Source organism: Sphaerothrix gracilis Ecp01 (assembly GCF_030405905.1).
Taxonomy (GTDB): Bacteria; Cyanobacteriota; Cyanobacteriia; order Phormidesmidales; family Phormidesmidaceae; genus Sphaerothrix; species Sphaerothrix gracilis.
This window is the reverse complement of record NZ_JASATW010000019.1, coordinates 56,275-108,379: the sequence shown is the minus strand read 5'-3', so window position 1 is coordinate 108,379 and position 52,105 is coordinate 56,275. Positions and strand designations below refer to the sequence as shown.

42 protein-coding genes, 2 tRNA genes and 1 pseudogene are annotated in these 52,105 nt (G+C 53.8%); 21 read left to right on the top strand and 24 right to left on the bottom strand.

Going from position 1 to position 52,105, the window contains the following annotated elements:
• Positions 1–369, bottom strand: a pseudogene (locus QJQ48_RS19770) (abortive infection family protein); the annotation flags it as partial.
• Positions 370–999: 630 nt separating this feature from the next.
• Between QJQ48_RS19770 and QJQ48_RS19765 the strand changes: the two are divergent.
• A complete protein-coding gene (locus tag QJQ48_RS19765) occupies positions 1,000–1,269 on the top strand; it encodes a hypothetical protein (RefSeq protein WP_346292973.1) in 270 nt (89 codons plus the stop codon).
• A gap of 137 nt (positions 1,270–1,406) precedes the next feature.
• Complete coding sequence (locus QJQ48_RS19760; RefSeq protein ID WP_346292972.1) at positions 1,407–3,329, top strand: FAD-dependent oxidoreductase; 1,923 nt, start codon at positions 1,407–1,409, stop codon at positions 3,327–3,329.
• Between the two features lie 119 nt (positions 3,330–3,448).
• On the opposite strand, the gene QJQ48_RS19755 is transcribed toward QJQ48_RS19760, so the two are convergent.
• Positions 3,449–3,862: a hypothetical protein gene (locus tag QJQ48_RS19755; protein ID WP_346292971.1), complete on the bottom strand. Its 414-nt coding sequence runs from the start codon at positions 3,860–3,862 to the stop codon at positions 3,449–3,451.
• 13 nt (positions 3,863–3,875) lie between these two features.
• On the bottom strand, positions 3,876–9,599 hold the full coding sequence (locus tag QJQ48_RS19750) for a hypothetical protein (protein WP_346292970.1): 5,724 nt from the start codon (positions 9,597–9,599) through the stop codon (positions 3,876–3,878).
• A gap of 487 nt (positions 9,600–10,086) precedes the next feature.
• On the opposite strand from QJQ48_RS19750, the gene hpsE reads away from it, so the two are divergent.
• Together hpsE and QJQ48_RS19740 are read left to right on the top strand one after the other, a co-directional pair.
• Positions 10,087–11,214, top strand: coding sequence for a hormogonium polysaccharide biosynthesis glycosyltransferase HpsE (hpsE, locus tag QJQ48_RS19745; protein ID WP_346292969.1), 1,128 nt, complete (start codon positions 10,087–10,089; stop codon positions 11,212–11,214).
• A 65-nt stretch (positions 11,215–11,279) separates the two neighbouring features.
• A complete protein-coding gene (locus tag QJQ48_RS19740; protein ID WP_346292968.1) occupies positions 11,280–12,518 on the top strand; it encodes a tetratricopeptide repeat protein in 1,239 nt (412 codons plus the stop codon).
• 1 nt (position 12,519) lies between these two features.
• Here QJQ48_RS19740 and QJQ48_RS19735 read toward each other — a convergent pair whose 3' ends face one another.
• Positions 12,520–13,173 (bottom strand): DUF4033 domain-containing protein, encoded by a 654-nt coding sequence (locus QJQ48_RS19735; RefSeq protein ID WP_346292967.1) that lies wholly within the window; start codon positions 13,171–13,173, stop codon positions 12,520–12,522.
• A 147-nt stretch (positions 13,174–13,320) separates the two neighbouring features.
• Here QJQ48_RS19735 and QJQ48_RS19730 point away from each other — a divergent pair, with 147 nt between their 5' ends.
• On the top strand, positions 13,321–14,103 hold the full coding sequence (locus tag QJQ48_RS19730) for a class II glutamine amidotransferase (RefSeq protein WP_346292966.1): 783 nt from the start codon (positions 13,321–13,323) through the stop codon (positions 14,101–14,103).
• Here the strand turns inward: QJQ48_RS19730 and QJQ48_RS19725 are convergent.
• The gene (locus tag QJQ48_RS19725; RefSeq protein ID WP_346292965.1) at positions 14,064–15,617 is read right to left on the bottom strand and encodes an adenylate/guanylate cyclase domain-containing protein; all 1,554 of its coding nucleotides are present in this window, start codon (positions 15,615–15,617) and stop codon (positions 14,064–14,066) included. The genes QJQ48_RS19730 and QJQ48_RS19725 overlap by 40 nt on opposite strands.
• Positions 15,618–15,829: 212 nt before the next feature.
• On the opposite strand from QJQ48_RS19725, the gene QJQ48_RS19720 reads away from it, so the two are divergent.
• Positions 15,830–16,906 carry a radical SAM/SPASM domain-containing protein gene (locus tag QJQ48_RS19720; RefSeq protein ID WP_346292964.1) on the top strand — a complete coding sequence of 359 codons (1,077 nt, stop codon included), beginning with the start codon at positions 15,830–15,832 and terminating at the stop codon, positions 16,904–16,906.
• 54 nt (positions 16,907–16,960) lie between these two features.
• Here QJQ48_RS19720 and QJQ48_RS19715 read toward each other — a convergent pair whose 3' ends face one another.
• Both QJQ48_RS19715 and QJQ48_RS19710 read right to left on the bottom strand, forming a co-directional pair.
• On the bottom strand, positions 16,961–17,860 hold the full coding sequence (locus QJQ48_RS19715) for a mechanosensitive ion channel family protein (protein WP_346292963.1): 900 nt from the start codon (positions 17,858–17,860) through the stop codon (positions 16,961–16,963).
• Positions 17,860–19,047 (bottom strand): hypothetical protein, encoded by a 1,188-nt coding sequence (locus tag QJQ48_RS19710; RefSeq protein WP_346292962.1) that lies wholly within the window; start codon positions 19,045–19,047, stop codon positions 17,860–17,862. Before QJQ48_RS19710 ends, QJQ48_RS19715 begins: the two co-directional genes overlap by 1 nt.
• Before the next feature lie 238 nt (positions 19,048–19,285).
• Here QJQ48_RS19710 and QJQ48_RS19705 point away from each other — a divergent pair, with 238 nt between their 5' ends.
• A complete protein-coding gene (locus QJQ48_RS19705) occupies positions 19,286–21,199 on the top strand; it encodes a transketolase C-terminal domain-containing protein (RefSeq protein ID WP_346292961.1) in 1,914 nt (637 codons plus the stop codon).
• Between the two features lie 213 nt (positions 21,200–21,412).
• Here QJQ48_RS19705 and QJQ48_RS19700 read toward each other — a convergent pair whose 3' ends face one another.
• The 3 genes from QJQ48_RS19700 to fabG are packed head-to-tail and all read right to left on the bottom strand — an operon-like array spanning position 21,413 to position 25,082.
• The gene (locus QJQ48_RS19700; RefSeq protein WP_346292960.1) at positions 21,413–23,473 is read right to left on the bottom strand and encodes a protein kinase domain-containing protein; all 2,061 of its coding nucleotides are present in this window, start codon (positions 23,471–23,473) and stop codon (positions 21,413–21,415) included.
• A gap of 60 nt (positions 23,474–23,533) precedes the next feature.
• Complete coding sequence (locus QJQ48_RS19695) at positions 23,534–24,400, bottom strand: CPBP family intramembrane glutamic endopeptidase (RefSeq protein ID WP_346292959.1); 867 nt, start codon at positions 24,398–24,400, stop codon at positions 23,534–23,536.
• A complete protein-coding gene (gene fabG / locus QJQ48_RS19690; protein ID WP_346292977.1) occupies positions 24,387–25,082 on the bottom strand; it encodes a 3-oxoacyl-ACP reductase FabG in 696 nt (231 codons plus the stop codon). The genes QJQ48_RS19695 and fabG overlap by 14 nt, the downstream gene beginning before the upstream one ends.
• A 435-nt stretch (positions 25,083–25,517) precedes the next feature.
• On the opposite strand from fabG, the gene QJQ48_RS19685 reads away from it, so the two are divergent.
• From QJQ48_RS19685 to QJQ48_RS19670, 4 genes are all read left to right on the top strand, one after another.
• Positions 25,518–26,726 (top strand): adenylate/guanylate cyclase domain-containing protein, encoded by a 1,209-nt coding sequence (locus QJQ48_RS19685; protein WP_346292958.1) that lies wholly within the window; start codon positions 25,518–25,520, stop codon positions 26,724–26,726.
• A gap of 52 nt (positions 26,727–26,778) precedes the next feature.
• Complete coding sequence (gene glyS, locus QJQ48_RS19680; RefSeq protein WP_346292957.1) at positions 26,779–28,935, top strand: glycine--tRNA ligase subunit beta; 2,157 nt, start codon at positions 26,779–26,781, stop codon at positions 28,933–28,935.
• Between the two features lie 47 nt (positions 28,936–28,982).
• On the top strand, positions 28,983–30,356 hold the full coding sequence (murD, locus tag QJQ48_RS19675) for a UDP-N-acetylmuramoyl-L-alanine--D-glutamate ligase (RefSeq protein ID WP_346292956.1): 1,374 nt from the start codon (positions 28,983–28,985) through the stop codon (positions 30,354–30,356).
• Between the two features lie 72 nt (positions 30,357–30,428).
• Complete coding sequence (locus QJQ48_RS19670) at positions 30,429–31,139, top strand: DUF4230 domain-containing protein (protein ID WP_346292955.1); 711 nt, start codon at positions 30,429–30,431, stop codon at positions 31,137–31,139.
• On the opposite strand, the gene thiL is transcribed toward QJQ48_RS19670, so the two are convergent.
• The 4 genes from thiL to hflX all read right to left on the bottom strand — a co-directional run bounded on the left by thiL (position 31,136) and on the right by hflX (position 35,000).
• Positions 31,136–32,134: a thiamine-phosphate kinase gene (gene thiL, locus QJQ48_RS19665; protein WP_346292954.1), complete on the bottom strand. Its 999-nt coding sequence runs from the start codon at positions 32,132–32,134 to the stop codon at positions 31,136–31,138. The genes QJQ48_RS19670 and thiL overlap by 4 nt on opposite strands.
• A 115-nt stretch (positions 32,135–32,249) precedes the next feature.
• On the bottom strand, positions 32,250–32,573 hold the full coding sequence (locus QJQ48_RS19660; protein ID WP_346292953.1) for a DUF433 domain-containing protein: 324 nt from the start codon (positions 32,571–32,573) through the stop codon (positions 32,250–32,252).
• 57 nt (positions 32,574–32,630) lie between these two features.
• Entirely contained in the window at positions 32,631–33,185 is a 555-nt protein-coding gene (locus QJQ48_RS19655) for a GNAT family N-acetyltransferase (RefSeq protein WP_346292952.1), read from the bottom strand.
• Positions 33,186–33,308: 123 nt separating this feature from the next.
• Positions 33,309–35,000: a GTPase HflX gene (hflX, locus tag QJQ48_RS19650; protein WP_346292951.1), complete on the bottom strand. Its 1,692-nt coding sequence runs from the start codon at positions 34,998–35,000 to the stop codon at positions 33,309–33,311.
• 632 nt (positions 35,001–35,632) lie between these two features.
• Between hflX and QJQ48_RS19645 the strand changes: the two genes are divergently transcribed.
• A complete protein-coding gene (locus QJQ48_RS19645) occupies positions 35,633–36,064 on the top strand; it encodes a CAAD domain-containing protein (protein ID WP_346292950.1) in 432 nt (143 codons plus the stop codon).
• Between the two features lie 63 nt (positions 36,065–36,127).
• Here QJQ48_RS19645 and QJQ48_RS19640 read toward each other — a convergent pair whose 3' ends face one another.
• Both QJQ48_RS19640 and QJQ48_RS19635 read right to left on the bottom strand, forming a co-directional pair.
• The gene (locus tag QJQ48_RS19640) at positions 36,128–38,701 is read right to left on the bottom strand and encodes a GH116 family glycosyl hydrolase (RefSeq protein ID WP_346292949.1); all 2,574 of its coding nucleotides are present in this window, start codon (positions 38,699–38,701) and stop codon (positions 36,128–36,130) included.
• 338 nt (positions 38,702–39,039) lie between these two features.
• Complete coding sequence (locus QJQ48_RS19635; RefSeq protein ID WP_346292948.1) at positions 39,040–39,675, bottom strand: hypothetical protein; 636 nt, start codon at positions 39,673–39,675, stop codon at positions 39,040–39,042.
• 276 nt (positions 39,676–39,951) lie between these two features.
• On the opposite strand from QJQ48_RS19635, the gene QJQ48_RS19630 reads away from it, so the two are divergent.
• The 3 genes from QJQ48_RS19630 (at position 39,952) to QJQ48_RS19620 (ending at position 42,667) form a co-directional block, all read left to right on the top strand.
• Positions 39,952–40,875, top strand: a complete 924-nt coding sequence (locus QJQ48_RS19630; protein ID WP_346292947.1) for a DUF2382 domain-containing protein — start codon at positions 39,952–39,954, stop codon at positions 40,873–40,875.
• A 39-nt stretch (positions 40,876–40,914) separates the two neighbouring features.
• Positions 40,915–41,853, top strand: a complete 939-nt coding sequence (locus QJQ48_RS19625; RefSeq protein WP_346292946.1) for an S-layer homology domain-containing protein — start codon at positions 40,915–40,917, stop codon at positions 41,851–41,853.
• Between the two features lie 178 nt (positions 41,854–42,031).
• Entirely contained in the window at positions 42,032–42,667 is a 636-nt protein-coding gene (locus QJQ48_RS19620; RefSeq protein ID WP_346292945.1) for a hypothetical protein, read from the top strand.
• A gap of 25 nt (positions 42,668–42,692) precedes the next feature.
• On the opposite strand, the gene QJQ48_RS19615 is transcribed toward QJQ48_RS19620, so the two are convergent.
• Positions 42,693–42,833 carry a hypothetical protein gene (locus QJQ48_RS19615; RefSeq protein ID WP_346292944.1) on the bottom strand — a complete coding sequence of 47 codons (141 nt, stop codon included), beginning with the start codon at positions 42,831–42,833 and terminating at the stop codon, positions 42,693–42,695.
• Here QJQ48_RS19615 and rdgB point away from each other — a divergent pair.
• On the top strand, positions 42,833–43,411 hold the full coding sequence (gene rdgB / locus QJQ48_RS19610) for an RdgB/HAM1 family non-canonical purine NTP pyrophosphatase (protein WP_346292943.1): 579 nt from the start codon (positions 42,833–42,835) through the stop codon (positions 43,409–43,411). The two genes, QJQ48_RS19615 and rdgB, sit on opposite strands and share 1 nt — an antisense overlap.
• Here rdgB and QJQ48_RS19605 read toward each other — a convergent pair.
• The 3 genes from QJQ48_RS19605 to QJQ48_RS19595 form a co-directional block, all read right to left on the bottom strand.
• Positions 43,408–43,794: a WCX domain-containing protein gene (locus QJQ48_RS19605; RefSeq protein WP_346292942.1), complete on the bottom strand. Its 387-nt coding sequence runs from the start codon at positions 43,792–43,794 to the stop codon at positions 43,408–43,410. The two genes, rdgB and QJQ48_RS19605, sit on opposite strands and share 4 nt — an antisense overlap.
• Before the next feature lie 38 nt (positions 43,795–43,832).
• Positions 43,833–44,713, bottom strand: a protein-coding gene (locus QJQ48_RS19600; protein ID WP_346292941.1) for an IS630 family transposase whose coding sequence is annotated in 2 segments (ribosomal slippage) — positions 43,833–44,381 and positions 44,384–44,713 — 879 coding nt in all. Because the reading frame shifts where the segments join, the coding sequence is not laid out codon by codon here.
• Positions 44,714–44,769: 56 nt separating this feature from the next.
• Positions 44,770–45,003 (bottom strand): hypothetical protein, encoded by a 234-nt coding sequence (locus QJQ48_RS19595; RefSeq protein WP_346292940.1) that lies wholly within the window; start codon positions 45,001–45,003, stop codon positions 44,770–44,772.
• A gap of 195 nt (positions 45,004–45,198) precedes the next feature.
• On the opposite strand from QJQ48_RS19595, the gene cas6 reads away from it, so the two are divergent.
• Both cas6 and cas2 read left to right on the top strand, forming a co-directional pair.
• The gene (cas6, locus tag QJQ48_RS19590) at positions 45,199–46,104 is read left to right on the top strand and encodes a CRISPR-associated endoribonuclease Cas6 (RefSeq protein ID WP_346292939.1); all 906 of its coding nucleotides are present in this window, start codon (positions 45,199–45,201) and stop codon (positions 46,102–46,104) included.
• Positions 46,105–46,195: 91 nt separating this feature from the next.
• Positions 46,196–46,447 carry a CRISPR-associated endonuclease Cas2 gene (gene cas2, locus QJQ48_RS19585; RefSeq protein WP_346292976.1) on the top strand — a complete coding sequence of 84 codons (252 nt, stop codon included), beginning with the start codon at positions 46,196–46,198 and terminating at the stop codon, positions 46,445–46,447.
• A 481-nt stretch (positions 46,448–46,928) separates the two neighbouring features.
• On the opposite strand, the gene QJQ48_RS19580 is transcribed toward cas2, so the two are convergent.
• Positions 46,929–47,001: transfer RNA gene (locus tag QJQ48_RS19580), tRNA-Glu, on the bottom strand.
• Positions 47,002–47,150: 149 nt separating this feature from the next.
• Positions 47,151–47,423, bottom strand: coding sequence for an Npun_R1517 family heterocyst differentiation transcriptional regulator (locus tag QJQ48_RS19575; protein ID WP_346292938.1), 273 nt, complete (start codon positions 47,421–47,423; stop codon positions 47,151–47,153).
• Positions 47,424–48,341: 918 nt separating this feature from the next.
• Here QJQ48_RS19575 and QJQ48_RS19570 point away from each other — a divergent pair.
• The 3 genes from QJQ48_RS19570 (at position 48,342) to QJQ48_RS19560 (ending at position 50,916) form a co-directional block, all read left to right on the top strand.
• Entirely contained in the window at positions 48,342–49,127 is a 786-nt protein-coding gene (locus tag QJQ48_RS19570) for a PspA/IM30 family protein (protein WP_346292937.1), read from the top strand.
• A 266-nt stretch (positions 49,128–49,393) separates the two neighbouring features.
• On the top strand, positions 49,394–49,732 hold the full coding sequence (gene trxA, locus QJQ48_RS19565; RefSeq protein ID WP_346292936.1) for a thioredoxin: 339 nt from the start codon (positions 49,394–49,396) through the stop codon (positions 49,730–49,732).
• Between the two features lie 20 nt (positions 49,733–49,752).
• Positions 49,753–50,916: an LL-diaminopimelate aminotransferase gene (locus QJQ48_RS19560; RefSeq protein ID WP_346292935.1), complete on the top strand. Its 1,164-nt coding sequence runs from the start codon at positions 49,753–49,755 to the stop codon at positions 50,914–50,916.
• 70 nt (positions 50,917–50,986) lie between these two features.
• On the opposite strand, the gene QJQ48_RS19555 is transcribed toward QJQ48_RS19560, so the two are convergent.
• A tRNA-Met gene (locus QJQ48_RS19555) sits at positions 50,987–51,063 on the bottom strand.
• Between the two features lie 63 nt (positions 51,064–51,126).
• Complete coding sequence (locus QJQ48_RS19550; protein ID WP_346292934.1) at positions 51,127–52,080, bottom strand: asparaginase; 954 nt, start codon at positions 52,078–52,080, stop codon at positions 51,127–51,129.
• Positions 52,081–52,105: the final 25 nt, after the last annotated feature.

Below are 52,105 nucleotides of genomic sequence, written 5' to 3'. Positions count from 1 at the left end.
AATTTTATCTTTTATAAGACGTTCTGCTATTTTGCAGCATTCGTCAAACAAATCTTTTTCTGCTAATGTAATTTCTATGCCGTTTATTATTTTTTTTGCTTTCCAATATTCCAACAAACTAACAATTAATTTTCCAACAGTGTAGTTATGCTCTTTATCCCAGAAAGCTCTTAATCGATTAGCTTTAGAACCACTATTGTATTCATATTTGGCATTATATATATCAATCCCTGAATTTTCAATTATGAATTCCTGAAAAGTTCTATTTGAAAAATCAAGAACATAGCCGCCTTCCATCTCTAATAGCTTTTCAAGTTTTAATTTATCAGTGCTTGACAAATCAGGCATTTGCTTTAGTTTTAAATGCATTTCTAACTAATTGTAGCCACTTTTAAAGAGTAGGTGGTCAATTTCTTCTTTTTCTTTATAAGGAATTACAAGCCAATAGACGTTTTGAGTAAAAAATTGCTGCTTGCATCGTAAATTAGACTAATTATATATTTAGCGTCAGATTTGAATGATTAGATTGTTGCATTAGAAATTACCAATATCTATTTTCTGAGATACAGCAGTAGCTCACGCTCCAAAAACAATCGCACTCCCCGCTTGACGCCGATCGCGCAATGTCCTACACTCACCCATTAAGCTGTTGCGCTTAATCCCGTTACAGCCGTTCACATACGCACAGACTCAAAAACTTAGCGCTCCCTAGAGGTGCTGGTAACACCGTCTAGGAAGCTAACCCCCAAACTGTACCGAGCAGTCTGGCGGCTTTTGGGATTGTATCCCTTAGCCACCTCGATTTGCGCTGCAATTTGTCGGGGTGGCTAGGTTTTTGGGAACTGAGGAGCGTGAAAAGGCAGAAGACGAAGGGCAGAAGGCAGAAGTTTTAACGGTGGAGGAAATGGTGCAAAACGCCCTTGACTTCATCATTCTGCCTTCATCCTTCGTCCTTTACCTCTCTCTCCTCAGACTCAAACCCACACAGGAGAAATCCCCATGTTTCAAGAGCACAGCAGCGATCGCCCCACCGCGATCGCCCTACCCGTCAGCGAACCTACTCGCGACAACGACTACCAGCCCATTCGCCATATCCTCATCGGCCAGCCGCCGCTGGTCGAGCGCACCAAAAAACATCTGCAAGCCCTTGGCTACGCCGAGGTCATCCGCTGGACAAACACCCTGCAAATTCCCGGCGATCGCATCATCCTCACCCCCGACCCCGGCCACGCCATGAGCCTGCTGGTTAAACTAGTTCGCCTGGAATAGAGCGCCTCAACCCCACCGCCTACGGCACCTCCCCTTGGCAAGGGGAGGCTAGGAGGGGTCTACGCCTCTCAACCCCACGACGCAGACCCAAGCGAAATGCTAAGGTACAGCTCTAAATTGCAAACGGGAGATAGCCAATGGCGCGATCGCAACCCATATGCTCACCGGCTTGGCGGCAGTGGCTCAGCTACCTGGGTCTAGGCGCTGCCCTGCTGCTCTCGGCCTGTCAGCCCCGCGCCTTTTCTGGCACCACGCCGATCGCGCTCAGCAGCGCTCTAGGTCAGCTCCCCCAGCCCCGCCAGTTCAACGGGCGGCCCCAGCTCGATCCGCTACCGTCACCCCAGGCGGTTTGGCAGTGTCAGGTGGTGGTGATCGGCGGTTCATTGGGCGGCGTGGCGGCGGCGGCGCAGGCGATGCAGTCTGGGGCGACTACCTGCCTGATCGAACTCACCCCTTGGCTGGGGGGGCAGGTCAGCAGTCAGGGAGTTTCGGCTTTGGATGAGTCGTTGCAAATGCGTGATCGCCAGAACTATTCCCCTAGCTGGGCCGACTTTCGCCAGCGGATCGCCCAGCAGCAGGTGATGCTGCCGGATTGGGTACCCGTCGAAAGTCCGGTGCCCGTGACTGAGATCAATGCCTGCTGGGTAGGGACGCTCTGTTTTCCGCCAGTAGCAGGGGCTACCGCCTCAGCCGAGCTGTTGCAAAGCGCCGCCCAGTCTGCTCCCACCAGCCTTTGGAGTACCTCCACCGCCTTCAAAGGGGCCGAATTTGACGCCGCTGGAGACACGATTACCGCCGTCTACGCCGTCCAGCGCCGTCCCCGGCGGGCAGACTATGTGCCTTCAGGTCGTCTGTCTCAGGAAATTAGTGACTGGTATAGCTGGTCGCCTAGCGACACCTTTGACAAAGTGGCGGTACGACTGGAGCCGCCGCCGGGAGAAACGCTGCTGGTGATTGACGCCACCGACACGGGGGAACTGGTGGGCTGGGCCGGGATTCCCCATCGGCTGGGATCAGAGGCGAAAACGACGACCGGGGAAATCAACGGCAGCGATCGCGATAATCCCCAGTGCACCCAGGCGATTACCTATCCTTTCGCGATCGCCCTCCATGAAGACGACGGCGAAAGCCTAGCCTGGCTGAGTCAGGTGGAGTCTACCTACCCGGCGAAAGAACATATTGCCAACTTTGAGCTAGAGGGCTTTCCCGTCTTTGCCGGACGCAGCCTTTTCCACTATCGCCGCATCGTCAGCACTACCCGCAACAACCCCTACACCACCTCGCCTGCCCCCGGCGACATCACCATGATCAACTGGAACCGGGGCAACGACTGGAACTGGATGAACCCGCCGCTGATTTTGACCGAGGCTGAGCTAGCCGCTTCCGGTCAGCGGCAAAACTGGCTGGGCGGACTCTCAACCCTCTCGCTCAAACATGCAGAAGACCGGGCTTTGCTGTTTGCTAAGTGGCTGCTGGAAACGCAGGCCACCGAAGACTTTCCCCTGGCATACATGGCTGGAGCTGCCGCGCCAATGGGTACTCAGTCTGGCCTCAGCATGACCCCCTATATCCGCGAAGGCCGCCGCATCCTGGGCCGGGAAGCGTACGGGCAGTCAGAGTTCATGCTGCGCGAAGCCGACTTGCGCAAAGACCAAGCCGGAGGCCGAGACTTCAGCGCTTCAGCCGTTGCCCTCGCCCATTATGACATTGATATTCACGGCTGCCGCTATCGCAACTGGGAGCCATCCGGGGAAGCGACGGCGGCTCCGGCTCGCGAGTTTGTGGTGCGTCCGGCGCTGATTCCCCTAGAGGCTTTGATTCCCCAGGGTATTGATAATGTGCTGCTGGGCGGCAAGGCGATCGCTGTGACCCACATTGTCAACGCGGTGACGCGGATTCACTACAGCGAGTGGAGCGTGGGCGCAGCCGCCGGAGCCACGGCAGGTTGGCTGGTAACCCAGACGGATGCAGCGCCAACGCCTGCTGAGATCACAGAAGCAGGATACCTGCCAGAACTACAGCAGCATCTACGGCAGCAGGGGCTGAGCTGGCGCTGGTAAGTTGTGAATGTAGAAGTTTGTGAATAGAGGATAGAGGAGGATAGCCGCTAAGGTAGCTTTGATACTTACAAATCCAATCTAGGTAGATCGGCGGCTATTAACGTTTGCAACTGCTAAAGCTAAATTTCAAGCTCATAAGTCGGTAAATGACCTAATTCACGGAGCGTTGCAAAAGCTGCTAAAACGCCGTTGACACCTCCTGCACTTTTCAAGTTAGCCGCTTTCTCTAAGGTGGCAAATTCTTGAGTATTAATTGGCCTAACAACGCCTTCTAATCTCACTTTCTTGTCCAGATCCAGTACAGCATATTCAGCAGCTAGGGCATGGGCTGCTATCCAACGAACCTCGCCAAAGCGATAGGGAAGCATAACCAGGCATGGCGTTTTGTCCTGCAAAAGAGACTCTAGAATTGGTAAAACTCTTTTGTCGCCCGTAGGATTTTGAGCTAATTCCTTTAGGGCAGACACTCGTAAGGCTAGATCTTCGCTTTGCAGATTCGCAGCCAGCTGGTTGAATTCATTGTCCTTTAGCATTTAGTTTCTCCTCTCAGAGCCGCGATCGCTTAAGGGCATCCACTAGGTCTGCCAAAGTCGGATTTGTGCTCAATCCTAATCTTTCCTTGGCGCCGCTGCCAACTTCGACAACTTCATTCGATCGCTGCTGCCACTGACTGAAGTTTGGATGATCTGCTAAGGGAACGCTATCAATGAGCATATACAAACGGGCTTCATCCCGTGTAGGATCTACGGCAGCAGCCACTGTTCTTGAGATGCGAACTCGATTGTTAGTGACATTTGCCACCTCTTGAGCAATGAAGTCGTATTCAGTTTCGAGCGCTTTAGCATGAGCTGCCATGTAGTAGCGATTGAAATCAGCCGTCCACTGTCTGCGCTGTTCTCGACTCAGCTTGCTTAAATCACTGCCCATAAAGTCGAAGCCGGTCTCTTGCTGAATTCGCTGAAGCTCCTTCACTTCAGCCAGTTCATGGACTAGATAACGAGCATCGTCTACGGTACCTCGACCTGTGGCTAATCGGCGCCAAGCATCATAGTTTTCCGGTACGAAGGCAATTCCGGAACTGTCAAAGTTGTAACGCTTCACAGCCGCAACGAGTTGAGTATCGGCAGGAATGCCAAATTCTTGCAGTGCCCGCGTAACCTTACCCACATCTTTCTGACCCATCAAACGTTGACGTAAGGCTTCTGCCTGCTGGTAAATCTCATCTTTAGACAGATGATTACCTAATCTTTGACTCCAGCCATACTCATCAATGCCAGCCCGTCCCCCCCCGGGTTTGGGAGAGGCAACACTTGAGGCTTGGCTGCCTCCAATACTGACCGGCCCCGGCACAGACGCTTTAGAAGAGGGTCGCATCACGTAGGCAGCTTGCTCAGCGGAGCGCATTTTGACAACCATTTGCTGTGCCAAATCTTGAGCTTCGCGCACCCAGGCATCTTGCAGTGCCTGAGCATCAAGACCTTCACGATTTGTTTGTTTGGCCCACTTTCTAAGAGCGGTTAAGGTATCCTCATCGGGAGCGCTGCCATGCTTAGCGGCCATTAAGAGATCTTTTAGCTTAATAAGATCACTGCCCGTATCTAGGCCGGCTTCATAGAAGGTCTGATCAACCCGGCCCAGGTACTTGGCAAGCGATCGCACGTCAGACAGGCTATTGCCACCCGATCGTTTGGCATGGCTAAACATCTTCGCCAAACTCGCCGAAGCTTCTTGAGTTAGGACGGCAAAGCGACCAGCTGTATCTTCAGGCAGATTTCGACCTAGCCTCATATAGTCCGCAGCCGTACCCCGAGCGAGGCGTTGCTGATAGCCTACGACGCCTTCTACAGCGGCTCGCGTACCGTAGGCATCAGGTTCTAACAGCTTGATTTCGGCCATGCGCTGGCGAATTTCCGGTGCCGGAGCACCTGCTTGTAGCGCTTTGAGCAATGCTTCTTGGCGATCAGCTAAAACGGCTTCACGATCGCCTGCCTTGAGTTTGCTCGCCAGTTTTTCAGCTTCTTCTAGCTGCTCTTGCAGTCGCTTTCGAGCTTGGGCTTCAACGCGCCCCTGAAGTCCCTGCGCGGGTTTACCCTCTCCTAAGGAAGTCAACTGCGCTTGTTTATAAGCCTTCCACTGCTCCTCCGCCATATTCATGCGCATCTCAGCTAGGCTAACCGTACTTTGGTTTTGAATAATCTGGTCAGCTTCTGCTGGACTCGCTTTAACAGCAGCCTCGTGCAGCTCAGTGTAAAAGTTGGCATCCAACGATTTATCTGGATCAAGCCCGCGGCGGCGCAGCTCTTTGTAAGCGTCTCGTACCCCCTCAACGCTCGCGGCAATGTCATCGCTGACGGCCTGCCCTCCTGTTACCCGAATAGTGATATCACAATCACTGCCGAAACCAGGGGTACCTAAATTCTGGAAATCAACTGTGATGCCTGGGTATTTGGCTTTAAGCTGTGGTTCGATCAGGCTACCAAGGACTTCTACCTCAATGAGCTTCATGCGAGCTGCCTGTAGGGCCTGTTGAGCCGCTACCGGATCGCCAAAATCACCGCGTCTCGCCATTGCTCGCAGTTGTTTAAAATCACCAATATTGACAATAGCGGCCCGGGCCTGAGCAGAGACGTCTCCTTGACCGATTAGAGCTTTCTTCAGCCCTTGCACAGCGGCTTCTTGCACCACGTCGCTATAGTAGCCATGCAGCAGAGTCCGTAGCTTAGTCAACTCATCAGCTTCTAGCACACCTTCTAGCGCTCTGAAAGCCGCTTCTGCCTCGTCAAGCTTGCCTCCTGCTAAAGCTGCATCTGCTTTCCCTAGCCCTCGGACAGCATCAATACTGAGACTGCTCAATCGCTCTTCATGAATGCCCGCTACATCGAGCTGCTTCACAAAGCTCTGTAACCGCTTCACACCCACATAGGTAGTCAGCGCTTCTAGACTCCCCCCGGTCACTACTCCGGTCACTGCCCCAATACCACCGCCTTTGAGAATAGCCTGACCAAAACTGAGCACCACATCCCAAATAGACTTTTTCCAAACGGCTTTGTCAGCAGCCGTCATAACTAGCTCACCCACTGCCCCTGATAAGAGGCCGTCAATTAGCCCTTCAAGCCCGGCTCTGGCAAAAGTTCGACCTGCCTGATTCACTGCTGCTTCACTAGAGGCCAAAATTCCAGCGGTCATTTCACCTGCTAACTCGGCTTTTCCTAGCCCAACCATGTTAGTAAAACGATGGGCGAGTCCAGCCGAGAGAACGGCCATCGCTCCTTCAGTAAATCCGACAGCGGCATCTTGCAAACCTTCTGTGGAGGCTGCATCGTAGTGAGATCCGCCCACAAGTTCTGATACTCCAACTTTGGCAGTAGCACTGGCAGTTCCGGCTAGGGCGGCTGCGGTTGCTACACTTTGGGCTGTGGTAGCTGCAACACCAAATTTGCTTAGTAAGGCAGCTACGGCTGGTGCGCCTGAACCACCGCTGAGAACCACTGCTACAATACCCACGGCGATCGCAGCCACCGTAGAGGCTACATTGACTACCTGATCTACCGTAGCCACATACTCGTCGTATTTTTGGGCAAAGTTAGCATCAAGGGCAGCTAACGCCGCAAATTCCTCTGCGGTGAGTCTACCATCCGCAATCGCTAGCTTGTAAGCGCTTTCAAACTGAACTTCTGCCTGATCGGCAACTTCTCCTGTATCTGAGAAGGAATCGATAATGGCCGAGGAAATCACATCCTCCTCCCGAATATCCCCTTTCTCTCCAACCCGGTTACGCATAATTTGAGCTGCCATCAGGCGGCCCTGTTCAGATTTCAGTTCTTGCAGTGTTGGCGTCCCCAGTAGTTGATCTAGAGCTTTTTGCAAGTCATCCGTTCCTAGCTCAGACTCCATGCGGCGATAGAGCTGTCGGAATTTCGTCAAGGCTACCTGCTCAGCTTTTTTATCAACTTTCTGCTGAGCAAACGACTCTCCTCCTTTAAACAGGTAATATCCCAGACGATACTGGTAGCGCTCTGTTTCGTCCATCGCCGCGAAGGTCTGCTCCAGCATCTCATCTTCGGTGCCGTCCCAGTTGCCTCCAAAGGCCCACTCTAAAGCCGTGTCAGTAGGAATCTTCCCGGTCTGCACCGCTGTCTCAAGCATTCTGCGCTCTTGAAGGGTAAGGTAGCTACTCACTGGACTCAATAAGCGCTGATAGATCAGGGGCCGCTCTCGCTGTAGGCGCTGTCGATCAGCGGCACTCATCTGGCAAACAAGTCTAAAAATCTCCTCTTCGTCAGTATCTAAACCGTAGTAGGCTGCTTTCAGCTTTTCTAGAGAAATCTCATAGCTGCTGGCTGAGGCGTAAACAGCCGCAATTGCTTTTTCATCACGGTTGAGATGGGCTAAGGCCGCCTTCACCTGCGGATCGAGCATCAGCTTTTGACGCAGTTCTCGACTCGCCTGCTGCTGTAGCTGAGCCTTTTGTTCAGCAGTGAGCTGAGCCACCTCAGTTCCTAACGGTATCTCAATCGTCCCTATTACCTGATCAAAAGCTTTGTAAATCGATGCTTCGTCATCATTGAAGAAACCAATAGCATCTAGAATCTGTTGCTTAGCACGCTCATACTGAGAAACGCCAATTTGGGCCGTGAACGACTGAAATTCAGCTTCATTCACATCGCCATGCAGCATCTCTAGAAAAGTTCCTGACTTGAGATCGCCTGCTCGATCTCGCTCAGCCGTGAGTAGATTTTGCTGAATTCCTCCTAAAGCATTCTGCTGGGCCTGTAGTTCAGCTAGCTGCTTTGGGGTGAGTGGTTCACCTTTAGCATTTTTACCCGTTTTGAGCATCTGGGTAATAGCTTGCTCTTGCTGGGCGGCATTTTTAGTTTTTTCCACCACTAGCTTTACGGCGTCATCATCCGTACCGAGACCCGTTGTTGCAATATCTAGACGCTCTTGCAGGGCGGTAGCCTCACTGCCCAAACACATTACCCTGACTGAGGCTCGTTCGCTGGCGCTCATAAAGCCGAATAAGGTAGACCCTGTTATTTGCGGATCGTGGCTGCGCCAGAGTCGACGTCTCTGCTCAGGGGTTAGATCTAAGAGGACGTTGTAAGTGGCGTCTTCATCGTCATTGATCCAGCCATTAGCATTTCTAATGCGCTCTACAACCAGGTCATACAAATCATTCGGTGTTAGTAATTTACGAGCTTCGTAGTACTCATCATCATTGAGAGCATCACGTAGTAGCTTTTTGAGGGATGGAGACTGGGCTGCTTGATTTAGCTCAGGGCGACTGGCCTGACGTAAAACCTCTAAAATGCCTGCCTCATTTTCAGTCGTAAATAGCCAGCCCTTGTCGATATTAGTGCGAATACGGTCTTCCAAGGAAAGAGCCGCATGAAGCCATGAGAGAGCTTCTTTATATTCACTACTGCTGCAGTATTCTTTAAAGTCTGCCTCTAGGGAATGACCACCCGTAACGGCTCTGTACTGGGCCCGAATTTCCTTAAGCATTAAAACCGATTGCCCTCGAATTTGGCGTAGGGCCTCTTCCTCATCTTCTGTCCAGCCGTCTAACAGAGCTGTCTTAATATTCAATGCACGGCGACGGGCTTCTTGCCAGGTATCATCTTCGTCAAGCTGAATTAGTGCTCCTTGCGCCCCCGAGACTGGCTCTATTGAGGATGAGTCACGAGTGATTGGGGTCTGACCTTGAGTGGGAGCGGCAAAGACATCGAGGGGTAGCACGTTTACATTGACAGGATTAAAGCCTGATTGCTTAGCGCGATCAAGACTGGTCTGAAGTATCTTTTTAGTCCGAGCCTGAGTCTGCTGCCCCCCTTCGGCTTCTGGCCTTTGGAGAGCATGATGCTCAACCACTGAGGCTGCCACCTGGTCTGCCTCTTGCTCATAGCGATCGCCCGCCTGCCCAATCGTTAGCTTGGCCTGAACTAACGACTGCTCTTTCTGCTCCGCTACACAGTCAGCGCGCTGGGGCTGTAGCTGAGAGGAGCTGGGCGGTTGGGGAGGGGCAGTCCCACCGGTAAACAGGCTAATTTTGCTGGCATCAAAGCCTGACTGTTTGGCCTGTTCTAGCTGAGCTTGGGTGTCAGGAGAAGGCTGCTGGCTGGCTGGATTCCCGGTCGGCGGGCTGGCAGCAAATGGGCGCGGCTGTAGCTGATTGGCAGCTTGACCGAAGAAAGCATCTGAAACAGGCGAAGTCGAGCTGAGGCGATCGCCGGTAGAGGCATTTTGAGAGAGCTGAGAGTGGCTACTCATAGACAGGCTCAAAGCTAGAAGAACTAGCTAATCGATGATTAGCTGTGAACTTAGAGAGCAACGCATTTTTAGTCGAGACAGCGCCCTGGCTTAATGAAAACTCTCAAAATTTATCTAGTAACCGAAAAATGCATTGAATCAGCAATTTCCTAGAGTATACAAAGCGCCTTTCGTGACGTGCCAATCCTTATAAATTCTTGTTAAAAGCGAATTTCAGCGGCTGAAACTTCCGGATTTGCCAAAGCAATGAGCCTGCTTAGTTGCCGCAAAGCTAAATCCGGTCAGAAGCGGTGAACTTACTTCTGCGAAAAGCTGACTTTATCAAAACTTAATCTAAAACAGAGAAACCTGCGCAGAATTAAAGCAACCCTGAGATCTCCTAGAGCGACTGTTGCGGCTATTTTCTAAGTCGGGAAAGCTAAGGGAAAGTTCGGAGTAGACCCAGCTAGATAGCTATCCTGCCCGGTTGTTTTCAGCCCAAATATTCATGAAAAAGTTGCTGTCTAATCAGGAAAAAGGTGATTCTATAGAGACATCTCCTGGAAATCTCACTCTTGAGCAGTTTATTCAAACGCTCATGTTGAATGGCGGGTCAGAGCAGACCCGGGCGAAAACGCGAGAGATTTTGAGTCGTCTTTTTCCTAATCAAGTGCAGCTAGATTTCACGGTTGCGATCTGTACCTATAACGGTGAGCGGCGACTGCCAGATGTCTTGGAGAGCTTATGCTGGCAGCTCAACACTCAGGCTATTAGCTGGGAAGTGATTGTCGTAGACAACAACAGCAGTGATGGCACTGCCCAGATTGTTGAAGACTTTCAGGCAAAGTGGCCCGCTCACTCCACGTTGCGATATGCCTTTGAAGGGCGTCAGGGAGCCGGATTTGCTCGTCACAAGGCCGTCCAGATAGCCCGCAGTCCGCTGATCGGCTTTTTAGATGACGACAACTTGCCGACTCTGACCTGGGTAATGGCGGCCTATCGCTTTGGGACTGAACGTGAATCAGTGGGGGTCTACGGCAGCCGCATCTACGGCGACTTTGAAATTACGCCGCCGGAAAACTTTGAGCGGATTTCAGGCTTTTTAGCGATTACCGATCGCGGTCATGAACCGAGGCGTTACGATCCGCAGAAAAAGGTGCTGCCGCCTGGGGCTGGCATGGTCGTGAGACGACAGGCTTGGCTAGACTACGTGCCCACAGAACAGGTGCTGGCGGGGCGGATTGAGAACCGGGAAGCGGGGGAAGATTTGGAGGCGGTTTTATACATCCAGCGGGCGGGTTGGGAAGTTTGGTACAACCCCCACATGCGTCTCTACCACCGGATTCCCGGCACTCGCCTACAGCGCGACTACCTGATTCGTCTCTGTCGTGGCATTGGCCTCAGCCGCTATCATACCCGCATGTTGAGCTGTCCCACCTGGCAGCGGCCTGCCTGGTTTTTGGCCTACTTGAGCAATGATTTGCGTAAGCTGCTGCGACACCTGATCAAATATCGCGGCCTGATCAAAACAGATGTGGTAGTAGCCTGCGAGATGACGCTTTATGTCTACAGCCTGCTTAGTCCGTTTTATATCTGGCAGCGTAGCTTTCGTCGCTACTGGCAGCAGCGTTCTTAGGCCCAAGCGATCGCCAGCCGTTCCTAACATTCAGGCTAGACTGAGCATGAATGAGGGGGGGTGCAATGGACAATGCCGACTATCAAACGGGGTTAGAGAAACTGCGGGCGGGCGATCGCCTTGGTGCCATCCAAGCCTTCAACCGCGTCCTTAGAGCAGATCCGGACTGCGTGGCAGCCTACCGCCAGCGGGCCAAAGCTAAATTTGGCAGCGGTGACTATGCCGGGGCGATCGCTGACTATACCCAAGCCCTGCAGCGCCAGCCCTCTGCCGAAACCTACCTGGGACGAGGGTTGGCGCGGCTGACTACGGGCAACACCCAAGGCACCCTAGCCGATGCTGAGCAGGCCCTCGCCCTGGCTGAAACCCTGCCAGCAGCCCACAATCTGATGGCCATGACCTACCGCAAGCTCGGCAATCCTGGAGCAGCGATCGCGGCCTACAAGCAGGCGGCCCAAGGCTACATTCAGCAGCAGGATAAGACCAGCGCTCAGCGCTGCCTAGAGGCGATCGAGCAGCTTCAGGCCCAGCCGCTGACTCAATCTGAGCTGATGAATCCTCAAGCTTACCTGCAGCAAATTGGCCAGAAAATCGAGCAGCAGGACTATCGCAGCGCTCTCGCTGACCTTGACTGGCTGTTGCGCAGTGACGCTCAAGATGCCCAAGCCTATTGCCTGCGCGGCATGGTGCGAGCCCAACTGCGAAACGGTCAGGGGGCGCTGCAGGATTTAGCCCAGGCGATGCGGCTCGCCCCCCAAGATCCCGACATTCAGTATCAGCGATCGCGAGTACGCTTAGCCCTGGGGGATGCCAGAGGGGCGATCGCCGATCTGCAGCAGCTCATTGAACGGCAGCCCCAGCAGGCGGCACTCTACCTGCAGTGCGGCAATGCCTACCAGCAATTAGAAGACTATCGCCAGGCAGTGCAGCTCTACGGGCAGGCCCTGCAGCTCAAGGCCGATCAGGCTGAGATTTACTGGCAGCGGGCCTCAGCCCAAGCAGCTTTAGAAAATTTTAGCGGCGCGGTGGAGGACTTTCAGCAGGCGGCTAATCTCTGGTTCAACCAGGGTGACTGGCCTCGCTATCAGCAGGCCCTCGATCAGGTGCAGCAGTTGCAGCCCAAAGTGTTCCGTCAGCCAGCTGCAACCAGCCTGTCGGAACTGCACCACCAGCTAGCTCAGCTCGTGGGCGGCACCTGGGAGATGGCCGAGCGGCTGCTGGCGATCGCCCGCCAGCGGTATCCGGGTAAGCCGGAAGCCTGGTATTTACAACGAGTGATCGAGGACTTAGAGCGCGATCGCTAGACTACGGTTTCACCTTGGGGCAGGAGGGCGCTGCCGGATTCGCCATCTCGCACTGGGCCATCAAACAAGGCTGCTGGGCCGCTTCTTCGGTCTCCAGCGGCGGCGGCGGCTGACCAAACACCATCTCGCAGCTAAAGTCCTCAAAGTTTGGCGTCATGGTGAGGGGAATGCCAAACTGCTGGGTAAAGAAATTCTGGGTAGGCAGTTTGCACATGTTGACGCAGAGGCCCACGCAGCGGCTCTGCTCCAGGTAGCGACACTTTTCAATCTGGACGCCGCTATTTTGCTGTCGGTGCTGACCCGTGGCATCGGTGAACTCCACTGCTTTGACCTCACAAGGGCCGACCAGCCATTCAAACAGCACTGTGGCAAACCAGGCATTTAGCTCACAAACGCGGCGGGTGGGCGAAAAGGCGGTGCGAATCAGCCACAGCACCGGGGCAGGCACCAGGGACTGCAGCACCACGGCTACGGTTTCCTGCTGCTCTTGGGCATTGCGGCCCTGCATGATTTTTTTAGAGAGGTCAACAAAGCCGTCATAGCCAGGCAGCGAGGTTCCCCGTCCTAGCGCCTTTGCAATCTTACGGCTAAACAGCCAGATAAAAACGCGATCGAACAGGTTGTCGTTGTAGACTTCTTTCTCTGGAATCTGCACAGTAAGGCGATCTTAGGGACTGCTTCTTCAGTATTGCGCAAAGCTTAGGCCAGTCGTCTACCAGTTTGTTCATATTTAGCCCTGATGATGTCTACCTACGGCTAGAATCGATGGACAAAGCTATTGGGTTGTCGCCAGTTAACAACTATGTGCCAGCTACTCGGCATGAACTGTAACGTGCCTACGGATATCTGTTTTTCGTTTGAGGGATTTGCGGCTAGGGGCGGTAAAACTGACGAGCATCAGGACGGCTGGGGCATTGCTTTTTTTGAGGGGGCGGGCTGTCGCCTATTTGTGGATGAAAAGCCGTCCTGTGAGTCCCCCGTGGCGGAACTGGTGCGGCACTACCCAATTAAGTCTACTCACGTCATTGCTCACATTCGCAAAGCCACGTTTGGTCAAGTTTCTTTAGAAAACTGTCATCCCTTTCGGCGGGAACTGTGGGGTCGCTACTGGATTTTTGCCCACAATGGCGATTTGCCCAATTTTTATCCCCGGATGGATGGGGTGTATCAGCCGGTGGGAGAAACCGATAGCGAACGGGCTTTCTGCCTAATTTTGAATACGCTACATCGTCGGTTTCCCCACGCCAAGCCGTCGCTGCCGCAGCTTTATCAGGTGTTGCAGGAAGTGACCCAGGCGATCGCCGCCAAGGGCGGCTTTAACTATTTACTCTCCGACGGCGATCACTTTTTTGCCCACTGTTCCACTCGGCTTTGCTATATCGTGCGGCAGGCTCCCTTTGCCGCCGCCCATCTGATTGACGCTGATTTAACCGTAGACTTTCAGGAACTGACTACGCCCAGCGATCGCGTTGCCGTCATCACCACCGCCCCCCTGACCGACAACGAAGTGTGGACGCCGCTGCCGCCGGGGGAACTACTGGCGTTTCAAGATGGCTTACCGTTGTGCCTGGAGTCCAAGCTGTAAACGGGCTGAGGCTGAGTCTTGCCCTTGAGCAAAAATTTGCCCAGCAGGTGGGGGGAATAGCGATCGCCTAGCTGCTGCCGTAGCGCTTCGCTGATCAGAATCTCATCAGGCTGGGCCTGACTCATCAGCCGGGCAGCCGTGTTGACCGTATCTCCCAGCACGTTGAATTCGCGGCGGCCTCTGGGAGCACCAATCTCTGCCGCAAAAACGGGGCCGTAGGTCATGCCGATGCGACAGGTGAGCTGAATCGGTTCTCCCTGCACGTTGGGCGGCGGGATTTGGTTAATCAGGTGGCGGATGGCTAGAATTGCCTCAACCGCCCGCTGGGCATCGCCGGCATCCGGATTGAGTACGCCAAAGTGAATCAAAATTTCGGAACCGATCGAGTGGTAGGTGACTTTTTGCAAAATGCCGCTGCGCCGCTCCACTGCGCCGTTCATCAGGGCAAACGCTTTGGAGAAACAGTGGACAATCTCGCCAATTTCATCTGGGCGAGCGTCATCGATCGATTCTGGCAGGCCCATCAGGTTGACAAAGGCCACGGCTATCGTCGGAAAAGCGGGAGGAATGTTGCGCTGGGCGGCATTATTCACTAGCAGCTGCAACACCGAACGGGGCAAATGGCTGGCTAGCGGCTCAATCATCTGCACCGCTGCCTGAATTTCGGCAATCAGGCCGGTGACACTGCGATCAAACAAGATGGGAGAGGCGGCCCGACGACGGTTGAGGGTAATGTCGTATTCCCCTAGCCGCTCGTCTGTCAGATCGTCTACCACAATCATGTGGCCCGGATGAGCTGCCCGCAGCCGAAACCGCTCAGAGACGCGATCGCCCGTAGCCTGCGTCAGGGATACACAGCCGATTTCCCCTTCCCCCTCCGCCTGCTTAGCAATTTGTACGGCTCGCCCGAGCAGCACATGCCCCATACGCATCGGGGTGCCAATGTCTGCCGTGACAAAGCTGCCAGCGTGAATTCCTACCCGCATCTGCAGCGACAGAGTACCCTGGGGCGTTTCTAGATAGGCAAAGTCTTGCATCGCCCGCTGCATCCGCAAGCCCGCATGAACAGCCTGCTCAACCTCATTGCGCTGGCCGTTGCTAGTGAACTGGACCAGCAGGGCATCGCCGGTAAATTCCAGCAGATTCCCCCCCGACTTGCTGATAATTTCAATCATCTGGGCAAAGTAGCGGTTGAGCAGAGCTAGGAGGGTTTCTGCCCCTGTCCGCCCTTGGGTAGCGCTGGCCTCTAACAGGCGGGTGAAACCGGCTAAGTCTGTAAACAGCAGGCTGCCGGTCTGCCAGCAGTATTGAGGATGGCCGGGACGGGGCAGGCGATCGCAAACATCTCTGGGCACGTAGTTGGTGAGCAAATGCTGCAGCGTGCGCAAATGCTCAAAGATTTGCATCAGCGTAGCGGGGCTAGGATCAATCCAGGTGACAGCGTAGAGATCGGCAGGCAGCAGCGATCGCAGCCGTCGCTCCAGCTCGGCCAGTTCAGCAAGTGCAGTTGCCACCGAAGATACCATACGGGCTGTGACTGAGAATGGCCCACTGTGATAGAGACTAATCAAGTTTACGGCATCTGCAAAGTTCCTTCCGGCGAATTTGAGCCGTTCTGCAGCGAGCTATGCCAGTCTCTGATAGTATCCGGCCAGTTTTCAGGCAGCACTCATCTGTAATTTGGGCATACCTGCTAGAGTGATGCCTATTGTGACCGCCAAGCTCTATGCCTCGCTTAGATCGGCTTCATATTGAAGTAACCAATGTCTGCAACTTCAAGTGTGAGTTTTGCCCTGACGCCATCATGCAGCGATCGCGGGGGCATATGGACTTTGCCCTACTGTCGCAACTGATTGACGAAATTAGCGATCGCCAGTTGGCCCGCATTGTCACCTTTCACCTGATGGGCGAGCCGCTGATCTATCCGTTTATTTTTGAAGCGATCGAGCGGGCCGTCAAGAAAGGGCTGGCGCTGCATCTGACAACTAACGGCAGCACGTTTCATCTGCGGACTGACCACATTGAGCGCTTAGTGGCATCCGGCATTCCCAAAGTCACCATTTCGCTGCAAACGCCTGACCCTAAGACCTTCGTGATTCGTGGCGCTCCGCCTAGGCTTAAACCAGAGCAGTATTTTGACGGCATCACTCGCTACGTACAGGCCAACCTAGCCGCGCCGCACTCTCCCACGCGGGTTCATCTCAAGTTTCTTGACACCTCGCCCCATCCTTTCCTGGTGCCCCACAAGCCCCTATCGGTGATTGAGGGCAAAGCTCAGATGCAGCAGGAACTGCAAAATTGGGCCAAACGACTCCTAGAAGGCTATGGGGCAGCCCCCAGTACCGCGACACTGCAGCAGCGGCTACGGCAGCACCGGGCTGGGCACTGGCAGACGATTGAGCTGACGCCGAAGCTGGCTTTGGAAACGTTTCCGCTAGATAGCTGGGGCAACGTGGAGAGCGATCGCGTGATTGCGGCTCAGTTTGGCTACTGCAACGGCGCTAGTCAGCAGGCGGGCATTCTCTATGACGGAACGGTAGTCCCCTGCTGCAAAGATTTTGAGGGGCAGATTCCACTGGGCAATGTGCAGGACACCTCGCTCGGCCATATCCTCGACAGTGCTCCGGCCTGTCAGCTTCGTCAGGGTTTCGATCGCCTGCAGGTGAAGAATCCGGTTTGTCAGCGCTGTATGGGAGCAGATTCGACGGCTAAGTCCTGGCTGCGGCAGGCGGGGTCAGTGGCCTATTTCAAGGTTTACAGTCCGATTAAGAAGAGGCTAGAACCTGGATGGGGCGAGGTGTAGGGAAAATTGGCGATCGCCCTCAGAGTGACGTGTCTTTGACACTGCCCGCCCCGCCTATTCTCCCACTGCCGCCCCGCCTTCTATCCCTTCTAGGAAACCAGAAAGCTGAGGATATTCAACCTTGTGGTCAGCGAAATACTGCTTCGCCCGCTGAATTAAATCAGTTTGGTAGAGAAACTCGTCGCGGGCATCCATCGGATAGGCTTTGAGCTTGAACTGGGTGCCCCAGGGCTTCTCCTGTACAATGACGACGACGGGTAAGTCCAGGCGGGTATATTTACTGCTGTAGGCAGTTTGGTAGAGCACCTGCCGCGTTGCGGCCACGTTGACAACGTGGGAAAAATAAAAGTTTGTCACCACCTGAGCCTCTAGCTCGCCGCTGTTGGCATTGATGATTGGCTCTGTCCAGATCTTGCTGTGGGGCACGCTGACCAGGCTGTCACTGGGGGTACGAATCTGCACCCGCCGGAGGCCATAGTCCATAATTTCGCCATAGGTATCACCAATGCGGACGCGATCGCCCACCCGATAGGGCGCTTCGTATAAACCGACAATTCCGGCAATGATAGAGCTGACATAGTCCTTAAAGGCAAAGCCCAGCGCCACGGCTAGCGTCCCCGTCAGCGCAAAGAGATTTTGCGGCGATAGGTTGAGAAACAGATTAGAGACATAGACAATGGCGGCCAGCAGCACCAGCGCCCGCAGAAACGGCAGTCCCTGCTTGGTCAACAGGCGAAATCGGCGCGGCACCCGCTCAGAAATCCAGTCTGTGAGGTTATCGATCGCTAGCAGTAGGCCATAGGCAATGGCAATCGTCACTAAGGCTGACAGCACTGTAGACGTATTGATTTCCGCCAGCCAGCGCTGGGCAAACTCGCTGGGCTTATTGCCCTGACCGCTCTGCATCAGCAAGGCTGCTGGAACGAGATGGGTGTGGGGGTTCAGAGAAAGCATCAGCGATCGCCTCCAATGACAAAATTATTTTGACGTAGCCGATCGCGCAGTTGCGGGTAGTAAGCAGGCTCTACGGTGATGATGTCATCCTGCTTGGTTAAAATTTCCTGGCGCAGCAGCTTTTGCACTTGGGCCCGGACCTGCTCCTCTGACTCGCCCAAGCTCAGCGAAAGGTGAGCCACAGTCATGTCGCCGTGGAGCAGAATGGAATAAATTAGGTATTCCTCTGTGGCCGATAGAGACGGCATATCCGGGTAGCTAGAGCGCTGCTGCTTTAGATGTCCGGCCTCAAACAGTTCGGCCAGCGTGGCGTCTGGATCAGGATGGTCTGTGGCTGCCTCAGTGGTTTCTAGCTCGTAGCCCAAAGAGCGCCACCAAAGCTGCAGAGCCACGCTGCTAATGCCATGAGAGATATGGTCGAGGTCGGCGTAGAGAACTTCCGCCTTTTCTGACTGCGAGGTGGCATGAGACGACTGCGATCGCTGTCGGGCAAAGTCTATCTGGCCGTCTAGTGTTTTTAGCATAGGATGGAGCCAGTTCTGGATTTGCTCACCGTCTAGGGAAGGCAGCTCCGTGGTTTGCTCCAGATAGGCTTCGATCTGGCAGACAATATTAAAGTATTTCCAGGCCCAGGCATTGCAGCCAATTAGCCAAAAGCGAGACAGATCGGCAGTTACCATGTCCCGTAGCTGCTCAATCCCTTTCCAGCCACCAATGCAGCGCAAAAAATAGGCATCTAGGCGGGGAATGACGATGATTGAGCGGCGATCGCCATTGGCGGGCAGGGACAGCTCTGTGGCAATTTTTGACCGCGCCGTTTCTATAGCCTCAACAATGTCTTGGGTGCGATCGGGGCGAGTCTCAATCGGTAGAAAATAGAGGCTGTAATTCTCAGCCGTAGGCCAGTGCTGCAGCGCGTGCTGCAAGATGGGGTTAAAAGACTCCACCGGGCTGTGCAAAATCGTCAGGCTGTTGGCGGTGGCCTTGTCTTGCTGCCAGCTAGCCAAATGCTGCTCTAAGGTAGTCAGAATGTGGTGGCGGTAGGTGGGATGAACCGGAGATTTCTGCAGCTCTTGGTCAATCTGAGCGGCGATCGCCGGGGGCAAAGGCCCAAGGTCATCCTGCTCGATAACATCGGCTCGTTTTTTAGACAACCAAGCCTGAATCTGCTCTAGCAGCCAGCTCATGACCTTATGACGTTGTTACATTGCATACTGCCAGAATGGGGGGATCTGTCTAACCGCACCTCTGTCCGCAGACCCAACTTTAACCTGTAGGCGGTTGCTCAAAGGGACGCTTGCGCTTTAACTTAATGGTTAACAGATGCTGATACCAGCCATCGCTAAAGATAAGTTTAAATTGACCGTGGTGTGAGTCCACCAAAGTTCACGACCGTTAACCTTTGCTGCAAAAAGAAGAAAACTTATGACAGTTGCTCAAGCTACCTTTCCCATCGATTTGGGTGCTTACCAATATATATCCTTAGATCCAGCCGTATCGACCCTGACAGACGAGCAGCGCCAGGCACTGCAGGCTAATATTCAGCTCTGTCGGGATGCCATTGTCTTTTTTACGGCCACTGGCGCAGCTAAGGGCGTAGGCGGTCATACCGGCGGGCCATACGACACCGTGCCGGAAGTGATGATTCTAGATGCTCTCTTTCGCGGCAACCCTGATAAGTTTGTGCCCGTCTTTTTTGATGAAGCGGGACACCGCGTTGCCACCCAGTATCTGATGGCCACTCTGGCCGGAGAGTTGCCCGCTGAGCAGCTCATGCGCTACCGCGAAGCCCACCAAAAGCTACCCGGTCACCCCGAACTGGGATTAACTCCCGGCGTCAAGTTTAGCGGTGGACGGCTGGGACATATTTGGCCTTTCGTCAACGGTGTGGCTTTAGCTAACCCTGGTAAGACCACGTTCTGTCTGGGATCTGACGGCTCGCAGCAAGAGGGGAATGACGCTGAGGCGGCTCGCCTCGCCGTCGCCCAGCATCTTAACGTCAAGCTCATTGTTGATGACAATGACGTTACCATTGCCGGACACCCGTCTGAATACCTTCCCGGCTTTAGCGTACGGAAAACCCTAGAAGGGCACGGCCTCAAGGTACTGGAGGGCGACGGGGAAGATCTCGACGGTCTCTACGCCCGCATCTGTGAAGCAATCAACACCCCCGGCCCCGTTGCCGTAATCAACAAGCGGGCCATGAGTGTGGGCATTGAGGGCATTGAAGGCACCACCCACGGCCATGACGTGATTCCGGTCGATGCGGCTATTCGCTACCTGGAAGCTCACGGTCAGAGCGCTGCGGCTGACATGCTCAAAAAAATTGAAAAGCCTAAGCAGGACTACACATTCTTAGGCTCGTCCGACAAAGTTGGCTCCAACCGCAATGTCTTCGGTGAGGCGATGGTGGAGGTACTGGGAGGCATGAGCGAGAGCAATCGCAAAAACAGTGTCCTCGTCGTCGATAACGATCTAGAAGGGTCTTGCGGATTAAGCCAAATTCGCAAAGCCTACCCCGAAGTTTTTGTCAGCGGCGGCATTATGGAGCGGGGCAATCTTTCAGCCGCCGCCGGTTTTGGCATGGAGAAAGGCAAGCAGGGCATTTATGCCACTTTCAGCGCCTTCCTAGAGATGTCTATCTCTGAAATCACGATGGCGCGGCTCAACTTTGCCAACCTGCTCTGTCATTTCTCCCACGCTGGCATTGATGACATGGCCGACAACACCTGTCACTTCGGCATCAACAACATGTTTGCCGATAATGGCCTCGATGACGGTCACGAAACCCGCCTCTACTTCCCCGCTGACGCCAATCAGATGCGAGCCTGCGTTAAGCGTGTCTTCGGGGATGAGGGACTGCGCTTCATCTTCTCTACCCGTTCTAAAGTGCCGATGATTCTAGACGCTGACGGCAATGAAATGTTTGCCGGAGACTACACCTTTACCCCCGGTAAGGATGAGGTCGTGCGGGAAGGTTCGGCGGGTTATATTGTCACCTTTGGCGATTCCCTCTATCGGGCGCTAGACGCGGTGGAGCGGCTAAAGCAGGACGGCATTGATGTGGGCCTGATCAACAAGGCGACGCTCAACGTGGTTGATGATCAGATGATGGCGAAGGTGGGCAAAGCGCCTTTTGTGCTTGTGACTGAAGCCTTTAACCGTCGTACAGGTCTGGGAATGCGGTTTGGTTCCTGGCTGCTGGAGCGGGGCTATACGCCTAAGTTTGCCCACATTGGCACCCATGAGGAGGGCTGCGGTGGTCTGTGGCAGCAGTATCCCTATCAGGGCATCGATCCGGAGGGCATCATGAAGCAGGTGAAGCAGTTGATGAATTAATCAGCACCGATATCGGTAAAGGCTGTAGGGGCAGGTTCAGGTGTTCATTGATTGGGTGTATGCACCAATCAGCATCAAAACCTGCCCCTACTGGCGCGACACAGCTGAAATAAGGCATTAAGTAGGGTGCTGTATACCCAAAGGGCATAGCAGAAAAGCGCTAGCGTAACGCACCGAATATATGGAGTTTCAGCTCATACATTTGGGCGGAGCCTACTGCTCATCAGCTTCACCCTCTTCTTCCTCTTCAGGAAGCTCATCTGTAGGAGGGGCTGCTTCATCCGCCTCATCCGCAGGCGTATCTTCAGGATCAGAAATGACGTTATCAACAGACAGGCTGAGCCGATAGTTAATCGGTCGGTTGGCCTGAGACACGACGACCACCTCGTAATAACCTGACTGGGGGAGACGCCCCGACCAGGTTGTTTCCTCCGAGTCAGAGAGCAGGTAGGGATTGGCGTCGCTGGGGCGGGGCAAATACAGCGACAGCGCCGTGCTGTCCGCCGGAGCCTGGAGGCTGAGGCGTAAAAGCTGCCCCTCAGTTAGCTCCATGATGTAGACTTGGCCCTCGCCCGGTGCGAGCTGACCGCTCACCTGACGGCTATAGCGCCCCGACTCAAACCGTATTTCATCTAAGCGATCGCCCGATAGAACTGTCTGCAGGCGATCGCTCGCCAGTCCATACCAGATTTGACCGATAGGTTCTTCCAGAAAATTGCGTCCGGCCTGACCGGGAAACAGGTCTAAAAATTTAGCATCGGCTAGATCGTAGAGCGCCTTACTGCTGACAAAGCGCTGGTTGAGCTGAGACTGCCACTGGCCGAGATCATTCTGCCCGTAGCTGCCGAGCTGCTGCCTGGCTCCGGTGCTGAGATTGGCTTCTAGCAGATCCAGCAGCTCCGAGGCCACGTTGTCCCAGCGCAGCCGGGCCGGGGCATCTTCGGCGCTTTCTGTCAGCGTGGTGCCGCGCAGGTCAGGATAGCGATCGTAAAAGACCTGATCGCTCAGCCTGACAAAGTAATCACTGCTGATACCGAGTGCCTGCCGCCGCTGCTGAAGTGCCTGCTTGCGCGCCTGTTCTTCGCGGGAAAAGCTAGAGGAGTCAGCATTATCCGCCTCATTCACCTCGCTGGTATCCGCCTGCTGACCAATAGGCTGCCACTGAGCCGCCACCCACCAAACCAGGGTGATAGCCCCGATTAAAAGCAGCAGACCCAAAATAGCCTGCAAAAAGCCTGAAGACGATCGCTTCGGCGGGGCGGAGTGGGTAGTCGGAGGCTGGGAGCGGTAGGCTTGAGTCGCTCTAGAACTGGCCGCAACGGGCGTTGTGGCAAAGCTGGGTAAGTTAGTGGCCGCTGGCGCCGCAGCTACGGTAGCTGCCGTGGTTGACGGGGCGGGCGGGGTGTCTAGGGCCTGCATCAGCGCTCTAGCCGACTGAAAGCGATCGCTGGGGCGAGCCGCCAGCAAGCGCCGCAGCACTGCCGCGAACTGGGGGCTGAGGGTGACATCTTCATCCCAGTTCCAGGTCTGATGGTGGGCGTCGTAGAGCATTTGCGGCTCCTGCCCGGTCAGCAAAACCAGGCCGGTGACGCCCAAGGCATACAGGTCGCTAGCGGGCGTCACCACCCCCGCGCTAATCTGCTCCTCTGGGGCATATCCCACTTTACCTAACCGCGTCAGCGCCTGATGGGGGCTAGCGGCTCCCGGATGGCTGAGCTGATAGACCACCGTTGCCGCCACCTGCTTGACGCCGCCAAAATCAATCAGAACCGGCTTGCCGTCCTGATTGCGCAAAATTAGATTATCGGGGGAAATGTCGCGGTGAATGACGCCGAGGCTGTGAATATAGTCCAGCACTGGCAGAAGTTGAGAAAACATCTGCTGCACTTCGGTTTCGCTGAAGTGGCTGTCGTAGCGCAGACGGGTTTCTAGCAGTTCTTTATAGGTCGGCCCTTCAATATAGTCCTGCACTAAAAAGAGCTGCCACTGCTGGCTAGTTTTTACCCGCAGCAGTTCTCGAAACTTGGGAATTTGGGGATGGGCTAGCTGGTAGAGCACCCCGGCTTCCCGCTCAAAAAGCTGCTGGGCTTTCTGCAGAGCCGCTTCGCCTTCCACCTGGGGCACAAACTCTTTCAGGACGCACAGCTCGTTGAAGCGATAGGTATCTTCCGCTAAATAGGTATAGCCAAAGCCACCCTGGCCTAGCTGCTTAAGCAGACGATAGCGATCGCCCAGGAGTGAACCTGCATTACCGGCCATTCCGCCTAGCGTCATGAAACCTCTCCTTGCTGATAGTGTTGAAACGGTTTGCTCATGGCCTCTGCTGTTCTAGGGCTAAAACCGCTTGGCGTTTACAAAGTAGGGTAGCGCTTCCCAGGTTTTTGACCAGTTTTGCAGAATAAATCGCAACAGCCAAGGGGCAGAAGCTGCCATCAATATCAGTCCCACCCAGCTATTTTCCCGAAACTCACTCAAGGTCATTTCGGCACTAGGGGCTGCCAATAGCTCCAAAGCGATCGCCAAAATATTGTTCAACATGTGGCAAAAAATCGGTGCCCACAGCGAGCGGGTACGCAAATAGAGCAGCGCCATCACCAGGCCAAAGACAAACAGGCCGACCACGTTGGTATGCAATATGCCAAACAGCAGCGACGAGACCACTACCGCCGCTGGCGTATTCCACTTCGTGCCCCAGCGGTGTAGCAAAACACCGCGAAAGATAAATTCTTCGGCGATCGGGGCCACCATCACCACGTTGAGCATCATCAGACTGCTGTAGAGCCAGGGCACGGCGGTTTCTGACGTGAATAGGGTCGGGGGCTGCTGCAGCGTTTCCTCTACCAGTTCAGGGGCCAAAAAAGACAGGCCATAGAACGAAACTTGAAAGGCCCCCAGGGAAAACATCAGCAGCGCCACGGTCAGCACCGTAGCCATTACCCAGGAAAACCGTTGAGGCCGGGGGCCAAACAGATGACGGTATCGCAGCTTGGTTTTACGGCCCAGCCAGCCAATCAGCGGCCACAGCCCCAGAGACAGCAGCAGATAAGTCAGCGCCTGCAGCAGCGGATCGGTCGCCGCGATCGGCAGCCAGCCCATCATTTCCAACAGACTCAGCCCCAGACCCAATGCCACGCTAGCCCCGATCAGTCCCAGCAGCACCCACCGGAACTTGAGCGCCTCAAACGGATTAGGCATCGCCATAGGCAGGAACCGCCGCCCCTCGAATATCCCCTGCCGCCTCGGAGGCTAAGAAGGCAATAATTCTTGCTAAAGACGCTGGGCTGACCCACTGATCGGCCTCTTCGCTGCCCATCGCCTCACGGTTGGCCGGAGTGTCAATGACGCTGGGCAGTACCGCATTAGCCGTTACGTTAGTGCCTTGGGTTTCCTGGGCGATCGCCTGGGTCAGCGCTACCACGCCCGCCTTGGCTGCGCTGTAGGCCGCTAGCTGCGCCGCCGGCTGGGCCGCTCCCCGCGAGCCAATGGTGACAATACGACCATAGTTTTGCGCCAGCATTCGCTGCAGCGCGTACTTGCAGACTAAAAATGTCGTATCGAGGTTGAGGGTAAAATCTTTTTTCCAGTCCCCATAGTCATACTCGTGCAGCTTCCCCATTGAAAAGCCGCCAACTAAATGCACCAAAGCATCAACCCGGTTCATGCCTGCGACTAGCTTAGCCACGGCTGACTCATCACTCAAATCGGCCTCTACGAAGCGAATACGAGCCAGTTCGGCGGGCGATCGCTGGCTTTTCAGCGGCTCTACCTTAGTCGCACTGCGATAGGGAATGGTCAGTTCGGCTCCCTGCTCCAGCAAAATTGGAATCACGCCCCGGCCTAAACCACCTGTTCCCCCGGTGAGTAAAACTTGCTTACCCTGCATTGCCACCATCATCTCTCCTCGCATTTGCAGCTTTATCCTTATCTAATCTAGATGAGCGTGATACCCAGTGGCGTCCGGCTAGCGGCTGGAGCAGATAGGTCAGCTAACTGGCTGAGTCGCCTCAGCGATCGCTGCGAGATTGATTGCCGCTGTTAAAAACAGCCGGATTTTGGCTGAGCCAAGCGGTAGATAGAAAGTAGACCAATTTTACGGGGTCTGATTTGCCGATCTATGGCGACCGTCAAAGACAGATACGGCTGACCCTGAAACTGGTTTACCACAAGCTGTTGGGTCTAAGTGAAGGGTATGAAGCAGTTCAGAGCGCATTTACAATCCAGACCGTCAGCATTGATTTCTCACCCCGGTTCACACAGCTACCGGGTGAAGCGCGTCTCTCAGAATCAGTCTACTCAATCTAGCGACTCTTCACGACAGATGGACAGCACGCCGGTCGAAGCGCCTAAGGGCACTATTTTAATTGTTGATGACGCGCCAGATATCCTTAATCTACTCTCAGAATTTTTGTTTGGCTGCGGCTACATAGTCCACGGCATTAGTCAGTCTGATCAGACCCTGGCGTCAGCCCTAGAACATCAGCCCGATCTGATTCTGATGGATGCCCACATGCCCAAGCCTGATGGCTACACCCTTTGCCAGCAGCTCAAACAAAGCTCCGATTTACGGCAGATTCCCGTCGTCTTGATGAGCGTGTCTGCGGAAAAGGGAGACAAAGTCGGTGCCTTTGCTGTCGGTGCCGCCGATTACATCACTAAGCCCATTTGGTTAGAAGAACTGCTCGCGCGGGTCAACAGCCATATCACCACCTACAAGCTGCAAAAGCGCCTCCAGCTTCAAACTCAGCGAGCTTTATCCGCTAGCGGCCAGTCGCCCCTGCTAGCTGACCTGCAGCGGATGCTACACCGCCAGACTGAGCTGCTCAAGCGCCAAAATGAGCGGCTACAGCAGGAAATCCACGAGCGGCAGCAGGCTGAACAGGCATTGCTGCAGGAAAAGCAAAAGTCCGAGCAGCTTTTGCTGAATATTCTGCCTAGAGCCATCGTAGAGCAGCTTAAGCAGTTTGAAGGCTCGCTGGCGGAGCGATTTGATGAGGCCACAATTCTGTTTGCCGATATTGTCAATTTCACGCCGCTGGCAGCCAACGTGGTGCCGCTGGAGTTGGTGAACCTGCTGAACCAGATTTTCTCGGCCTTCGATCGCCTGGTGGACCAGTATGGCCTAGAAAAAATTAAGACGATTGGGGATGCCTACATGGTGGCTGGTGGCCTGCCTATTCCCAGAGCTGACCACACTGAGGTGGTGATGGAAATGGCGATCGCCATGCAGGAGGTGATTGCCTCGTTTACCCGCGACAATGAGGAACCGCTGCAGCTTCGCATCGGCATCAACACTGGCGCGGTGGTTGCGGGCGTAATTGGCATTCGCAAATTTAGCTACGACCTCTGGGGAGATGCGGTCAATATTGCCAGCCGCATGGAAGCCCAGGGGGTTCCCGGTAAAATTCAGGTGACCGAGCAGACCTACCAGAAGCTCAAGCATAAATACGACTTTGAGCCTGGTAGCGAAATTCAGATTAAAGGGCGGGGGCTAATGCCGGTTTATCACTATGTGCGACGGAAATCTTAAAAGGCGCTGGTAAACTGGGAAGCTGAGTACCTTCACCTGGGCTGAGTTGGGCATGGCAACATTTTTGCTAGAAGTGGGCACCGAAGAACTTCCGGCAGGCTTCGTCGATAGCGCTTTGAACCAGTGGCGATCGCGAATTGAGCCGTCGCTGCAGGAGCACTTTTTAGGCCCCAGTGCCCTCAAGTTTTACGGCACGCCGCGCCGCCTCGCCCTGGTGCTGGAAGGCTTACCGCTGCAGCAGCGCGATCGCGAAGAAGAGGTGAAAGGCCCCCCGGCTCAGGCCGCCTTTCGAGACGGCGAGCCGACCAAAGCGGCGATTGGCTTTGCTAAGTCACGGGGCGTTGACGTAGCGGCTTTAGAAGTTCGCGAAACAGACAAAGGTGCTTTTGTCTTTGTGCAACAAAAAATAGCGGGACGTCCTACTGCCGAAATTTTGACCGAGCTGGTGCCACAGTGGATCTTTGAGCTGGAAGGCAAACGCTTCATGCGCTGGGGTGATGGCGACCTCCGCTTTCCCCGCCCGATTCGCTGGCTGGTAGCGCTGCTAGACGACACTCTGTTGCCCATCACCCTAGAAAACGGCTCGGCAATCTGCCAGAGCGATCGCCATTCAGCCGGGCACCGAGTTCTGCATCCCGCGCCGCTGACAGTCGAATCGGCTACTGGCTACCGCGATCTGTTGCAGTCGGGCTATGTGGAAGTAGACCCGGCAGAACGCCGCCGTCAAATTCGGCAGCAGGTAGTGGCAGCGGCCCAGTCGGTCAGCGGTGAGGCCGCGATCGCTGAGAGCCTATTAGAGGAAGTGACGAACCTGGTGGAATGGCCCACTGCCGTGGTGGGCAAGTTCGACCCGGAATTCCTGGATCTGCCCGCCGAAGTGATCACGATGGAAATGGAGAGCCATCAGCGCTATTTTCCCGTCCGCCGCCGCGCCAATACCCCAGAACTGCTGCCCTATTTCATTACGGTTTCCAACGGCGATCCGGCCAAATCTGAAATTATTGCCGAGGGCAATGGCCGCGTGATCCGGGCGCGGCTGTCGGACGGCAAATTTTTCTATGATGCCGATCGTCAGGTGCCTTTGGCAGACTATGTCCCCAAGCTGGCCGCCGTCACTTTTGAAGAAAGCCTGGGTTCTGTCCGAGACAAGGTTGACCGGATCCAGGCGATCGCGAGCCGTATTGCCGATCAGCTAGCGCTGAGCCTAGGCGATCGCGCCGCTGTAGAGCGAGCAGCCCTACTGTGTAAAGCCGACTTGGTGACGCAGATGGTGGGCGAGTTTCCGGAGTTGCAGGGGGTGATGGGCCAAAAATATGCCCTCAGCAGCGGCGAGCCTGAAGCCGTTGCCACCGCCATTTTTGAGCACTACCTGCCTAGGGGTGCCCACGACCAGCTGCCCCAAACTCAAATTGGTCAGGTGGTGGGCCTTGCCGATCGCCTCGATACGCTAGTGGGTATTTTCAGCCTGGGCAAGCTGCCTTCGGGTTCATCTGATCCCTTTGCCCTGCGGCGAGCGGCTAATGCCATCCTCAATGTCACCTGGGCCGCCGAGCTGCCGCTGAATCTTAAAGCTTTGCTACAGCAGGTGATTGCCGACTTTGCCGCCACCGCAGCCTCCACTGTCAAAGACGCAGCCCAACTGCAAACTCAGCTAGAGGACTTCTTCCTGCAGCGAATTCGGACGCTGCTAGAGGATGAAAAAGGAATTGACTATGATTTGGTCAATGCGGTGCTCGGCGAAGAAGATGCCGCCTATGCCGAGCGGGCGCTGGCGGATGTGCTGGATGTCAGCGATCGCGCTCAGTTTTTACAGACAATTCGCAGTGACGGCACTCTGGCCGAAATTTATGAAACAGTCAACCGGGCTGCTCGCCTGGCCGCGCAGGGAGACCTAGATTTTTCTGCCCTCGATCCGGCTGCCGTAGTTGACCCCACTCTCTTTCAGCAGTCCTCCGAGCAGGCGTTTTTTGATAGTCTGCAGCAGCTCCTGCCGGAAACCCAGTCTGCTCAGAGCGATCGCAACTACCGCCAGCTCGTAAATGGCCTGGCGCAGGCGGCTCCGGTCGTCAGCAGTTTCTTTGACGGCCCCGATAGTGTTTTAGTCATGGACAAAGACCCCAATATTCAGCGCAATCGACTCAACCTGCTGGGCCTGCTGCGCAATCATGCCCGCGTCTTAGCCGATTTTGGCGCAATTGTTAAAAGCTAGGCTGGAGAGTCTGGCATGAACTTGCCGTTTTGAGGTATTAAAAGCCTATGGACTCCAAAGGCTCTTTTTCCATGCAGAAGCAGGCCCACGTGATTGGTTTAGGCAGGTCTGGCACGGCAGCGGCACGGCTGTTGAAGCAGGACGGCTGGCAGGTCACTCTTAGCGATCGCAATCCGTCAGCTTCCCTGCAACAGCAGCAGGCCCTAGAGCAAGCGGGCATCACCGTCAAAATGGGCCACGACTTTTCCCCCAGTCGTGATATTAACCTGCTGGTGGTGAGTCCAGGGGTGCCCTGGGACATTTCGCCGCTAGATCAAGCTAGAGAGCTGGATATTGAAACCATTGGCGAAACCGAGCTGGCCTGGCGATTTCTAGCCGATCGTCCCTGGGTTGGCATCACCGGCACTAACGGCAAAACCACAACTACGGCGCTGACGGCAGCTATTTTTCAGGCCGCCGGCTTTCACGCTCCGGCCTGCGGCAATATTGGCTACGCCGCTTGCGAACTGGCCTTAGACGAAGCGGTACCGGACTGGGTAGTGGCGGAACTCAGCAGCTACCAGATTGAAGCCTCCCCCACACTGGCGCCGCAAATTGGCATCTGGACAACCTTTACGCCCGACCATCTCAATCGCCACAAGACTTTGGCAAACTACTATGCCATCAAAGCAACGCTCTTGCGGCGATCCACTCTCCAGATTCTCAACGGCGATGACCCCCATTTGCGCACTCAGGCAGATACCTGGCCGGACGCCCACTGGACTAGCGCGGCAGGCCGCCAGGCGATCGCGCCGCTGCAGCCCACCACCTGGATCGAAGACGGCTGGGTCAAATTCAAAGGTACAGATGTCGTAGAAGTCAAGGCCCTGCGCATGGTCGGCGGGCACAATCAGCAGAATTTGCTGATGGCGGTAACCGCTGCCTGTCTGGCCGAAATTGAGCCTGCCGCGATCGCCGAGGCGGTGACTCACTTCCCCGGTGTGCCCCATCGCCTAGAGCAGGTTCTCACCTGGCAGGGAATTGACTTTATCAATGACAGCAAGGCGACTAATTACGACGCCGCTGAGGTGGGTTTGCAGGCAGTGGCCGCGCCGGTGGTGTTAATTGCGGGCGGGGAACCCAAAACGGGCAATGACGAAGCTTGGCTGCAGGCCATTCACGCTCAGGCAGCGGCGGTGTTGCTGATTGGTGAGGCAGCTCCGGCCTTTGCCCAGCGCCTAGAGCAGGTAGACTTTAGCCAGTTTGAAATTGTGGAGACCTTGGAGCGGGCGGTGTCGAGGGGGGCCGAACTGGCGGCCCAGCATCAGGCCAAAGCTGTTTTGCTCTCTCCTGCTTGTGCCAGCTTCGATCAGTACAAAAGTTTTGAACATCGCGGCGATCATTTTCGTCAACTTTGTCAGGCCCAGTTTCAATCCGCTTAGGCGATCGCGTTATCATAGGCTCGTTAAGCGCATTGACTGCTGGCTAGCGGCCCACTTAAACGAGCAGGATTCATGAGCTACGACAGTTCTCCTAAGTCTCAGGGTTTCTCACTTAAATTCATCAATAGCTTATTGATGATGCTCTCTGGCGGCGTCATGCTGGTGGCGCTGCTGGTGGCAATCGGTATTTGGCGCGCCGGTGGACGCTTTTTTGAAGGGCTGATGATGATGGTGCAGCCCCCGCCGCCTACTCAGGAGGTGGACATCCGCTCGGTGGTGGTGCGGCAGATTCAAAGCGCTAGCGAGCTAACCACCGCCGTTTTCACTATGGAAGCGGTCGTGCCTGCCAAGAGCGATCGCACCCTAGGCGGCTATGTGGTAGGCCGTACCAACCTGCTCTATATTGCCTACGGCGAAGTCCGCGCCGGCGTAGACCTAAGCGAGCTGACCTCTGAGGATGTGCAGGTCTTGGCCGACGGCGTGCGCGTCACTCTCCCGCCCCCGCGAATTCTAGACAGCAAGATCGATGTCGATCGCTCCTCAGTTTACGATTACGATCGCGGCTTTCTCGGACTAGGCCCCGACAACGCACCAGTGCTGCAGGACTTTGCTCAAGAAGAAGCCCTCACTAAAATTCTTAAATCAGCCTGCGCGGAGGGCGTTCTGCATGAGGCCAATGCCAGGGCCGAGCAGCTGGTCGGACAGCTTTTGTCCACCGCAGGCTACAGCAACTACCGCGTCCTTAGCCAGCCCCCTGCTGCCGAAGCTTGCCCAACGACTTAAAAATGCTGAAATCCTGACTCTAGCGACAGAGTGGCGATCGCCGCCCCGTTTTTGTCTCGGAGAGTTATCCCAGAATCCGCCGTAATCTGTCCGACAATGGCAGCGGGAGGGCCGATTTTCTCTACCAAAGCGGCGGCTAAATGAGGCGGCAAAGCCAGCACTAGCTCAAAATCTTCACCACCATAGAGGCACCAGTCTAAGGCCGTTTCGCCAGCCAGCCAGCCGCTGAAGCAGGGCGGCACGGGCAGGCGCGATCGCTCTAATTGTGCCCCCGTCTGACTTTCCCGGCAGATCTGCAGTACGGCATTGGCGAGGCCATCACTGCTGTCCATCGCGGCAATGGGACGGTTGCAGGACTCACAGACCTGCCAGAGGGCAGGCAGCACGTCAAAACGAGGCCGAGGCTGCTGGTGTGCCTGAATCAACGGCTGGCGCTCTGTCTCAGCTAAAGCCTGGCCTTTCTGCGGGTGCAAAAGCAGCTCCAAGCCAGCGCGGGACGCCCCGTGATATCCGGTAACTACGAGGGCATCGCCGGGCCGGGCCGCCGATCGCCGCAGAACTTTAGAGGGTGGCACTTGCCCTAAAGCCGTAATGGCGACGGTAATCACTGGAGCCCGGCAGAGATCGCCCCCCAGAATAACGCCGCCGTATTGTTCCAGGCAGGCCCCAATGCCTTGATAAAAAGGGTCAATCCAGTCCAAGGCAGTCTCAGGCGGTAGCCCCAGTCCCAGGGTCAGGCCCAGCGGCGCTGCCCCCATCGCGGCCAGGTCAGAGAGGTTAGCAGCCGTCGCCCGCCAGCCAACATGATAGGGGTCAGTGGTGCGATCGCTAAAGTGAATATCCTGCACTAAAACGTCAGTGGTGACAACGAGCTGCTGGCCAGTCGCCACGGAAAGAACGGCCGCATCGTCGGCGATCGCCCCGGCAGGGCAAAACTGACGCAAATGCTGCAGCAGACCAATTTCCCCTAGCTGTCTCACCGTTGAAGCCATCATCAATCACAGAGGAATCTTTGCAATTCGGTTATTCCATTTTCAGGCTGACGACGGATAACGCCCGTCACAATCGCCTGATTTAGATCGGCATCAGCTTGCAAACGAACCTTTGCCATTATGCGGGCTGTGAAGAGTCTCTAGCAGATGTTAGCTTTTCGTACAAAGCAGGAGCATCGACTTTTACTGGCTGCGGCATGTTATTAAACAGGCTCTCTTCAGCAAGCAAATAAGCATCAATATCAGCGCGGTTTGCCAAATAAAAAGTGATAGCGCCGTATACCTTTTCTAAGTCCAGCAGTGGATAGGACTGAGCAATATTTTCAGGAGATAAACCCTGGCGAAAAGCATAAACGATAGAGTCTAGTGAAATTCGAGTATCGGTAATCCAGTACCCTTCGTTCTCAAATTTCACGTATGGCTTAGTAGAAATAGTAGACATAGAACTGCAATAAGCTAAACCACTTCTGAAATCATAAACCAGTCAATAGGAGACCGCTTATATCAAAGCTGGACTGATTCGTTCAACAGTCTGGCTTAACACATACACCGCATGGGTTTTAGCTTTGTATTGGCGCGGGGGTGTCTTACGCATTATTTTAAATCCCATTCGCAGCCAAAACTGTAGACCCCGCTCGTTAGCTTCGATCGCTACCAGAGAAATTTTGCTGATGCCTTGCGCCTCTACCCAGCGCTCAAACGCTCTGTAAAAGTCAGCTCCCAGTCCCCGCCCCCGGTATTCAGGAGCAACCATCATCAGTCCAATCCACCAGGTTTGCGCATCCGGGTAGTGCCGTATCCCGGCAATCATGCCAGCTAGCTCCTGCTGGGCATTAAATAGGCCAAAGATGTAGTTGTCTGCTGAAGTTTTTCCTGCTGGCAGATCGTCAAATTCCTCCCTTGCCGCCGTTGGCGCTGGGGATAAACCATCTGTCAGGTGAAAAAACGCCGTACATTGCTCATAGAGGCGTTGCAGAATGTCTGCATCCTGCAGTGTGAGTCGCCGCGCGAAATAGCCAGGACGCTTTAGCGCAAAGCCTGTTGGATTGTTCATGCCCTACCTGAAATTTCTAAAAGGCGGCGATCGCACTTAGATGCGCCCATCCAGCTCTGATCGCTCATCAATAGGTCTTTGGTAGCTTGGCTTCGAGAACAACTAGAGAGTGAACCTTACGCCCTACAGCACTAGGGCATAGTCTACGAGCTGCAAAAGACGCTGTCGCAGAGTTTCTAAGCCAGTGCGTTCTTGGGCCGAGATAAAGATAGCCTGGGGATATTCTTCCTGGGCGATCGCCAAGGTATCGCTATCTACCTGGTCGAGCTTATTAAACGCCAATAAGATCGGCCCCGGCGTAATCGGCATCTCCGACAAAATACCCATCACCGCGCGGATCTGGCTTTGCCAAGCTGGGTGGGAGAGATCCACCACATGCAGCAGCGCGTCGGCCTCAGTCACTTCCTCTAGGGTGGCCCGGAAAGCATCGACGAGGGAAGGCGGCAGCTCGTGGATAAAGCCCACCGTATCGGTGAGGACGAGCGATCGCACCTCGTGGGTTTCGGCATCGGTGGCCGTAAGACGGCGCGTGGTGGGATCTAAAGTGGCAAAGAGCTGATCGGCAGCATAGATTTCGGCATTGGTGAGGGCGTTGAGCAGGGTCGATTTACCCGCATTGGTGTAACCCACTACGGCAATGGACGGCACATCCTGACGCTGGCGCTGCTGCCGCATCCGCGAGCGATGAGCCTGAAGCTGGGTCACTTCTCGCTGCAGCCGGGCAATCCGCCGCTGGATGGCTCGGCGCTCAGTCTCTAGCTTAGTTTCACCGGGGCCACGGGTACCAATCCCGCCCCCCAGTCGCGACATCGCCTGTCCGCGCCCGGTCAGCCGGGGGAGCTGATACTCTAGCTGGGCTAGCTCCACCTGCAGCTTTCCGGCTCCGGTTTTGGCCCGCTGGGCAAAGATATCTAAAATCACCTCAGTGCGATCCACCACCCGCACTCCCACGCGAGCTTCCAAGTTGCGCACCTGGGCCGGAGAAAGATCGCGATCGAAGACCACTAAACTAGCCCCTCTGGTCTGAGCGGTTAGGGCAATTTCCTGCACCTTACCCGCCCCCACTACCGTTTGGGGATGGGGACGGGCTCGTTTTTGCGAGAGACTCTCTAGCACCTCGCCACCTGCCGTTTCTACGAGGCGCTGTAGTTCCTGCAGCATATTTTGAAACTGCTCCGACTCGCCCTGCTGGGTCATAAGACCGACTAATAAAGCTCGGTCATGGCTAGTATCGACCTGCTGAGCCACATACTCGCGGCGAAACTCAGCTTCTAGGCCCTCAGTCAGATCGACAAAATCCTGCTGGGCCAAGACGTCTAAGCTCAAAGGCGGTGAAACTGTCCATTTGGCTTCAGGATGGGGGACTAAATGGGCTAAATAAGCCGATTGCACATAGCCCGTAGCGCCGCCGCCTCGTCGGGTAAAACCTGCCCCTGTCAGCGTGAGCAGCACCAAAGCGTCAAGCCGCTGTAGGGCCATTACGGTTAAATCGCCGTCCCCTGGTGCCTCTTTCTTGAGCTGAGTGCCTACGCAGCGAATGCCACAAAGCCGTTCCGCTCCGTAGCGCGGCAGCTCTAGCAGCGGAATTTGAGTTTGCCGGGGATTGCCGACTCCAACTCGAATGACCTGACCCCGGCGGTTAAGATAGGCGCAGACGGGCTGACCAATTTCGGTACTAATAGCGGCTAGGCGTTGGGCGAATTCAGGCGTTGTAATGCGATCGCCCGGTAAACGCTGATGGTAGAGACGTTTTAACTGCTTTAGCTGGCTGGACTTGAGTCCCTGTAGCTGTCCATAAATAGTTTCAACAGACACGCGTAAATTTTCGTGAGGTTAATGGACGTGTCTCCTTATTTTAATAGAGTCTAGCGGGAGACGTAGAGCGGCTCAGTTACTAAACGTAATGGTAACTAACTGTTACATATCGAGTAGACAGTTGATGACAAACTGAGGAACTATGGAAGCAGAGGATACAAGTACAGGTCAACTAATTTACAAATCGCTGTTATCTATTTAACGTACCAACGCTAAGGACACTTGAAACTCATGGGGCTGCGTAAATCACATAAAAGCCGCTGTTATTCAGGGTTTATTCGGATCCAGAAGCGATACAATCGCTACACTGAGCAGAGCAAGGATATGGAATATGCGCGGGATCCGGAAGTGCAGATAGATGGACAGCGTTTAAATCGTTGCTTAGAAACGCTAGAAAGCTTCTCTGGTGAGTAGTTTTAGCCTAAGCCATGGCGGGCTGAGCTATGCCTAATTGGGATTGCAGAGAATTCTAGGCGTAATCCGTTGTATATTTAAAAGCTGTTTGAACTTTGGTTCAAGCACAGCGCTATTTGAAAATCCAGATAATTCAGACTATAACTCTGCTATTACCAAACGCTAGCTGAGTTTTTCTCTGGCGAAATAGTCTTAGATTGTGATTGAGATGAGTTAATATGAACACTGACATAAAACCAGAATCTACCTTACCAGAATCTACCGAGACTGCTGGCACCAGCGTTAATTCAGTCACTTCAACCACAACACCTGGGGCTGATGAACCTGACCAATGGCAGAAAGTTTGGGCGCGGATATCTGTCCTTTTGGCGGACTTACCTGAGTACGTTACTGACTTTTTTAAAGAGTACCGGCGACCCATCACGACCATCGGACTCATCTTTGCCGCTTTGGTGTCCGTCAAGCTGATGCTAGCCGTTCTCGGTGCTATTAATGACATTCCCTTGCTCTCACCGCTGTTTGAGCTGATTGGCTTGGGCTATGTTATTTGGTTTGTCTATCGCTATTTACTCAAGGCTTCTAATCGTCAAGAACTGGTAGAAGACTTTAACTCACTGAAGGATCAGGTGCTAGGTCGGAAGGCCGCTTAGTATTCCTATTCAATTTATTCAATCGTAATCTCTCGTCTAGACAACTGGGTGAGAGATTTTAGTTTAGGGGTGGCTCAGCAACTGATAGACCCCCCAAATTGCCATCGGTCGTAGATAATGACAGGCCCGGAAAGTACCCACGGAGGTGATTGCTTCCGGGGTGCGGAACTGGAGGCCATGTTCATAGATTTGTCGAACTACAGCTTCAGTAATTTCTAAGGCTCTATCGGCCATCCCCATCTGAGCTAAAAAGGCCGCTAGACCAAAATTGATGCCCGTCCAAACTTCGAGCTGATGGGTGCCGTCGGGATCTTCTGGGGAGCCATTGGGCAGCACTCCATTAGCCGCGCCAATTTTGACGCCCAAGCTAGCCGCGCTAAAGTTGCCGCTCTGCGCTCCGGCAAACTTTTGACTCTGCGGTGTTGCTCGGTTTGCAGCATATTCATTAAAACGAATGAAACAGGCGAAATAAATTGACTCCAATGCAGATTGGGCGAATTCAGGGGCAACGATGTCTGGCAGGTCTAACAGCCGGGCCATAAACTGACCGCAGAGCTGATCGGCCATCACCACCTCAGAGCCACTGGCAGTATCGAGGCGATAGTACTGCCCGTTCCACAGCTTTTTGTGATAAATCGATCGCCCCTGTTCCAGCCAGCGCCGATACTGGGCTAGCAAAATCGGCAAATTGCCGGGGCCAAGCTGCTGCGCCGTCAGCCTTTCACCTATGGCGATCGCGGCCTCTAGTGCTGCTAACCACAGCCCACCGCAGTAGGCGCTAATGCCTTTGAGCTGCCAGTCATCAAAAGTTTGATCAGGGGCACCACCGTTTTCAGGAATGCCGTCGCTGTCGTAGTCGAACTGTTTCAGATATTTCAGTGTTTCCGCGATCGCGGGCCAGCACTCCACCAAGAAGTCCGTATCCGTCTCGTCAGTGAATTTGTAGGCTCGGTACACCTGCAAAACAAAATCGCTGGCAAGATCTTTCCACTGGTTGCAGTCCTGGTAGCTGGTGTAGTTGGTGGCTACAAACGGGTGCTCATTGGGAGCGCCGAGGTCATGGGGGGTAGCCCCTCTAGCCTTGCGAATGGCCTGATGGTTAGCTGCGCCAATGGTGTAGTAGTAACCAATGATGCGCAGCGTATCGTCAGCGGTGGGAATGGCGCGGGCAAAGGCGCGGAGAATGGCTTTTTCCAGCTTTGGCCATAACAGCAGCAGGCCAAAGCCGCCATAGAGCCGCACGTCTAAGCTTTCGTACCAGCGATAGTCCAGACATTCCAGCACCGCAAACTGTCCCACCGGATCTTGCTCACTAGCGGCTGTCCACAGAGTTCCACCACTGGTGAGGTCATACAGCTCATTAAACAGGGCCATTTTGAACCAGTTAGGTAAGTCGGCCCGATCTAAAATAGGCTGCTGCCAGTCGATGATCTGCTGCTGCCAGGTTTTATAGTTTTGCAGAGCGGTTTGGGCGATCGCTTGCGCGCTGCGCCCCGATCGCCCGAAAAAGTCCGTATAGCGACGATAGGCAGAGATGCCAGCCGCAAACTCAGTGACGGGCAAGTCCCACGCCAGTGCCAGGGGAATCTGGCGGGTTTCTCCCGGCTGCAAGGTGAAGCGAACAGCAATGGCACAGCCAGTCTGCTCACCCTCAGCCGCAGGGGTTTCATCGTGGCAACCACTCAGGGAACCGTCTTGGGCAAAGGTTGACCACAGGTCGCTGCCGTCTCCGGCCGGATTCCAGCGGGTATGACAGAAAATCTCCAAATCAGGCTGGGGAACCGTGGCGATCGCCCACTGACCATCTCCTTCACCGGGCAGAGTCTGCGGCTTCTGGGCCCAGCTTCCCGTCATCAAACAGCCGGCGATCGCCTCAGACTGCAGCCGCTGATTAAAATTGCCCGCACTCTGCCCGATTCTAGGGACGTAATCATAAAACGGACTGCCATCATCCCGCTGCTGCACGGCTGGTGACTTGTTGGCATTGGTAAACCAGCCCACCATATTCTGCCAGCTCAGCAAGAGGCTGAGAGTTAGTGGCTTATCAGTGGGGTTATGTGCCGTCCATTCAAAGACGGCAACTGGATAGCTGGCTTCCTGATAGCTGTTGGCCCAAATGGGCGAAAACTGCTCGCAGTGCAGCTCGGCCTGAAACACATTTTTGTAAGTAAACCAGCTCCGAGGGTAGAGGGCGTGATAGGTGCCGGTGTCGGCAACTTGAGGATGGGGGGATACCGGAATAGATGGATTTTCAGACTTCTGCACGTCTCCCGCTTGCCGCGTCTCTGCCTCAGCTAGCGGATACCACTGCCAGGCTGGCAATTCCTGCTGCGGGGCCTCGGTGCAAAGCGCAAAAGCCTGAGTCGTACCGTCGGCAGCCTGCTCAAACAGGCTGAACTGGCAGCCGGGAAAAGTTTGAAAAATATGTTCGCCGCCGTCGAGGTGCCAAAGGTTAAAGTCGCCTCTGGGCGATCGCCCCATGCAGCCGGCCCCGAAACCGCCCAGGGGCGCACCATGCCAGGGGCCATCATCTAAATTACTGGCGTAGCGGACGATGTAGGGAGTTTGCCAGCCGAGTCCTAGCGGGCGGCTCCAGGCACAGGTAGGGATGGGGGGAAGCGCAGGAAAATTTGTCATCCCCTGATTTTACAAAGGGATGGCGGGTTTTAGACTAAGTGCTGGGCTTCTAGAAAAAAGACAGCCAGGCGAAACAGACTCAGGCCGATAAAGCTGATCAAAATGAGGCTGATAGTGATGTTGAGCAGAGCGCGAACAGATTGCATGGCGTTTTATGAGCGGCTGTCGGTCATAACCCCAGTCTAAACTGAGATTTCTGTAGCCGCGTGACCTCAAAACTAGAACTCTGCTCAAGCAACTACCTACAGCCCAGGAAACAGCTGGCAGACAAACTGTAATCTACTAGCTGCTTCAGTCATATTCCACACAAGGGCGCAACGGTGACCCCCCAACGAGACTTACGAGGTATGGACACGGGGCTTGCGCGCACCCACTGTAGCGCCAATGAGAGAGGCTACCAATCCCAGTAGTGAGCCAAACAAGAATGACCAGCCCGCTTTAGCCACATTGGCCGCATATTGCTGCGCTTCCTGGGGATTCACGTTGGGAACAGCCGCCTCCGGATTAGGCAAAGAGATGCCACCCGGTTCCTGAATCTGATCGACCACAGAACCCGCATTGGCCGCTACGATTCCAAACGTGCCTGAAACACCGCTTGCCAGTAGCCAAGCGCTGATTGCCAGCGTCGTTGCCCATAAAATTGTGCCATTAAGCATGGCAGTTTTTTTATTCATGGGGCCACAGGTACTGGCCATAATCCAGCTACCCAGAAATAAGGCAATAAGCAGGCTAATAATGGCCCAAATTCCCACGCCGATACTGACTGCTCCCGCCGCCGTACCGCTGGCTCCCGCCGTCAGGCCAATGGAGGCTCCCAAAGCGCTTAAGACGAGCTGAGCCGCGATAGAAATAACGATTCCGGCAAAGATCGGCCCCCAGCGAACGCGATCGTGATATTCAACGACAGGATTAACAACGGGTGGTGCGGCAGGATTTTTGTAATAAGGTTCGTTGACCCCTTCTTGATATGTCATCTTGAGGGTTGCTCCTAAATAAACCTGAGAGACTTCTAAAAACGTAGTGAGTAGATTCAAAAGTCAGATGTTTTTTAACTTACGTTTTTGGTAGAAAACAAGTCTCTACCCTGAGACTGAGAAAACTTATTTTTTAATGGTTCTTAATCAAGACCTGTTACTAAACATTCATTTTTCAGCAAGATAATTTCGCAATAAAATCTATCTCTAATGATTGATGAAAAGACGGCTATTACTATCAAAAATTAGAACGTCTTTATTCATTGAATTAGCGCTATGGCACTCTTCAAAATCAGCGATCGCTATCCAGATTACAGAGATCGCTTTTTAGACGGTAATGATATTAAAGGGCTAGATGTTTATACTCAGGCCAACAATGAAAAAGCAGGCAGTATTCGTGATGTCCTGATCGATGAAGCCAACCGGATTCGCTATTTCGTGGTTGATACAGGTTTTTGGGTATTTGGCAAGCAGGTTCTGCTGCCTATTGGTCGCTGCGTAGAAGCCCCTGACCACACCCGTATCTATGTCACAGGTTTGACTAAGCAGCAGGTAGAGGCTTTACCTGAGTATCCCGCTGATTTGAACGCTATTGATCGCGACTACGAAGAGCGTGTTCGCTCAGTTTATCGAACCGGAAGTGCTGAAGTCTCTGCTCCGGTAGAAATGTCTGTTCCTGTAGAGCAAGCTGGTATCAAAGGATATAGCGTTACCCAACCGCCCACTGACCCGGCTAGCAATCCCGCTGCCGTCGAGCCACCGGCTAGCATTTATGAGCAGACGCCTGAACTCTATACTACGAGTCCTGAGAATCAGCGCCTGCGTTTGTATGAGGAACGCTTAGTGACTGACAAGCAGCGTCATAAAGCTGGCGATGTTGTTGTCAGTAAGCAAGTGGAAACTAATCAAGCTGAGGTGGTAGTGCCGGTGCAAAAAGAAAAAGTTGTGATTTCGACCCGGTCAGGCGGGGAAACCTCAAGCGATCGCCCAGTCAATCAAGATTTTCAAGCGGGTGAAGTAGCTCGAATAGACATTTATGAAGAGCAAGCTGACATTCAAAAAGAAGTTTTTGTTCGTGAGGAAGTGAACCTGCAGAAGCAAGTTGAGCAGGATACGGTGACAGCCCGCGAGACACTGCGCCGTGAAGAACTTGACGTACAGACCGAAGGATCTCCTAACGTCATCGATCGTCAGGCATAAACCCATTCCGGCTGTAGTTCAAACATAGAGAGAAATATTGTGAGACTGGAACAAGATTGGTCTAGCCAAAAAGTAACTGCCATTATCGGCGGAACGGGAGCGATCGCTCTGCTGCCAGGCGCTTTTTTGCTCGTTGCTGAGGCTCAAACTCCCTATCCGGATGTCCCCGCAGACTATTGGGCCCAGCCGATTATTCAGCAGCTCAGTCAGGCCGAAATCCTGACGGGCTATCCTGACGGCACCTTCAGACCCGAACAGCCGATTGACCGTGATGAATATGCCGCTGTTATTCGCCAAGCCTTTGACACGGAAACGATCCGGGCTTTGCCCCAGGCTAGCGCCTTTGCCGATGTGCCAGATAACTACTGGGCCAGCACGGCCATCGAGGAAGCTTATGAAATGGGCTTTATGGGCACGCCTGACCCTAATGAGTTTGAGCCAAAAACTGAAATTAGCCGTGCTAATGCCATAGTGGCCCTGGTGGAAGGACTCGCTCTCCAGGAAGAAGCCGTTCCGGTGGCAGCCGTTCCCGCTGCGGCTAAGACGGTGCAACCTGTCAGACAACAAGGGAAAACGCCCAACCAGTTAGCCTTTCCTCTCGCTGGAACCGCGATGATGCAGCTTTTTGCGCTACCGACTACAGCTGCCCCGCCACCCCCTACAGCCGCGCCCGCCGTCACAGCCGCTAACGATGACGCCCCAGAGACTGAACTAGATTTAAGCGAATACTATACCGACGCGGCTCAGATTCCTGACTATGCCCTCGATCAAATCGCCCTAGCTACTCAAAAAGGGCTAGTTGTTAACCATCCTGAGCCGAGTGTGTTAAACCCCAATGAACCCATCAGTCGCGGTGGGGCGGCAGCCCTGATTTATCAGGCACTCGTCTATGAGAACAAACTAGAGCCGCTGCCTGAAACGGCGGAGCTTTCTCAGTTTGTGATTGGGCCTGAATCAGCACCTGAGACAGCGGATTAGCGACAGCCTCCTGCCCTGAACAAACCTGAATTCTGCAGTCAAGTTCGTTATCGATCCAGAACTCTCTCCCAGAACACAAGTCCTGAGTTTTCTGTATCGACGTAGCTATCCCAGAACAGCCATCTTAGACACATCGGCTAACCCACCGATGTCCCCCCAATCTTGGAGAAGCTGCAAAATGAACGCATCTGCCTGCCTGACCTCTGCGATCGCTCTCTTCTTTGCCCCCGCCGCCATTGCTCAGACGCAGCCTGAACAGTTCCCCATCGCGCCCCTGCCAGAACCCACCGAGCTAGCGCAAATCGTGACCGATTACGCGGCCATAGTCGTCAAAGTGCCAGAAGCGATCGAGCTTGACCTGAGCGCCGTCAGCGGCACTGCCGTTCCGACTACTCTCTATCTAGCTCAGCCCATTTTTTATCGCACAGGCAACATTGCGATCGCCGCTGATTGCCCTATTGAGGCTCGCTTAGTCCCCAGCGCCAATGGCGTTCGCATTGTTACCGAAGCGGTTTTAGTCAACGGACAGCTCATTCCGCTGCAGGCCACCAGCGACATCGTACCGCCGAGCCGAATTGAGACGCCGCCGCCAGTGGTCCCTACTAATGCTCCACCGCAGCTTGTGTCTCTGGGCCGCAGCGTTGGCAGCTTTTTAGGCGATGGCCGCGAAAGCAGCCTAATTCAGGGGGCGATGGTCGGCCAAGCTGCCGATATCCTGATTGATTTGATTTCACCGCCCAGCAATCCTAGTCGCGCCATTGTTACTTTTTCACCTAACAGCCAATATATTCTGCGACTTGACGCTGCCGAATAGCCTAGCCTTGTCGTCACTGGCTCAGTCAAACCGTTCCGGCAAAACGCTCTGCCACGGCGTAAGCCGCGATCGCCGTTGTCAACCAATCGAGTTTGTCGCCAAGTCCGTGGCCGCTGCCGATAAGATTAAAAAGGTAAATCTGGTCTGACTTTAGGACATTGCGCAATGCCGACGGTAGTTGTGGCGACAGGAAATCCTGGCAAGCTGAAGGAAATGCAGGTCTATCTGCAGCCTCTGGGCTGGACGCTAGAGCTGAAGCCATCTGAGATTGAGGTGGAAGAAACCGGGCAGACTTTTTTAGAAAATGCCAGACTCAAAGCAGCTCAGGTGGCGATCGCTACTGAGAAATGGGCGATCGCCGATGATTCTGGCCTCCAGGTAGACGCCCTCAATGGGGCACCCGGACTCTATTCCGCCCGCTATGGCAAAACCGATCGCGATCGCATCGAACGCCTGCTGCGCGAGCTGGGAGACAGCCCCAATCGTCAGGCCCAGTTTGTCTGTGCCATTGCCTTAGCTCAGCCAGAGGGTCAGATTGTCTTGGAAACCGCAGGCATTTGTCCCGGCACTATCTTGACCGCCCCCAGGGGTAGTGGTGGCTTCGGCTATGACCCCATTTTCTATGTGCCCCGTTTAGGCAAAACCTTTGCCGAGATGACACCATCGCAAAAAGAGCAGCACAGTCACCGGGGTATTGCGTTTGAACAGCTCCTGCCAAAGCTGCGATCGCTGCAGCTTACCTAGCGATTTTCCGGTGCGTAGAGAGCCATCATGTTAGCTAGCTCACGGACATAGCGATCGCGCACATGTTCTGGCCCGACTATCACACAGTCGGCCCCGTAGCGGTGGACTTCGCGGAAGAACCAAAAAGTGTTGTGAATACGGCGTACAACGCGGCGTAGATCATCCGACCTCTCATCAACAACATCATTGAACCGAGCTTCATAAGCGCTGGCTAGCCCTCTCAGCAAGTGTATTTCTACGTCAATGCTGTCAAGCTGGCCTCGCCATTGACCGTCAATGGCTGCAAGTGCCTGAATTCGATCGAGCCGTAGCGTTCGATTGTGTTTAAGCTCCGGGATATCGTAGTTGTCTTCTACCTCCTGGCACCATACTTGCAGGTACAAGCGCTTTTCGATTGAATTTATAGCTGTAGCCACTTTTATTAGGACGCTGCCTGCCTAAGAACGTCCTCCATCGCTGTGCGCAAATTGGCCGACAACGCGAACTGCTTGCGAATCCGGCTTTTCAGCCAGGCCCAACACTTTTCAATGCGATTGAGGTCTGGTGAATAAGGCGGCAGATAAAGCAGACGACACTTGGCTGCTGCTATCAACTCGGCAATGCGACCGCCATGATGAAAGGTGGCATTATCAAGAATCACCCAGTCCCCAGGCTGTAAGGCAGGAATCAGGCAGGTTTCTAACCAGGTCTCAAAAACTCTCCGATTACAGGCCCCCTCGATGGTGAAGGGGGCTATCAGCTCAGTGCCTCGATACCCCGCTATCATGTTGATGCGTCCCTGGCGCCGGCCTGACTTGAGGTCATAGACCCGCTCCCCTACCGGGGCATAGGCGTACCCATAATCATCCCGTTCGTCCATGCCAGCTTCATCGACATAGACTATATGGCAGGCTCTAGGGTCATCGCCGACTTGCTCCTGGAAGTCGCTGCGCTTGGCTTCATCGCGTTGATGGTAGCCATAGGTCTTTTTTTTCGCGTGAAGTTGATCTTCTGCAGCGCCCTTGAGATAGTCCGTTGGCTAATCGGCTCTGGCCATAGGGCGGCCATCTCGGCTTGGGTGCAGTTGCGATGTTCTGCGACAAAAACGCGAAATGCCTGCCAGTCGGTAATCTTAGCAGCTCGACTATTGCCTTTTCTCGATTTTGGCTTGAGATGGCCTGTTTTGGCTTGGCGCTGAAACCAGAGATTAATCGTATTGCGACTAATGCGGAACAATTCACTAGCCTCACTTTTCTTGAGACCATCCAACTCGATCGCCTCAATCACTTTTTGCCGGAAGTCTTCGCTGTAGGGTCGAGCCATTGTCAAGTAACCGTATCAACTTATTCCAGTCTATGTCCTAACCTGATTGGCTACAGCTATAGTTCTGCGTAGTAAACCGTGAAGTCAAAGAGTGACTGGTCTGGTCTTCCATAACTGACTAGGAAAGGCTGCTGCTGGTTGATGAACTGCTCTAGCTGTAGCCGATAGCCCTCTATGGGCTGGCTAACCTGCTGCATAAGGCTCTGCTTCAGCGGCGGCTCAAGATCTCCGTAGCTTAGTAAAAGTGTAATTACACTTTTGGCCTCGTTAATGTGTCCGGCATCTACCATACTTAACCTGCCGCAATACAGTCATCTCCTCAATCGCCTAGAAGACCTGCGATCGCGCATCAAATACCCATCACAGTCAGCAATCAATTGCAGCTACCAAGTCCTTGAAGACCTCGAATTGCTGCTCCGGGTTTTAGCGCAGGCATTGCTCATAGGGAACACGCTGAGTCAACCAAACGGAGAAACTACCTCGCCATGCCCCATAGCCTCGTCCTTAATCTCCTGCCCGAATCCCCAATTCCCCCTGGCTTCACTTCCGGCAGGCATCTCCACGCCCTCTTTCTCAGCCTGGTCAGCACTGTCGATGCTGAAATGGGCGACCAACTTCACGCCAACCAAGGCAATAAATCCTTTACGCTAAGCCCTTTGCAGCTCCTGAAACAGCACCGCAGGCAACCGCAAAATCTGGCTAAATCGCCGCTGCAGTGGACCTATCGTCAGCCTATTTCCTCCGGTACCCCCTGCTGGTGGCGCATTTCCTTACTAGACGATCGCCTCTTTGGCCGCCTCACTCAGCTCTGGCTCAATCTCAATCCTGAGAAACCTTGGCACTTAGGGCCTGCTAATTTACATGTCACCAGCATTTTAGGAACACCGCAAAGCACCCAGCCCTGGGCCGACTTCTGCAATTATGAGCAGCTCTATGAGCAAGCCTCAGATCAAGAACGCAAGCTGACGCTTCAGTTCTACACGCCCACGGCTTTTCGCCAAAGCAAATTCGACTCTGCTATGCCAACTCCCGATCGAGTTTTTGGCAGCCTGTTGCGCCGCTGGAACTACTATAGTGGGCTGGAGTTTTCGTTAGAAATTCTAGAGTTTCTGCGACCTAGTTACTTCGATATTCGCACAGAAGTTGCCACTGATCCGCGCAGTCAGTTTCAAGATACCGGAGCAAAAACCTATGCCTGCAATCAGTTCACTGGCTGTGTCGGCAAGGTTACTTACCGAATCTTGGGACAGGTTGATGCAACTACTCTTAAACAGCTCAATACGCTAGCTGACTTTGCCCTCTATGCCGGAGTTGGGCGGAAGACGCCGATGGGGATGGGGATGTGTCGGAGGGGTGGAAGGGTAGAGGAGTTGAGGGGTGGGAATGTTTAGGGGAACGGATATATCCAATGGGTTGCATATGGGTAAGTTTGTGAAAGTTTATCGAGATTTGGAGGTGTATCAAGTTGCTTTTGCAGCAGCTATGAATATCTTCAAGGTGTCAAAACGATTTCCAGTTGAGGAACGATGTTCATTTGGTCAGTGGATGCAGTTCAGCGTGTTCGAGTGTAGTTTGACAGCAACTCAGTACACAAAGCTGCGCAACCGCTTGAATAAATTGATTAAATCGGAGGAAGATAGTATCCGCTTCTATTTTTTGTGTGAGTGCTGTCAGCGAAAGGTGGAGCGTATTGGAGGTGAGGCGGTTCGAGATGATACGGTCTTTTTTGCCTAAGTATTAGTCTGCGCGAGTGGGCAGGTGTTTGATGGCTTGAATACTCTCAATCATGCTCAAATCCTTACTGAATAATGCTTTCGGCGATCGCTCTGGCTTGAACAATCCGCGCAACGGCTATACGCCTTGTTTTTCTTGGATTTCATACAATTTCTTCCATGCTTAAATTAGCTTTTCTCTAGTTAAGACGCTATGATTTGGGCAATCCGCGCATCCGAACCTGGAAAACCAAATACCATAACCCTTTGCAAGCCCCGCCGTTCCAACCAAACCAAAGCCCTCTCAGGGATTGAAACAATGACGTGACGAGGGAGACAATTTCCCGGCAGCAGGTTCCAACCAAACCAAAGCCCTCTCAGGGATTGAAACCACATAAGTGAACGCCTGTTCTACGACTCGCTTGGCGTTCCACCCAAACCAAATCAAAGCCCTGAGGGCTTTTGCTGCTCTCAGGGCTTGATGCTTCGTAGCCTAGTAGTAATACCCCCAGGGGAATTCGAATCCCCGTCGCCTCCGTGAAAGGGAGGTGTCCTAGGCCTCTAGACGATGGGGGCACAGCCTTTCAACGTTTTCCAATATACCGAACTGCGCTGCCAGTGTCAATTTACAGCAAAAAAATTTTTGAGATTTTTCTACCGACGATATTAAGCTTATGCGCTGTACCCTCAGATGTGAGACCCCTCAGGTATGAAACAGGTAGTGGTCAAGCGGAGCAGACAGAATTGCGCAGGCGAATAAGCTGACGACGAAGCTGGGGGGAAGCCTCTAGCTCAGAAAGCTGTTGCACCTGAACATCGGTGTGAAGCGTTTCTAGATAGTCATCGCTGCCATAGGCAAAAGCATCAACCAGTAGCTGAATGAGTTGTTCGCGATCGCGAACGGGCAAGTTCTCTTCAATCAGGCGAAATTTGAGGTGGATTTCACACTCATATACACCGGGCATATCATCAGGAGTTGGATTAAGCGAACTGTTCATTCTTCAAAAACCAATGAGCTGTTAACCGAGTCCTAAGGGAAAAGTGTGGATCCTACTGGCTAAAATTGAAATCCTGAAGTAGGAACTTTTCACTTTGAAAATTCAAGACTTATTTATATCTAAAAACTAACATTACTCATTTCAAGTAAGAATCCGCTAAATAGCTGAAACCATCTTCTCAAAACGCATTTTTATCAGCATTTACCGCGAATTGGGTCAAATCACCAAGCAATAAATATTACCTGGGTCAATGCCTTAAAAGCAGAGCGGAATGATAAATTGCCCTATTCTATTGGGCTACAGCAGATACACCACAGTTTAATCAAACCGCAAAATGTCTCCGAAAAATTTTATGTCTGCCGTTTAGATTGCAAGATTCAAGTTATCTATACATTCATTTCATCAAGTCTTTATATTCGAGTTGATGTTGATAATTTATTAGACAATCTTCACAAGCTTTTGGCTTAAATGATGACTCAGTATGTTTGCAGATAAAGCCTTTATTTGATAACTGATTGAATTTGAGATACGGATACTTGGTAAACTGGCCGAGCAGTCTTATAGATGTCCTCAAAAACCGCTACAGTCGGTGACCGTTATGCCCAAATACAGGACTTCTGCCGGCCTCTAGCTTGTCTATGCCATAAAAGCAGACTGTAGCAAACAACACATAACCTTTATTGAGAATATTTTGTTAGGTGCTGCAGACAGCCGCTTTTAGACTCAAGACGCTTCCCCTATTTAGCTAAACATAAAGCCACCCTGCGCGATCGCCGCCATCCCCTCTCAAATGTGCTAAGACTGTTCCATAGCCCTAGATGCCTCTTTGGGGCTTGCTGCGGCTGAAGCAAGCTATCGCAAAAGGCTTGCCAGTTGTCTTATGAGAGAACATCAGAGTTAGAAGGGATAAATAGAGTCATGGGTTTATTCGATCGCGTGAGCCGAGTTGTTCGCTCCAATCTGAATGCGGCGGTCAGTGCTGCTGAGGATCCTGAAAAGATTTTGGATCAAGCCATCATTGATATGCAGGAAGATTTGGTGCAGATGCGCCAGGCGGTTGCCAGCGCGATCGCCAGTCAGAAGCGCGTGCAGCAGCAGCAAAATCGCGCTCAGGCCGAGGCCAACACCTGGCAGCAGCGGGCACAGCTAGCCATCCAGAAGGGAGATGAAAGCTTAGCCCGCGAAGCCTTAGTCCGCAAAAAAGCGCAGTCAGAAACCTCAGCCGCTCTTAAAGCGCAGCTCGATCAGCAAGAAGCTACAGTAGACACGCTGAAGAAAAACCTCATTGCCCTAGAGAGCAAAATTTCTGAGGCCAAAACCAAAAAAGATATGCTCAAGGCTAGGGCCAGCGCGGCTAAGGCTAACGAGCAGTTGCAGAATACGATGGGCCGCATGAGCACTGGCAGTGCGATGGGTGCCTTCGATCGCATGGAAGAAAAGATTTTGCAGCTAGAAGCTCGGTCACAGGCGGCTCACGAACTGGCTGGAGCTGATTTAGAAAGTCAGTTTGCTGCCTTAGAAGCGGGTAATGATGTCGATGATGAGCTAGCCGCAATGAAGGCTCAGGTACTCGGTGGCGCGGCTCCCGACCAGGGTGCCCTGCCCGCTGCTGAAACGCCCGCTACAGAACCCAAAGACGATGCTAAGGACGAAGCCGTAGATGCTGAGCTAGAAGCGCTCAAGTCTCAGCTCGATCAGCTCTAATACCGGGTACAGACTCAAAGATTTAGAAGATCCATGAGTTCTGCGCCTCAATTAAGACGTTAGCGGGTAACAGCATTTTTGGCTGCTACCCGTTTCTTGTAGTCTTGAAATTTAGAACGGCGATTGAGATTGTCGCAACCCTGGAAGGGCTGGCCAGCCAGGCGGCAGTCTTGAGCCTAAATTGTCGTGCCTACTTTTGGCCTGACTCAGACTCGATATAAGCTGGAGAAGCGATCGTTTCTTAATCACACTACGCACTAAGCATCATGAGTCACGAACCCACCGTCATTCAAGATAACGAGTTTCAGTCCGAGGTCCTGCAGGCCAGCGAACCTGTACTGGTTTACTTTTGGGCTTCTTGGTGCGGCCCCTGTCGTTTGATGTCTCCCATCATGGGCGATCTGGCTAGCGAATATGGCGATCGCCTCAAAATCGTTAAGATGGAAGTAGATCCTAATCCTGAAGCCGTTGCCACCTACAACGTAGAAGGGGTACCCGCTTTACGGCTTTTCAAGGCAGGAGAAGTTGTAGCCGACAGCGAAGGGGCCATCAGCAAGCCTCAAATTCAGCAACTGCTCGAAGCGCATGTCTCTTCGCCCGCTTAGTCTCCCCCATCATAGTTATCATGCAGATTGCTCAGCGACTTCAACCGCTTCAAGCCAACGTTTTTGCCGATATGGATCAGGCCAAGGCTGAAGCTATAGCTCAGGGACAAACTATTATTGACCTGTCGCTTGGCTCATCCGATCTGCCTGCCCCGCCCCATGTGCTAGCAGCGATCGCCCAGTCGCTCCAAGATCCCAGCACGCACGGTTATTCTCTGTTTCACAGTACGCGGCCATTCCGGCAGGCTGCGGCTGCTTGGTATACCCATAAGTTTGGTATCGAAGTCGATCCAGAGACTGAGGTACTGGCCCTGATTGGTTCCCAGGAAGGGACAGCCCATTTACCTCTAGCCATTCTCAATCCGGGGGATTTTGCCCTGCTGATGGATCCGGGCTACCCTTCCCACGCGGGCGGCGTCTATTTGGCTAACGGCCAGATTTATCCCATGCCCCTGCGGGCTGAAAACGACTTCCTGCCCGTTTTCGCGGAAATTCCGGAGCCTGTTCTGGCCCAGTCGCGCCTGATGGTGTTGAGCTATCCCCATAACCCAACAACGGCAGTCGCTTCCCTCGACTTTTTCCGACAGGCCGTGGATTTTTGCCAGCAACATGGACTGGTGCTGGTGCATGACTTTCCCTATACCGACATGGTCTTTGACCGCGATCATGCCCCCTCTGTGTTGGAGGCAGATCCGCAAAAGCGAGTTTCCGTGGAGCTATTCAGCCTGTCTAAGTCTTACAACATGGGGGGCTTTCGCGTTGCCTATGCCATCGGCAACCCCCAGGTGATTCAGGCTCTGCGGCAGGTGAAAGCCTGCATTGACTTCAACCAGTATCGCGGCATTCTCAACGGCGCGATCGCGGCGCTTTCTGGCCCTCAAGATTCGGTTCGTCAGGCCGTAGAGACTTTTCAGCAGCGGCGCGATCGCTTTGTGCAAGCCCTACACAAAATTGGCTGGTCGGTGCCCACGCCAACCGCCACGATGTACATTTGGGCCAAGCTGCCGGATCCCTGGAGCCAGAATTCTATTGGCTTTTGTACTCAACTGGTTAAGACAACTGGCGTAGCTGCTTCTCCCGGCATTGGCTTTGGCAAATCTGGGGAAGGCTATGTGCGCTTTGCCCTGGTGCACCCGCCGGATATTTTAGAAGCTGCCGTTCAGCGTATGGCTGAGTTTTTATAGCGCATTAGGCTAAACCTATCGGATAAAACAAAAGCCCTTAGATGAAATATCTAAGGGCTTTTGTTTTATTTGGTGGCGGGGGCTGGATTTGAACCAACGACCTTCGGGTTATGAGCCCGACGAGCTACCAGACTGCTCTACCCCGCGACGTATTTCCCACTATAGCTGAACTTTGGTCAAAACGACAACAATTTCTTTTCAGGGCGAAAACTAAAGGATTTCAATCTCACCCATGACATCAAGCCGCTTAAAATCGCCCAAAACCAAATAGGTTTCCGCTAAGTTCTCAGCGATTGAGGGAGTAATCCAGCCGAGCTGCTTCAGTAAGTGGATGGCAACCGCATACTTAGCCCGTTTAGCTCCGTCCATCACTTTGACGGCCAGCCCTAAGCCAGCCCCAACCCGGCCGACACACTGAATGCCCTCAGCCCCCGACTTGCTGACAATTTCACCTTCTGTCAGCCGCATCAAATCCGTGTCAAACGCTTCATGTCCCGCCACCAAGGCTGGATAGCTGGTCATTGCTCGCACAATGCGTTCCATATCGACGCTATCGCCTGAAGCCAGCTTGGCAAACAGCGTCGCCATCTGCCCAATCTGCATAAAGTAAGTCGGTGCGCCGCAGTCATCATGGGCACAGATAAACTCGTCAGCGGGCATCCCTAGCAGTTCCGCCACCTGTTGCAGGATGAGCTGCTGCAGCGGGTGGCTGCGCTGGAGATAGGTGTTGAGCGGCCATTTGCGCTGCTGACACACAGCCAGCATACCGGCGTGTTTACCGGAGCAGTTGTGCTGTAAGGGGCTGCGCTTGCCCTCAGGGACTGGACATTGCAGCAGGGTCGGATCTACATCACTGCGCCAAAGAATATTGAAAACCTGCCTAACCTGCTCCATCAATCCCCGATGGGAGCTGCAGATGATAGCCAAGTCGCGATCGGTGAGGCCGTAGCGCTCAACCGTGCCGGTTTTAGTGACCGATAGAGCCTGGAAAGGCTTCAGGGCTGAGCGAATAAAGGTGGCCGTTTCAGCATTGCCTGCGACTGACAAGACTCGCCCCCGGCTATCGCAGACGACCGCCTGGGCTCGGTGTACTGACTCAGGTATTCCCTCTCGCAATAGCTGAACTTTAATTTCTGCTGTTTGAGTCCGTTTGGCCTTAGTCATGGCTAAGACTCTTACACATTAATGT

Coding starts and splice junctions, on each gene's coding strand:
- QJQ48_RS19695 (WP_346292959.1), bottom strand. CDS start 24,400: ATGGCGATGCCTAATCCGTTTGAGGCGCTCAAGTTCCGGTGGGTGCTG.
- QJQ48_RS19645 (WP_346292950.1), top strand. CDS start 35,633: ATGAACACTGACATAAAACCAGAATCTACCTTACCAGAATCTACCGAG.
- QJQ48_RS19715 (WP_346292963.1), bottom strand. CDS start 17,860: ATGCTTTCTCTGAACCCCCACACCCATCTCGTTCCAGCAGCCTTGCTG.
- cas2 (WP_346292976.1), top strand. CDS start 46,196: ATGAATATCTTCAAGGTGTCAAAACGATTTCCAGTTGAGGAACGATGT.
- QJQ48_RS19700 (WP_346292960.1), bottom strand. CDS start 23,473: ATGACGCTAGGCGGAATGGCCGGTAATGCAGGTTCACTCCTGGGCGAT.
- hpsE (WP_346292969.1), top strand. CDS start 10,087: ATGAAAAAGTTGCTGTCTAATCAGGAAAAAGGTGATTCTATAGAGACA.
- QJQ48_RS19560 (WP_346292935.1), top strand. CDS start 49,753: ATGCAGATTGCTCAGCGACTTCAACCGCTTCAAGCCAACGTTTTTGCC.
- QJQ48_RS19570 (WP_346292937.1), top strand. CDS start 48,342: ATGGGTTTATTCGATCGCGTGAGCCGAGTTGTTCGCTCCAATCTGAAT.
- QJQ48_RS19595 (WP_346292940.1), bottom strand. CDS start 45,003: ATGGTAGATGCCGGACACATTAACGAGGCCAAAAGTGTAATTACACTT.
- QJQ48_RS19705 (WP_346292961.1), top strand. CDS start 19,286: ATGACAGTTGCTCAAGCTACCTTTCCCATCGATTTGGGTGCTTACCAA.
- QJQ48_RS19710 (WP_346292962.1), bottom strand. CDS start 19,047: ATGAGCTGGCTGCTAGAGCAGATTCAGGCTTGGTTGTCTAAAAAACGA.
- QJQ48_RS19630 (WP_346292947.1), top strand. CDS start 39,952: ATGGCACTCTTCAAAATCAGCGATCGCTATCCAGATTACAGAGATCGC.
- QJQ48_RS19740 (WP_346292968.1), top strand. CDS start 11,280: ATGGACAATGCCGACTATCAAACGGGGTTAGAGAAACTGCGGGCGGGC.
- QJQ48_RS19670 (WP_346292955.1), top strand. CDS start 30,429: ATGAGCTACGACAGTTCTCCTAAGTCTCAGGGTTTCTCACTTAAATTC.
- rdgB (WP_346292943.1), top strand. CDS start 42,833: ATGCCGACGGTAGTTGTGGCGACAGGAAATCCTGGCAAGCTGAAGGAA.
- QJQ48_RS19575 (WP_346292938.1), bottom strand. CDS start 47,423: ATGAACAGTTCGCTTAATCCAACTCCTGATGATATGCCCGGTGTATAT.
- QJQ48_RS19655 (WP_346292952.1), bottom strand. CDS start 33,185: ATGAACAATCCAACAGGCTTTGCGCTAAAGCGTCCTGGCTATTTCGCG.
- QJQ48_RS19750 (WP_346292970.1), bottom strand. CDS start 9,599: ATGAGTAGCCACTCTCAGCTCTCTCAAAATGCCTCTACCGGCGATCGC.
- QJQ48_RS19760 (WP_346292972.1), top strand. CDS start 1,407: ATGGCGCGATCGCAACCCATATGCTCACCGGCTTGGCGGCAGTGGCTC.
- cas6 (WP_346292939.1), top strand. CDS start 45,199: ATGCCCCATAGCCTCGTCCTTAATCTCCTGCCCGAATCCCCAATTCCC.
- QJQ48_RS19720 (WP_346292964.1), top strand. CDS start 15,830: ATGCCTCGCTTAGATCGGCTTCATATTGAAGTAACCAATGTCTGCAAC.
- QJQ48_RS19730 (WP_346292966.1), top strand. CDS start 13,321: ATGTGCCAGCTACTCGGCATGAACTGTAACGTGCCTACGGATATCTGT.
- QJQ48_RS19765 (WP_346292973.1), top strand. CDS start 1,000: ATGTTTCAAGAGCACAGCAGCGATCGCCCCACCGCGATCGCCCTACCC.
- QJQ48_RS19755 (WP_346292971.1), bottom strand. CDS start 3,862: ATGCTAAAGGACAATGAATTCAACCAGCTGGCTGCGAATCTGCAAAGC.
- QJQ48_RS19550 (WP_346292934.1), bottom strand. CDS start 52,080: ATGACTAAGGCCAAACGGACTCAAACAGCAGAAATTAAAGTTCAGCTA.
- QJQ48_RS19660 (WP_346292953.1), bottom strand. CDS start 32,573: ATGTCTACTATTTCTACTAAGCCATACGTGAAATTTGAGAACGAAGGG.
- QJQ48_RS19635 (WP_346292948.1), bottom strand. CDS start 39,675: ATGACATATCAAGAAGGGGTCAACGAACCTTATTACAAAAATCCTGCC.
- QJQ48_RS19685 (WP_346292958.1), top strand. CDS start 25,518: ATGGACAGCACGCCGGTCGAAGCGCCTAAGGGCACTATTTTAATTGTT.
- thiL (WP_346292954.1), bottom strand. CDS start 32,134: ATGATGGCTTCAACGGTGAGACAGCTAGGGGAAATTGGTCTGCTGCAG.
- fabG (WP_346292977.1), bottom strand. CDS start 25,082: ATGCAGGGTAAGCAAGTTTTACTCACCGGGGGAACAGGTGGTTTAGGC.
- trxA (WP_346292936.1), top strand. CDS start 49,394: ATGAGTCACGAACCCACCGTCATTCAAGATAACGAGTTTCAGTCCGAG.
- glyS (WP_346292957.1), top strand. CDS start 26,779: ATGGCAACATTTTTGCTAGAAGTGGGCACCGAAGAACTTCCGGCAGGC.
- QJQ48_RS19620 (WP_346292945.1), top strand. CDS start 42,032: ATGAACGCATCTGCCTGCCTGACCTCTGCGATCGCTCTCTTCTTTGCC.
- QJQ48_RS19640 (WP_346292949.1), bottom strand. CDS start 38,701: ATGACAAATTTTCCTGCGCTTCCCCCCATCCCTACCTGTGCCTGGAGC.
- murD (WP_346292956.1), top strand. CDS start 28,983: ATGGACTCCAAAGGCTCTTTTTCCATGCAGAAGCAGGCCCACGTGATT.